Genomic DNA, 55,942 nt, shown 5'->3' with positions numbered 1-55,942 from the left:
ACTAGGGCTTGGAGGTCATCGTTATTGCCGTCTTCAGTAACAACCGAGAGGTAGGTGCGGCCGTTACGCACTTCGATGTCAATATCACCGTCAATATCAGCGATATCAAGGAGTTCTTCGAGGTAGTCAGCGGCGATATCGCCTTCGTCTACCTGCCCCTCTCCACCGTATTCCGCTTCTTCGAAGGTTTCTTCGCCGTCTACCGGGGTTTCCGTTGCTTCAGTCATGATATTTCCTTGAACCTGCCGCTAGTTTTTCTTTTTGTTCTGCTGCTTTTGGCGCTTCTTGCCCATAGGCTGCTGGCGCTGTCCGCGGGCTGCTCGTTCACGGGCGGCTTCGATTTCCTGATCGTGCTCTTCCTTGGTCTTACCTACGGGGGGAAGGCCCTTTTCAGCGCGGCGCTCGTTGAGCTCACGCTCGGCCTGTGAGCCGGGGGTGGGGTTGTTGCGGATAACCCAGAACTGCTGGCCCAGTGACCAGAAGTTGGAGACGGTCCAGTAGACCAGCACGCCGAGGGGGAAGTTGATACCCGAGATCGCGAAGACCAGTGGCAGTACGTAGAGCATGATCTGCTGCTGGCGGTACATGGGGGACTGTTTAGCGGCGTCCGACATGTTCTTAGCTGAGAGCTGTTTGGTGATATAGAACTGGGTGGCACTCATCAGCACTACCATGATGGCGGCAATCAAGATGGTGGCGAAGTGGTTGCCGTCGCCGGGACGCAACATGGTGGAGAAGAGGGGTGCACCAAAAATGGAGGCGTCGTTGAACTGTTCTACCTTGTCGTTGCCAAGAACCAGAATACCTTCATTGTTGGCTGCTGCGTTGGGGACGCCGTTCAGCACCTGAAAGAGACCAAAGAAAATGGGCATCTGCACAATGATGGGCAGGCAGGACGCCAGCGGGTTAGAGCCGGTCTTGCGGTAGAGTTCCATCTGCTCTTGAGCCATAGCCTGGCGGGAGAGCTGGTCAGTTTTACCCTTGTATTTGGCCTGCAATTTCGCCATTTCGGGCTGAAGTTCTTGCATACCGCGCATCGATTTAATCTGTTTGACGAAGAGCGGAATGGTGAGGGTACGCATCACGATGGTCAGACCGATGATAGCGAGAATCCAGGTCACACCTGATGCGGCGTCCATGCCAATTACGGTGAAAAGTTCGTGAAATGCCCAGAGAATCGCTGAAACGATCCATTTAAAGGGCCAGAGAATAATATCCATGTTCTCTCCCTGACTCGGTAATATGAGCCGGTTGTGGTGGATGCTCCAGCGTTTTAGGGGGTGTGCTGGTGCGGGTGGTTTAGAAGAATAATTTTGGGTTCTGCCCCGGGGTCAAAAGTCCGTTTGCCTGCGGGCACCGGGTCTAGACCGCCGGTAGCCCAGGGATGGCAGCGCAGAATTCTGCCTACAGTCAGTGATAGACCGCGCAGGGCGCCGTGGAGGGTAACTGCCTCAAGCCCGTAGGCTGAACAGCTGGGGTAATACCTGCACACGTTGCCGTAGAGCGGCGAGACGATAGTGCGGTACATCTTGATGAACGCAATCAGCAGATTTTGAGGAAGGCTGATGACGGCGTGAAAAGCTGAGGTGGGTACAACAAATTCGTGGGGAGCGTTCTCTAGCAGGTGGTCAGCATCCTGCGGTGTATCTATCGGTGTAGGCATACGGTGTCAGCGCTCCTCTCCCTGAATAGTTGAGGTGGTGGTAGCTTCAGAGCTTTGTGCTGCTACCGGGGCGGCGTCCAACTTTTTGAGGACGCTGGCAAGTGCGCTGTCGAGATCGTTGGAGAGCTGAGGGTAGTCCGCGTGAGCCGCTGCGGGGAGCGCCCTTATAACCAGTGAATAGCCGTTTGGTTGCTCAGACACAAAGGGTGCGATGAGTTCTCTCAGGCGGCGTTTAGTTTTATTGCGGGTAACGGCGTTACCTACTGATTTTGAAACGATGAAACCGATGCTGGTTGTTTCACCGGGTGTTTTGACCGTATATAGAACTAAGTTCCGACGCCCTGAACGGGCGCCGAAACGTGTAGTTTTTGAGAATTGAGCTTTCGCTCGCATCCGGTGCTGCTGTGCCAGCACGCATATCCCCTTTCGGTTCGGTCTTGGCTCGGCGGGCTGCGTTTTCACGCGGGCCTGCTGGTGAGGCGCACGGCCGATTGAGGATGAAAGCCTTATGCTGAGAGGCTTGCGCGGCTCTTTGAACGACGGTTCGAAAGAATTGCGCGGCCTGCACGGGTGCGCATACGAAGACGGAAGCCGTGCTTCTTGGCGCGACGGCGGTTATTCGGCTGGAAAGTCCGCTTGCTCATTTGGTTACTCCACAACGGTTGGTACGGGGGCCAACCTTTCAACAGTTCTTCGAACAGGTTGACGCTTCTTGCGAGTGCAGTAGATAAATCCCGGTTGAATTCGAGAACCTAGCACCCGAGTTTGGGCATAGTTCTATCACACTTTGACTAACCAACTCTAGAAGAGTTGGTGATATAAGGTCAAGCCCGCTCAGGCTAGGTCTTTAATCACAACCTAGTGAGAGAGTTTACCCACACCTGTGGATAGTCTCCCAACCCCACACCCTATATTAGGGTTATCCACAACCACTCCAAAAAAGTTGTAAGTTACACTTTTTCCTGCTCTAGGCTAGCGATACGCCCTTTAATCACATACTGTGAACAGGTATTCCCCTCACATAATCACAAGTTTTCCACCCTGTGGATAAACCTGTGTGAGAATAGTGAATAGTTGCCAGTAGGCAAGGGAAATTTTTAATAATATTTGGCGGAGGAGCTGTATTGAGCGACTATCTGGATCCGGAGTTGCAGAAGAAGTGGATGCATCTGGTGACTCTGTTGCGCGCCGATACGGGTGTTGCTCAGCGCTACCGTGCCCACATTGGGCTTGCGCAGCCTCACGCTTTTATGGGAAATGTCCTGCTGATTGCGGTACCTAATGAGCTAACGCGTGATACTTTTCAGCACGCTCTCAAAGAGTCGTTGAGGGAAGCCATCACCTCTACCTTCGGTCCGGCGGTCAACGAAGCTTTCATCATTGACGCCAGCTTGAATAACACTGCCGTGCAGCAACCCGTTCCGACATCAGCTAACGAAGCTTCGTCTTATCTGCAGACCCCTTCCGTAGAGAAAGCTCAGCCTCAGCAAGTTGCTGAGGCGCCTTCTTTAGCAGAAAATCATCAAGCTTCTCAGGCATCCATCGAAGCGGAGCGTGTGCCAGCAAACCCTTCCTTTAGCGAGGAAATAGCCCACGATACAAGGGAAGACGCTAAAGATCGCGAGGACTCCTTTGATGCGGTGGTTCCAGCGGACGCCGCGGAGACCACTACCTGGGACTCTACCGCCAGGCTAAACCCTAAATATACGTTCGATAGCTTTGTTATTGGGCAGTCCAACCGTTTTGCTCATGCAGCCGCTTTTGCGGTCTCGGAAACCCCGGCGTCCGCTTATAACCCGCTCTTTATCTATGGTGGCTCAGGGCTGGGAAAGACTCACTTACTGCACGCTATTGGTCATTATGCCAAGAGCCTCTATCCCGGACTACGCGTTCGCTACGTGAACTCTGAGGAGTTTACCAACGATTTCATCAACTCGATTTTGAATAAGAACGACACCTCCTTTAAGCAGATTTACCGCAATGTAGACATGCTTTTGATTGATGACATCCAGTTCCTGGCGGGCAAGGACAGCACACAGGAAGAGTTTTTCCATACGTTCAATGCGCTACACAACCACCAAAAACAGGTGGTCATCACCTCGGATTTGCCCCCTAAGCAGCTGACCGGTTTTGCAGAGCGCATGAGATCACGCTTCGAGTGGGGTCTGATTACTGATGTCCAGCCACCTGAACTCGAAACTCGAATCGCCATTTTGAGTAAGAAAGCTCAGAACGATGGGCTCAATGTTCCTGATGATGTGATGGAATATATTGCTTCCCATATCTCTACCAACATTCGTGAGCTGGAGGGTGCCCTCATTCGTGTGACGGCTTGGGCTTCTTTGCAGAGCCAGCCCGTTGATATGCAGCTGGCGGAGCAAGTGCTTAAAGACCTGTTATTAGATAACGGCACCCAAGAGATTACGGCTTCCCAGATTTTATCGGCGACTGCTGAGTATTTTGAGGTTTCGGTAGAAGAGCTACAGTCAAAGTCACGCAGCCGCACACTGGTCAATGCTCGTCAGATTGCTATGTACCTCCTGCGTGAGCTAACTGAGATGTCTCTACCTCGCATTGGTCAGGAATTAGGGGGGCGTGACCATACCACTGTTATGTACGCCTACCGAAAGATTCACGACCTCATGGCTGAACGTCGATCGACGTTTAACCAAGTCACAGAGCTAACTAACCGCATCAAGCAAGGATCAAGAGACAGTAAGTAGCTCAGAAATAGGCCTGTGGATAACTCGGTGTACGTGGCTCGGTTTGCTGTGGACGTTAAGTGAATAGATATTCATATCTTGTGCACTTCATTTAATGCATAAATATCCATCCACTATTCATTCACACTGGTACCCCGTTTATTCCACAGCACGTGCACAAGCACTTCCTTGATTTTCAGGGCCTACAGCCTGTTTTCCACAGATTCCACAGGGGTTATTAACACTATTAATCCTTAAAGAAAAAATCAAATAACAAATTTATCTCTTCCTCATCCCGCTTGGTGCACTGCTTTTTGTAATTACATGGATTCTTCGCCTAGGGGTTGGCTGCTGTAATTACATTTTTTAGAGAGCTACCCCTCTGCTCAGCCTGTAGGTAGTGCTACCTCTTTCCGGTAGACTGAAATACTGATTTACGCCCGTCTTTTGGGCCTATCTTGTTTTGATTGGAAGGTACCTTAGCGTGAAATTCACTGTTGAACGCGAAACTCTTGTTGATGCCGTCACCTGGACTGCGCGCTCGCTCTCACCCCGCCCTCCGGTACCTGTCCTTTCAGGTCTCATGATCAGAGCTACTGCAGGTGAAGTGTCCATCGCCAGCTTCGATTACGAAACTTCTGCCAAACTCAAAATTTCGGCTGATGTCGCAGAAGAAGGTGAAGCTCTTGTCTCTGGACGCCTTCTAGCCGATATCTGCCGTGCATTGCCCAAGAGTGATGTCACTTTTGAACTGCGCGAAGGGAAAGTTCATATCAGTTGCGGTTCATCGAATTTCAACCTGTCATCAATGCCCGTTGCGGACTACCCTGAACTTCCGGGACTTCCCGAGATTTCGGGCACTGTTGAAGGCTCAGAATTTGCTAAAGCTGTTAGTCAGGTTTCTATTGCAGCTTCCAAAGATGACACCTTGCCCATCTTGACCGGCGTCCGCATGGAGATTGAGGGTGACACCATCACCCTGCTGGCAACTGACCGTTACCGTCTGGCGATGCGTGAACTTACGTGGTCACCTGCTGATCCCTCAATCTCAACGGCTGCTTTGGTAAAGGCTAAAACAATGAGCGAGGTTGCCAAGACACTGGGTGGGGCAGGTGAACTGTCGATAGCACTTTCCGATGCTCACGAACTGATCGGTTTTGAATCAGATTCCCGCCGCACTACTAGCTTGCTAGTGGACGGTGAATACCCCAAAATTCGCGCACTTTTCCCCGAGCAAACACCTATTCACGCTATTGTTCGCACCTCTGATTTGGTGGAGGCTGTACGCCGTGTGTCCCTGGTTGCCGAGCGCAATACCCCGGTACGACTTGCCTTTACGCAGGGGCAGGTCACTCTGGACGCTGGAACCGGTGAAGACGCTCAGGCTAACGAGGTTCTACAGGCACAGTTGAACGGTGAAGACATCACTGTTGCCTTCAACCCCAGCTATCTTTCTGAAGGTCTTAACACCTTCTCCGGTAATAAGTTTGTGCGCTTTTCTTTTACTGCTGCACCCAAACCCGTTGTCCTTTCAGAGCAGGATGACTGGCAATCAGAAGACGATAAGAACTACCGTTATCTGCTGATGCCGATCCGCCTGCAAAACCAATAAAACCCTCTTAGCTCGTCAGAGCAGTTTTCTAAGGAGCGCTTTTCTGTACATCGACCATATTTCGTTGATGGACTTTCGCACCTACCGGCTGCTGAATCTGCCTCTTTCTCCCGGTGTATCGGTGTTTCTTGGCTCCAACGGTGTTGGAAAAACTAACATCGTTGAAGCTATCGATTACACTGCTAACCTGGCATCTCATCGGGTGAGTCAAGATTCTCCGTTGGTGAGGGTGGGGGCAGAGCGCGCCTACATCAGAACTCGCACCGTGCGGGGATCTCAGCAGACTGTTATGGAGTTTGAGCTAGCCCCGGGTAAGAGCAATCGTGTGCGCATCAACCGTGCAGCCCCTGTGCGCGCCCGTGAGGCTCTAGGGGTAACCCACACGGTTCTCTTCTCACCCGAGGACTTACAGCTCGTCAAAGGGGAGCCTGCAGGCCGTAGGAGGTTTCTTGATGACCTAGCGGTTGCTCTTCGTCCTGCGGTTGCCGCTTACCGTGCGGACTATGAAAGGGTGCTGCGCCAGCGTAATTCGTTACTTAAATCAATGCGTTCTCGTCGCCCTTCAGCCGAAGAAGATCTGCACACCCTTGAGGTGTGGAATCGTCAGCTGGCAGAGGCCGGGTCTCATCTCTTACAGGCTCGTTTGCGGGTGCTATCCCAGCTTCTCCCCCAGGTGCAGCGTGCCTATGGTGAACTTACCGATGATTCTAAAACTGCCTCAACAGTGTACGAGTCATCAGTATTTCCGCCCATCTCTAGCGCAGTTTTATCGAGAGCGGCGCTGATGGGTGTAGACGATATTCGCGAAGCCCTGTTGCGGTCTTTTGCAGAAAAGCGGTCCGAAGAATTGGAGCGGGGGGTTACTTTGGTGGGGCCTCATCGTGATGAACTTGTGCTTGAGCTAGGTGGAATTCCTGTGCGCGGCTATGCCTCTCACGGTGAAAGTTGGTCCTATGCTTTAGCTCTTAAACTAGCAGCTTGGTACGTGCATTTAGCTGACAATACAGCCCCTGGCGCCTCCCCAATTCTTATTCTTGATGATGTTTTTGCTGAGTTAGATTCTGCCCGTAGGCACAGATTGGGGTCTATTGTGGCTGATGCTGAGCAGGTTCTGGTGACCTGTGCTGTAGCTACTGACCTACCCGAGGAACTAGGAGACTATCAACTGATTAGGGTCGAGTCTGGAATAGCAGAGATCATCGATTCAGTGCCTCTGCGCAATATCTCAAGTTAGGCATATCTGATGACCCCGTCTGAAAATATGCATGATAAAGAATATAAGATAAGAGCCTATACGGCGGAAGACGTTGATGCCCCCCACGCACTCCTAAGCCGCATCCGGGCCGCAAAAGAAGCACGGGGTGAGCGTCGAATCCAGGGCGCTGCTGGCCAAAAAATTATCAAGGATTTCAGTAAGGTCATCAATGCTGAACCGGGTGAGCGAGTGCGCCGCTTTAGCGTTGGTGTAAACCGCTACCAGATGGGTGGCTACAGCGGCCCGGGTAAAAGTGCACGAGATCCCCAAGGGCTGAGTGGCATATTAGATCGAGTCATCATGGAACGCGGCTGGTCTACACCCGTAGCTGTATCGTCTGTGCTAACTCGCTGGGAGACGCTGGTGGGGGCTCAACTTGCCAGTAAAAGTAAACCAGAGTCATTTGACGATGGTGTTGTCGTGGTCAGGTGTGAATCCACTGCTTGGGCTGTTGAAATGCGCCGCATGAAATATGACATTATGCGCCGCATTAATGAAGAATTGGGTGGCGAAATAGTGAAAGACATCCAGGCTCACGGGCCCAACGCTCCCTCGTGGAAGAAGGGGCGCAGAGTCGCTCCGGGTGGAAGAGGCCCGCGGGATACGTACGGGTAGGGATGCGATAATTTTTTTAATAAAAAATCGTTTCTGCGCTTCTTAAGCGCCACCCATGTGAGAACCCCTTTGATGGGGGGTTGATTGGCTTATAGCCACAAATAAACCTTATCTGCAGGGTTTACCCCCTTCTACTACCTCACAAAAAGGCTCAAAAATCGCTCTGTGAGGTAGAATTGTTAGGAATGAGTGTGCCTTGTGCCTGCAGGTTCCTGCGATGAACGACCAGCTTTATTGATGACGTCCTTTGCTACCCTGCGTCAAGGTGCTGATAGAAAGACGCAAGGAGCCTAATACCTGTGGCAACTGAAGAAACAACCGGTGAATACGGCGCAGCCGACATTACGGTTCTTGAAGGCCTCGAAGCGGTGCGTAAGCGCCCGGGCATGTACATCGGTTCAACCGGTGAACGCGGCTTGCACCACCTGGTGTATGAAGTCGTTGATAACTCTGTAGATGAGGCTTTGGCAGGTTATGCTGACCTTATCGATGTGGTTATTCAAGCTGACGGTGCAGTGCGCGTGGTCGATAACGGCCGCGGTATTCCCGTTGACGAACACCCTACTGAAAAGAAACCCACTGTTGAAGTGGTCATGACAATCCTGCACGCCGGCGGTAAATTTGGCGGTGGCGGTTATGCCGTCTCTGGCGGTCTGCACGGCGTTGGCATTTCAGTGGTTAACGCCCTTTCAACCCGCGTTAAGACCGAAGTGCGCCGTCAGGGCTACAAGTGGCATATTGAATACAATGACGGCGGTAAGACCGCCAAGCCTCTGACCCGAGGTGAAGCCACTGAAGAAACCGGTACTACCCAAACCTTCTACCCCGACCCCACCATCTTTGAAAGCATTGATTTCGATTTCGAAACCTTGCGTGCCCGCTTCCAACAGATGGCTTTCCTGAACAAGGGCCTGACTATCCGTCTCACTGACGAGCGTGACCTGCATGAAGGTGATGAGGTTGCCGGTGAAGATGAAGCAAAGTCTTTAGAACTTAACCAGGTTGGCCCTAATGAAGATGGTTATAAAACTGTCACCTACATGTATGAGAACGGTCTGCTGGACTACGTAAACTTCCTCAACACCTCAAAGAAGCTCACCGTCGTTAACGACGAAATCATCGCGTTTGAAACTGAAGATGCCAACCGCATGATGAGCCTGGAAGTGGCTATGCAGTGGACCACCGCCTACAAGGAATCGGTGCACACTTACGCCAATACCATCAATACCCATGAGGGCGGCACCCACGAAGAAGGTTTCCGCACCGCTCTAACCACCCTCATTAACCGTTTTGCTCGCGATAACAAACTGCTCCGCGATAAGGACGATAACCTGACCGGTGAGGACGTTCGTGAGGGCCTGACCGCTGTGGTTTCAGTGAAGATTTCTGAACCCCAATTTGAAGGTCAGACCAAGACCAAGCTGGGTAATTCAGAAGCTAAGGCTTTTGTTCAGCGTGAAACCCTGGATCAACTGGGTGACTGGCTAGCACGTAATCCGTCCATTGGTAAAGAGGTAGTGCGTCGCGCCATTACCGCAGCGCAGGCTCGTCTTGCTGCCCGTAAGGCCCGTGAGACCACCCGCCGCAAGGGGCTGCTGGAAAGCGGATCGATGCCGGGCAAGCTCAAAGATTGCTCATCTAAAGACCCTTCCATCTCAGAGATTTATCTGGTGGAAGGCGACTCGGCAGGTGGCTCCGCTGTGCGCGGCCGCAACCCCGAAACTCAGGCGATTCTGCCCCTGCGAGGCAAGGTCCTGAACGTGGAGCGTGCTCGCTTGGATCGAGCCCTGTCCAATGCTGAAATCCAGTCTCTTATCACTGCTTTTGGTACCGGCATCGGCGACGATTTCAATATCGAAAAGGCGCGTTACCACAAGGTAGTTCTCATGGCAGATGCGGACGTCGATGGTCAACACATTACTACTCTGCTACTGACCCTTCTCTTCCGCTTCATGCGCCCGCTGATCGAGGCAGGCTACGTCTATTTGGCACAGCCCCCGCTCTACCGCATCAAATGGTCCAACGCCCCTCACGATTATGTCTTCTCAGATGCGGAGCGAGATGCTGCTCTTGAGGCAGGTTACGCGAAGAACCAGCGTCTGCCGAAGGATAACGGAATTCAGCGTTACAAGGGTCTGGGCGAGATGGACTACACCGAGCTGTGGGATACCACGATGGACCCCGAGAACCGCACTCTTCTGCAGGTAAAAATGGAGGACGCGGCTGCTGCTGACCAGATTTTCTCTATTCTGATGGGTGAAGATGTGGAAGCTCGCCGTGAATTCATTCAGCAGAACGCAAAGGACATTCGCTTCCTTGATATCTAAGACATATATTGCTCTCAGCTAGTCAATATGTGTTTAGAAGAATATTAAAATCAAGGAATCAAACGAAGGATTATGATGAGCGACGAACAGAACAACAGCTCAAACGAACCACTTGAAGGCGATGTCATCGAAAACCCCGCCGGTGGTAGGGTCGAGGCAGTAGACCTGCGCTCCGAGATGGAACGCTCCTATCTGGACTACGCCATGGCCGTTATTATCGGCCGCGCACTGCCTGACGTCCGCGACGGTCTCAAGCCCGTGCACCGCCGCGTCATCTACGCGATGTACGACGGTGGCTACCGCCCCGAACGCTCTTTCAACAAGTGCGCCCGCGTCGTGGGCGAGGTCATGGGTCAGTATCACCCCCACGGTGACTCGGCAATTTATGACACCCTTGTTCGCCTCATTCAGGACTGGGTCATGCGCTACCCCTTGGCTCTCGGCCAGGGAAACTTCGGATCACCCGGTAATGACGGTGCAGCAGCCCCCCGTTACACCGAAACCAAGATGGCTCCCCTGGCTCTCGAAATGGTGCGTGACATCAATGAGGACGCTGTGGACTTCCAGCCCAACTATGACGGCAAGAACCAGGAGCCTGTCGTCCTGCCCTCGCGCATTCCCAACCTGCTCGTTAATGGCTCATCAGGTATTGCTGTGGGTATGGCAACCAACATCCCCCCGCATAACCTGCGTGAGGTTGCAGAGGGTGTGCAGTGGTTCCTTGAAAACCCCGCGGCTACCAACGAGGAGCTACTCGAAGCACTCATTGCCCGCATCAAGGGCCCTGACTTCCCTACCGGTGCAACCATTTTGGGCCACAAGGGAATTGAGCAGGCATACCGCACCGGTCGTGGTTCTATCACCATGCGCGCAGTGGTAAACGTCGAAGAAATTCATGGTCGCACCTGCCTGGTCGTCACTGAGCTCCCCTACCAGGCCAACCCCGATAACTTGGCCATCAAAATTGCTGAGTTGGTCAAGGACGGCAAAATCACCGGCATCGCCGACCTTCGCGATGAAACCTCGGGCCGTACCGGTCAACGTCTGGTCATTGTGCTCAAGCGCGATGCTGTAGCCAAGGTGGTGCTTAATAACCTCTATAAGCACACTCAGCTGCAAGAAAACTTCTCAGCCAACATGCTGGCAATTGTAGACGGCGTGCCCCGCACGCTTTCCCTCGATGCCTTCATTCGCCACTGGGTTAACCACCAACTCGAAGTAATTGTGCGACGCACCCGCTACCGACTGCGTCAGGCAGAAGAGGAAGCGCATATTCTGCGCGGTCTTCTCAAGGCACTGGATGCCCTGGATGAGGTCATTGCCCTGATCCGTCGCTCCCCCACTGCTGATGAAGCCCGCACCGGGCTAATGGAATTCCTGGATATTGATGAGGCTCAGTCCCAGGCAATTCTGAATATGCAGCTACGCCGCTTGGCCGCTTTGGAGCGTCAGAAGATTCAGGATCGGCATGATGAGCTGATGCGCATGATTGATAAATATAACTCCATTATTGCTTCTGAGGATCGCCAGCGTACCATCATCTCCGAGGAACTGACCGATATCGTCAACCGTTACGGTGACGAGCGACGGAGTAAGATCCTGATGGGTTACGACGGGGATATGTCCATGGAGGACCTCATCCCCGAAGAAGAAATGGTGGTTACCATTACCCGCGGTGGTTACGTCAAGCGCACCCGCAGCGACCAATACCGCAGCCAGCACCGTGGCGGTAAGGGTATTAAGGGAGCTTCCCTGCGCGGGGACGACGTGGTCCAGCACTTCTTTGTCACCTCCACCCACAGCTGGATCCTCTTCTTCACTAACCTGGGCCGGGTCTACCGCACCAAGGCTTATGAGCTGATGGAAGCGGGGCGTGACGCCAAGGGGCAACACGTTGCTAACCTACTGGCCTTCCAGCCCGATGAAACCATCGCCAAGGTCATGGAGCTCAAATCTTACGAGGACGCCCCCTACCTGGTACTCGCTACCAAAAACGGTTTGGTTAAGAAGACTGCCCTGTCCGATTACGACACCAACCGCACCGCTGGTGTCATCGCCATTAACCTGCGCGAGGGGGATGAGCTAGTATCGGCTCAGCTGGCCTCGGCTGAAGATGACCTCATGCTCATTTCCCGCCAGGGTCAGTCGCTACGCTTCACTGCCACTGACGAGGCACTGCGCCCCATGGGCCGTGCAACTAGCGGTGTTACCGGCATGAAGTTCCGTGATGGGGACGAATTGTTATCGGCTAACGTCGTCACCGATGATTCTTATGTCTTTATCGTTACTGCAGGTGGCTACGCCAAGCGCACGCAGGTGGATCAGTACCGCGTGCAGGGCCGTGGTGGTCTCGGTATTAAGGTCGCCAAGCTGGCCGAAGACCGTGGAGACCTGGTGGGTGGGCTCATTGTTGGTGAGGATGATGAAGTTATGGTCGTCATGCAATCCGGCAAGGTAGTGCGCACCTCTGTATCCGAAGTTCCCGCTAAGGGTCGTGACACCATGGGTGTTATCTTCGCTAAGCCCGGTAAGAATGATGAGATTCTAGAGGTCGCCCGCAACTTCGAGCGGAACATTGATGATGTAGAAGACACCGAAGAAAAAGTCGATAACAGTGCCGAAAACGGTGCCGATGAAGTACCTTTAGAAAACAAGAGCACACCGGCGGAAGCCGAAACCGTAGAAGCACACGGAGGTAACTAGTGAGCACCAACAGCACAGGCGCGGCTCCGCGCCCCGCACCCAGGGCTGGCAACGCGCGAGCGGCGCAGTCTAAGGGGAGTGCTTCACGTAAGCCCCTGGTGCGCCCCGCACCCCGTTCGAAGATCCGCCGCGCTCGCCTGGTGGTCGCTAAGGTTGATACCTTCTCAGTCGCCAAGCTGGTATTCCTGCTGTCTGTGGCTGTAGGTATCGTAACGGTTGTTGCGTCGGTCATCCTGTGGTTGGTTATGCAGGCCACCGGTGCCTTCCAGAGCCTGAATGACATTCTGGCCCTGCTGGGGACCACCGGTAGCGCGGTAGATGTCTCTCAGTATCTATCGCTGGGGCAGGTAGCGCTCTATACCACCATTATCTCGGTGATTAATGTAGTGCTCTTTACCCTCCTGGGGACGCTGGCGGCCATGCTGTACAACGTCGCTGCCAAGCTGGTGGGTGGCGTTGGTGTTACCTTGACGGACGAATAAAGTTTTCACTTAGGAAAGATGGTCCCCTGCTGTCATGAGGAGGGGACCATCTTTTTTGGTCGGAAGATGTTTAAAATACCTCGGGTATTTTTGTGACCCAGAACATGCTTTTTCGATTTGGCAAGCTGTGTGAATCTGTGTAAAGTTATATTTCGTTCTGGTGAAAATCTGAACACCGAGGGCGTATAGCTCAGATGGTTAGAGCGCTACACTGATAATGTAGAGGTCCCAGGTTCAATTCCTGGTACGCCCACTCTCCTTGGTTGAAAGGTTGAAATGAATAAATTCATGGCAATCACTTTAGCGGCAGTCGTAGCAGCGGTTGTAACTAAGAAGGCGAAGGACTCTCAAGAGAATAAAAGCTCTTGGAAAGCTGCTACAGATAAAATTTAATAGGTTGCACCTATATGGGGGCGTGGCGCAATTGGTAGCGCACCTGCTTTGCAAGCAGGGGGTTAGGGGTTCGAGTCCCCTCGCCTCCACTCTTCGGTGATTATAGCAAGAGGGAAACACCCGGTCCCATCCCGAACCCGGAAGTTAAGGCTCTTTGCGCTGATGGTACTGCACTGGTGACGGTGTGGGAGAGTAAGTCATTGCCGAATTAAATGTGATGGAAGAGGCTCAGTCGAAAGACTGGGCCTCTTCTTTTTGTTGTAGGGGAAGGCTATGGGGGAACCCACACCGCTTTAAAGTGAATAATAGGTTAACGAGCGAAGCAGGGTTTGAGGGATTATATGGGGCAAGGCTCGTAAAACCACATGAACCTTCCTACTTATAGACCGTCCTGGATTTATTAAAGGAACATTTTCTCACGTCAAAAGCTATTATGGTGGAATCGAGGGTAGGATCCGGAGGGGTACCCCTGTGTGAATTGTGTGTTTTTTGATCCTTAAACAAAACGCTGTCTGGGGTTTACCTGCAATCTTTCAGATGTTTCCTAAATACTGTTAATAGGCGCATAATCATTGGGTGACTACAGAACTCATCATCCTGGTCATTGTGGTACTTACCGCGCTGGCTTTTGACTTCACCAACGGATTTCACGACACCGCGAATGCCATGGCATCCTCCATCGCAACCGGTGCTCTCAAGCCTAAGACTGCCGTAGCTCTTTCAGCTTCCCTTAATCTCGTCGGTGCTTTCTTGTCCATCGAAGTAGCTAAGACCGTCGGCACGGGGCTGGTGGACTTAGAGACTGCAGGGGGCGGGTCAAGCCTCATGCTTATCGTCTTTACTGGTCTAGTAGGCGCCATCCTGTGGAACGTTCTCACCTGGTTGCTGGGATTGCCTTCTAGCTCCTCTCACGCCCTCTTTGGAGGGCTAATTGGTGCGACATTAGCATCCTTGGGAACAAGCGGAGTGCTCTGGAATGGGGTGCTAATGAAGATTATCGTTCCGGCTCTTCTAGCGCCCCTTATTGCCGGTATCATCGCATATATCAGCACCAGGGTGGTCTACCGCGTTACAGTGGCAGTGCCTGAGAACCGTAAGAAGAAAAACTTCCGCTTTGGTCAGATTTCTGCTGCTTCTCTCATGTCGCTAGCACACGGTACCAATGACGCTCAAAAGACCATGGGTGTTATTTTTCTAGCCCTCGTTGCGGCACAGGAAATCGATCCGTCGGCGGATATACCCTTCTGGGTTCGCCTGGTCTGTGCGGTAGCTATTGCCCTGGGAACCTACCTGGGTGGGTGGCGCATCATCAAAACTCTGGGTAAGGGTATCGTCGATATCGAAGGCCCTCAGGGTTTCTCTGCTGATGGTTCTTCTGCTGCCATTATTTTGACGTCCTCTCATTTCGGAATGGCTCTTTCGACTACTCACGTAGCTACCGGTTCTATCATCGGTTCAGGTGTGGGACGCCGTGTTGCAGTGAAATGGTCGACTGCCCGGCGCATGATAGTTGCCTGGACTATTACCCTCCCCGCCGCAGGCAGTGTTGGTGCTCTGACATGGTTCGTCGGTAATTACATCAACCACTTCACGGGTAGTGATTGGATGGGGGAAGCAACCGTATTTCTGATTCTGGTCGGATTTTGCGCCTGGATGTGGGCACATTCGCGCAAGAGCGCTATTAGCCACATTGATATGCATGCCGGTGAAGTCGTGCGAACCCGTGAAGTGCATACTGAATCCCTCCCCGTCATACAGAAGGTTGGTCAGTAATGCTTCTCGCTGAAATCTTCCATAAGATTTATCCCGTGTTCTTGGCTGGACTTGTCTTTGGGGCAGGTCTACCCATTCTGTATGCGGTTGCCGTGCGGCTTGTGAGCGGCACAGCCACTGAAACTGCTGACGGTACCGTAAAGGTTGAAGTGCAGCACCCTCTAGCTAGGGTAGCTGCCTACGCTATTTTTGTGCTGCTGGCGCTGGCAATTTTCACTGGTATTCTGTGGATTGCAAAAGACTTCCTCTACGCCTACACGGGTTTTAACCTCTTTGGGGTCGCTGACTAGCATCAATCCCGTATAACCTTAAGTGCTTAAACTAAAGCGCCACCCTGATGTTGAAGGGTGGCGCTTTGGGCGACGTGTGGAGACGCTGGGTTTTTATATCAAGGTTGCGGCGTAGAAAATGCCCAGAGCCAATGTAAAACCAACGAGGCCAATGAGGGTTTCCATCACCGTCCAGGTCTTGAAGGTTGTCTTTTCGTCCATATTGAAGAAGCGGCTGACCAGCCAGAAGCCGGAGTCATTGAAGTGAGAGAGAATCACCGATCCAGCGGCGACAGCAATGACCAGAGCAGAGAGTTGGAGATCCCCGTATCCTGCGGCCTCGACGCCCGGAGCAATAAGACCAGCTGTGGTCGTCAGGGCTACGGTCGCTGAACCCTGAGCAACACGTAGGATACCCGAGATGATAAAGCCAGCAACAATGAGGGGCACACCCATGTCGCCCAGTACATCGGTCAGTGAAGCACCAATACCCGAGGTACGCAGTACGCCACCAAACATGCCACCGGCACCGGTAATCAGAATAACCGAGCAAACAGCGGGGAGTGCACCTTCCATGGTGATGTTGATGTGTTTTTTGTGGACGCCACGGCGGTTGCCCAGTACGTACATGGCCACCAGTGTGGTGATGAGAAGGGCAACAGGTGTTTCCCCCAGCATGCGCAGGGTCTGGTACCAGGTCTGGTCAGTGACGTCCTCTGCGAGAATACCCGAAGTGGCTAGTGTGTTCAGGCCGGTGTTCATAAAAATCAGCAGCATGGGTAGCAGAAGAACAAACAGGACGGTGCCAAAGCTAGGCGGATTTTTAGGATCGTCCGGCTCCTCATCGATGCCCAAGAGAGCGGGGACCGGCAGATTGATGCGAGCGCCGATATAGCGGCTGAAGAGGTAAACCGCCAGATACCAAGTGGGAATTGCAATTACCAGGGCGACCAGCAGAAGGACACCAACGTTAGCGTTGAAGAAGGCAGCAGCTGATACCGGGCCGGGGTGGGGTGGAGTGAAGACATGCATGACCGAGAAAGCACCTGCCACGGGAATGCCGTAGAACAGCATAGAACCGCCTACCCAGCGAGCTACCGAGAACATGATAGGCAGCATGACCACCAGCCCGGCATCAAAGAAGATGGGGAAGCCAAAGAGCATGGATGTCACACCCAAGGCGATAGGTGCCCGCTTTTCACCAAAGACCGAGATGAGTTTGTGGGCAAGCACTTGCGCACCGCCGGAAGTCTGGATGAGGATACCCAGCATGGCGCCTAGGCCTACGAGAAGTGCGACGGATGCCAGCGTACTGCCGAAGCCGCTGAGCATAACCGGCACCACCTGGGCGGTGGGAATACCCGCTGCAATTGCGGTGAGAACACTGACCAAAATAAGAGCGGGGAAGGCGTGCACCTTCAACTTCATGATGAGCACAAGAAGCAGGGCTACAGCTGCTGCCGCAATAGCCAGTAGGGGCCCTGCTGTTAGGGTTTGTGTCCAGTCTTCGATGGTCATGAGAAGTTTACTCCGTAGGTTTGTGTCAGTGTGTTTTCAGCATTGTAAGCGATGTCATCCAGCGGGGGAGTGATGTCAAGGGTGAAACCTAGTTCGTCCGCCTCGAGGGGTTCGAGGGTCGCTAATTGTGAGTCAAGCAGGGTAGTGGGCATAAAGTGACCGCGTCGGTGAGTCATGCGGTCTGCAATTAGTTCTTTGGAGCCTGTGAGATGCAGAAAAATCACGCGGCCAGGTGCGGTGCGCAAAGCGTTGCGGTACTGCTTTTTAAGAGCTGAGCAGGTGATGATGGTGTTCTTGCCCTGTGCTGCCTGTTCGGTAGCCCATGCGGCGATATCAGCCAGCCAGGGCGCACGGTCCTCATCGGTAAGTGGATTGCCCGCACTCATCTTCTGGACGTTGGACGCCGGGTGTAGATCATCGCCTTCGGCAAAGCTAAAACCGGTGCGATGGTGCAAACGGTGGGCTAGCTCTGTTTTTCCGGTGCCGCTGACGCCCATCACGACGATATGGACGATATTTTGTGGTGTGATAGTCATGCTTTTGATTTTAAGGACCGACACAATGAGAGCCTAAAGGGGTGTGCTAAAGCAGTATTTTAGGAAATGTAGTGATTCTACTGTGGTCTATCTAACCCATGTTTGGTAAGCTTATGTTTGCACGTGAAAAAATGTGTAGTATAGTTTTATATGCACCTACGGGGGCGTGGCGCAATTGGTAGCGCACCTGCTTTGCAAGCAGGGGGTTAGGGGTTCGAGTCCCCTCGCCTCCACTCTTCGGTGATTATAGCAAGAGGGAAACACCCGGTCCCATCCCGAACCCGGAAGTTAAGGCTCTTTGCGCTGATGGTACTGCACTGGTGACGGTGTGGGAGAGTAAGTCATTGCCGAATTAAATGTGATGGAAGAGGCTCAGTCGAAAGACTGAGCCTCTTTTTTTATGCCCAGAAAAAGACCCCTGAGATACCACGCCGCTCGCCAGTAGGAGGGTCGGAGAAGTAGATAATCATCTGTATATCATTCACGGATAGGCCCGTCGATGAAAGCTGGATAAGCTGTAGTTTTTGACGGATGCAAAAACGCCGACGCATTATCTCTCATGCGTCGGCGTTCTCAGCTAGCTATAAACCGCTACCTCAAACACAAAACTTATGCAGCGGGGGTCTTCCAGGGATCCTCAACGGGGCGGGAAGCCTTGTAAGCAGCAGCGCCAGCAACGGTGCCCGCAACCAGCAGACCCAGAACTAGCCAACCCTTGCCGCTCTTTTTAGAAGCTTTCTTCTGCTCCTTAGCGAACTGGGCAGCAGCCTTTACAGCGGCCTTCTGTGCATTCTTTACAGCCTTCTTGTCGCCAGTTACTTTAGCCGCAACGGTGTTGACCGGTGCAGGAACTTCAGCGTCTGAGAGCTTAACAGCAACGGTATCAGCAACTTCAGCAGCTTTGACACGGGCAGTTGACACAGCATCTTCAACTACCGGGGTGACATCATCAATGGTGTGCTGGATTTTATTCACCAGGGTGTTTTGCACCTTGTCCAGCTTCTTGTGAGCGTCTTTAGCCACTGAATTAGTGGTCTTCTTTGCGTTCTTTCCGTGCTTCTCAGCGGTCTTCTGGAGATCAGCAAACTTGTTGGCTGTGAACTTCTCAGCGCGAGCAGTTTTCTTGTCAGCCAGCTTGGTCAGTTTGTCTGCCTTCTTGCCGGTCTTCTTCTGAGCCTTTGCAAAGAATCTCTCTGCCTGCTTCTGAGCTTTCTTAGCCTTAGCATTTTTGGTTAGAGCCATGTCTCTACCTCCAGGTTGATTTCAGCGCCGCGAAGGACGCAGCGGTTAACTGTTATTCATAAGCTTACGAAATATGCTTGTAAAAAGCAGTTTATATACGAAAAGAAACCTGGTGTTCTCTGCCCGCTAAAGACCATGTCCCTTTATCTATCAACTGCGAAATTCCGTCATGTTGGCTCAATCTACGTTCCTACGAATAAGCTTCAGAGTTCACCCCCAGCGGGACTATTCGAATCGAAACAGACTTTTACGGACCTATTAGGGTTTCTGCCAGAGAAGTTCCCCGTGCGGGATGACAAAGAGAGCGCCAGGCTGTGAACCCCATTCTCTCCACTCTTGAGCCACCTCTTGCAATTCCTGAATACTAGTCAGACCTGTCTCAACAATTTGTTGCCCTAGGACAGTTTGTTCTATTCGCTCAGCCCATGAACAGGCCAGTTGTTGAGCCTCTTCACCCGTGTATGTCCAGGTGGAAGTTGTAAAACGTGCTCCGCTTAAACCCGCCTGCCGAGCATACGAAAGAAGTCTGCGTCCAGCACTTGGTTCCCCACCGTTATTCCGAGCAACCTGTAGATAAAGTTCTCGCCATCGTGAAATTTTGGATGATGCAGGGAACCAGAAAAAGCTCTCGTAGTCGGCGTCCCGAATAGCAACATACCCACCAGGCCTTACTACACGAGCCATTTCTGTGAGAGCCTGAATAGGATTGCTAACGTGTTGAATCACCTGGTGCGCATGAGCTATATCAAAAATATTGTCTGAAAAGCTGAGGTGATGTACGTTTTCTACGGAGAATTTTGCCGAAATTCCTTGTTCAACGGTCAGGCCCTTATCGAGAAGATGTCTTTTGCAGAGGTTTAACTCTTCCTCCCCAATTTCAGTGGCTGTTACCTTGCCAGTTAACCGTGCAAAATCTGCGGTGATACTGCCGGGGCCGGCACCAATATCCAACAGATTCATGCCCGGGGCGAGATATGGTCTGAGATAGGCCGCAGAATTATCGATGGTACGCTGCTGGTGTGCATTGAGGACTGGTGTTTGGTGCCCGTGAGTATAGGACTCTTTCATTGTTAAATTTCACTTTCAAAACGAATAATGAAATCTAACTTATCCACAATTTCATTATATGAACATTAGATTTCATAATTTAGATATCATTAAAATACTGCACTTGACTGCAGCTCATAGTAGAAACCGTGAACCTCTTTACGTTTTCTCCCCCCCTATATATCTTTCGCTTACATATCTTTCGCTGAGTGCAAAAGCGCAGTCTATGTCTAGCATCTGTGGAGGATGGCATGACAGAATGGGGAACATGACTGCAACTGCTAAAGCAACACTTCACACTAACCACGGCGACATCGTTGTTAACCTCTTCGGTAACCACGCGCCGCTGACCGTCAAGAACTTCATCGGTCTCTCCGATGGTACCCAGGAATGGCGCCACCCCCGCACCGGTGAAGTAGAGAACGGTCCACTCTACAAGGACGTCGTTTTCCACCGCATTATTCGCGACTTTATGATTCAGGGTGGTGACCCCCTGGGCCAGGGCATCGGCGGCCCCGGCTACCAGTTCAAGGACGAAATCCACCCCGAACTGAGCTTCAACAAGCCCTACCTGCTGGCCATGGCAAACGCTGGCCCCGGCACCAATGGCTCACAGTTCTTCATCACCACCGTTGAAACCCCCTGGCTCAACGGCCGCCACACCATCTTCGGTGAAGTTGTTGATGAGGATTCCAAGAAGGTCGTTGACGCTATTGAAGGCGTAGCAACCGGTGCTATGGACCGCCCCGTTGAGGACGTCGTTCTCTCCTCAATCGACATCGAAGAACTCTAAGCCTTAGAGGATTTTTATCACGTAAGTGCCCGCCCGATTTATCGGGTAGGGCACTTACTTTATACCCGCGGCAAGGCTGCAAGAAAGGACGCCAGTGAGCGAGCCCGCCAGCTACGGCTATAACAACAATCAGCAATCGGTCTGCCCACGCCACCCGGACCAGGTAACCTACGTACGGTGCGGGCGCTGCGGCAGACTTGCCTGTGGAAACTGCCAAATACCCCTAGAAGTGGGCATGATGTGTGTGGACTGTATGCAACAGGTGCGTGCCTCCCAGCCCGCCAGCCGTACAACCCGTAGCAAACCGATGGTGACCTACGCTCTCATTGCTCTTAACGTGGTGGTATGGGCTCTGCAGTGGGTTTTCCCCAGCGTCTCCACCTTTGGGCTTTACAACCCTGCCTGGGTTGAATATTCGGGGGAGTGGTACCGAGCTCTAACCTCCGGCTTCCTGCATTCGCTGGGTAACCTCTCCCACCTACCGCTCAACATGTTCTCCCTCTATCTTTTTGGGCAGGCGCTAGAACCAATTCTGGGACGGTGGAAATTCCTATCGACCTACCTGCTCTCAATCCTGGGAGGATCAGCTGCAGTGCATCTTATAGCCCGCTTCTGGGGCGATTATGGGGATATGACCACCAGTGTCCTGGGTGCATCCGGTGGGGTATTTGGTCTCTTTGGAGCCTTCTTTGCACTGGCACGCGCTCGCAGGCAGAGTACCAGCGGGATTATGGTGCTGGTGGCTATCAACTTTGTTTATGGGCTGATGTTCCCCGGAGTTTCCTGGGAGGCACATCTGGGAGGGTTAGTAACGGGTGCTATCGTAGCCACCCTACTGAGCAGATTGCCCGAACCTCGAAAACGGAAATAAGTATCCACAGGATCTATCCACAGCTGTTAATAACTACATGAGTGTAATTCCAATAGTGTTAACAGGCTGTGGATAGTGCTAGTTCGGCTTTAAATCACAGTAAATTACATCGGTGTAAGAGATTTCCCCAATTTTATCCCCACCTGTGGATAACTGTCAGGAACAGGGTGTGTAGAAAATGTAATTTCAAGTTTTCAGCCCTCCTGGTGGGAAAGTGCAGCGTAACTTCCGAATAGTACCCCATCGAATAAAGGACATTACATATGAAGAAAGTTAACTGGCTTGGCAATGGTATTGCTTTGCTGCTTTTCATTGCAGTTCCTCTAGCAATCGGTTTTACCGGCAGTTTTCTCACCGCAGATCAGGTCGATGGTTGGTATGCTTCAGCGGATCAGGCACCCTGGACGCCACCTAACGCGGTGTTCGGCCCCGTGTGGACTCTGCTTTACGTGATGATCGGTGCAACGGGATGGTTGCTCTGGCGCTCTACAGTTACACGCCAGCGACGACAAGCCTTTATTCTCTACGGCATTCAGCTGGTTCTCAACGCTGTTTGGAGCCCGCTCTTTTTTGGCGCCTACCCCACCTACGGTGTAGCGGGTCTATGGGTGGCTTTAGTGGTTATCTACCTGCTACTGCTCACGGTTATGACGAGCATTAAGGTTTTTGCCTCCGTGAGCAAAATAGCTGCTGGGCTCTTTGTGCCCTATGGTCTCTGGGTTGCATACGCCAGCACCCTTAACCTCTATATGGCACTACATAACTAAGAAGTAATATTTTTCATGAGAGGGCTCTGACTAGTTAATCTTGAGCCCTCCCTGCAAATCTATAGGGGTTTCTCTGAAATCTATTTAATCGAAGATTCAATGAGAGCAGCGACAGACTTCGGAGCAGAGATGGCTGAGGCAACGAAAGCTTCATCAGAGGTGCGCACAGTAGGGACCACTGCATTTCCGTTATTAACACTCTTTACATAAGCCTCAGCGTCGGCGTCTTCCCAAATATTGACCCACAGAGCACGGTCTCCTATTTCTCCCAGACCATCATTTAAACGCTGGCAGAAAGGGCAGCCAGGGCGCCAATAGATTGCTACCCCGCCCTTTGTTACAAATTCTTCAGCCTCAGCGTGGGTGCTTACTTCACGGTTCATTGGATGTACTCCTTGCTACGTCATGGGTGATAATACTCTACTGAACATCTGCCCCAAGAATGTTATTCCCAGCCCTCTCTGCAGTGATACTTGGGTTCTGGCACAAAAGACGGGAGGTAACTATCAACAGTTACCTCCCGCCCAAGGAACAAACTTAGTCCTTCTTGAGGGAATCAGTTACGCCTGAAACGGCACCCTTGATGTCCTCGACCTTATCTTTGATGCCGGCCTTGAGCTGATCGGTCTTGCCTTCAGCTTCAAGATGGCTATCGCCGGTAACCTTACCGCCGAATTCTTTAGCCTTACCGGCCAAATTTTCTGCACCATTGTCAATCTTGTTATCTTCAGCCATGAGGTAGCTCCCTTCTGTCCCGCTCAGATAGCGGGGATAAAAACAGAACCCAATAATCTATTGCCTAGATGATTGGCCCTGCACTGTAAAAACCTGAAATTTTTTACTTACCGAAGCGCTCGCTGAGCTTGCCGGCTGCGTCGTTAACGGTGTCTTTAGCCTGCTGCGCGTAATCGTCGTTGACGACCTCCTTGCCAGCCTTATCATTGACGGTATCCTTGGCCTTGTCAACGTTGTCATTGACGGCGTTGTTGAGATCGAAACCCATGGTTCTACCCCTTTCTACAGGAAATGTGGACGGTTCACCCGAAGGATTACCGTTGATACTAAGCCTACGCAAGAAATGTGTTTAAATAAACTATCTATCTCGAAAAGATAGAAAAATCTAGGGTAAACCCCAGCATGTTCGAAGGAAAGCTAACGAAAACACGGTGAAGAAAAAGGAACTACTCCCCAGCTAGACATTTACAGGCGTACACTATTTCTTCAGACGGCTCCACTGAACCGCCTATGAGATTTATGAGTGGTTAGGAGCCTCTCGTGCCTGCCCTTTTGCACAAAATCTCGACTCGCTCTCACAACAGTGACCCCGAGCCGACACCTCACCCTTTGATTCAGCACGCACAAACACGTGCATCCCGTTGGCTGATGCATGATTCCCCTGAGCTTACCGCTGAAATTCAGGGCCCGCACGGTAGAAATAACACCCACCATGGCCATCCCTGGTGGAAGGTTATGTGTCTATCGGGCGTAGATTACTTCTCTACTCTTGGTTATCAGCCGGCCCTCGCGGCTCTCGCCGCGGGACTGCTTGCACCACTAGCTACCCTCATACTGGTTGCTGTTACTCTGCTAGCTGCCTTACCCATCTATCGCCGCATTGCTCAAGAGAGCCCTCGGGGTGCCGGTTCCATCCATCTTCTCGAGTGCCTCCTCTCAAAGTGGAACGCCAAAATATTTGTGCTCATCCTGCTCGGGTTCACCATCACCGACTTCGTCATCACTATTACACTCTCTGCCGCTGACGCTGCTGCGCACCTGGAAGCTAACCCACTGGTAGCTCCTGCGCTGGGCGATCACCACATGGTACTGACCCTTGGCTTACTAGCCCTACTTACGGCCGTCTTTCTGCGGGGATTCAACGAAACCATTAACGTCGCTGTGGTGCTGGTAGCTATCTTTATTCTTCTCAATCTTCTGGTGATTGGTGCTAGCTTCATAGAAATACTGCATACTCCTCATATCACCGGTAATTGGTGGTACGCGCTCACTGCGCAAAATGGTAACCCCTGGCTAGCTCTGGCGCTCGTGGTTCTGATTTTCCCCAAGATTGCCTTGGGACTTTCAGGCTTTGAAACCGGTGTGGTGGTTATGCCCCAAATCGGTAGCAAAAAATGCTCAGAAACTGACCAAGGTGACCTCAGGATACGTGGCGCAAAAAAGCTTCTCACAACAGCCGCCCTGACCATGAGTGTGCTCTTGATATGTTCATCTTTCGCTACCACCCTTCTTATCCCTCAGGAGGAATTTAAAGAGGGTGGAGATGCTAATGGTCGGGCGCTTGCTTATCTGGCGCACGACCTTCTGGGTGAAGGGTGGGGCACAGCCTATGACATTTCAACCATTCTTATCCTCTGGTTTGCTGGGGCCTCCGCTATGGCTGGGCTGCTCAACCTCGTCCCTCGATATCTGCCGCGCTACGGCATGGCACCAGAGTGGACGCGTGCCTCGCGCCCCCTGGTTCTTGTCTTTAGCGCTGTCTGCGTCTTCGTCACCCTTATTTTCGATGCGGATGTTGAAGCTCAAGGCGGCGCTTACGCCACCGGTGTTTTAGTGCTTATGACCAGTGCTGCCGTAGCGGTCACTCTTTCCGCTAAAAAACGCCGTCAAAGGGCAACCTTTCTCTACTACCTCTCTGCCACGATTATCTTTGGTTACACCACCATTGCTAATATCTTTGAACGACCCGATGGCTTACGTATCTCCCTTTTCTTTATTGGCGGAGTTGTTTCTCTCTCGCTTCTCTCCCGGGCACTGCGCTCCTACGAGTTGCGAATCGACAGCGTAAACTTTGACCAGTCGGCGCTGGCTATACTAGCGTGCAGCTCCAAACCTCTGCACCTGATCGCTCATCTGCCCGATAATTTTAATGCTGCTGACTACGGGGAAAAACTATCCCGGGAGCGTTGGGCTCATAACCTAGAGGCTGATGCCCGCATCATATTCGTTGAAATTGCTGTGGAGGACCCCAGCAACTTCAGCTCAGAACTCGTGGTGCATGGTCTAGATGAAGGCGGGTATCAGGTGCTCAGTGCTTCTGGATCTTCGGTGGCCAACAGCATTGCAGCCCTTTCTCTTGCCGTGCGAGATATAACCGGGCAGGTGCCGCATATCTACCTGGACTGGGCGGCCGGTTCACCCCTCAAAAACTACATTGCCTTTGTACTCTTTGGGCAGGGACAAATCGCATCGACGGTCCACGAGGTACTTCGACGGGCAGAAAAGACCTTGCAGTACCGGCCCGTAGTCCATGTTTCTTAGATGGGTGAAACAGGGACTTCTGTTTGACTTAGAGGTCCCTGTTCGCTGCTTGGCCTGCCACCATAGGGAGGAACTCAGGGGCAGCAAAGCCCCGCTGCGCATAGGCAAGGGCAACTCTTTCAGCCGCATGCTGTAGCTTATCGCTGTCAATCAATGCCATGACCGCTCCGCCAAAACCACCCCCGACGATGCGGGCGCCTAGCGCACCCGCTGCTAGGCAGGCGTCTACAGCTATATCGATTTCTCGACGTGAGACACATAGCTCATCACGCATAGATACAAATGATTCGGTAAAAAGACGCCCCAGTTCTTCCCATGCGGTGGCGCCCAAGAGCTCGGTATTTTTGAGCAGATAAGCGGCACGTTCAACCAGCGTCATATCGTGTAAGGTGTGGCGCAACCAGCCGCGTGGAAAGACTGGTTTATCGGCTGACTCATCGAGGGCTGCGAGGGCACGGTTGACCGTCGAATCCACCAAATCCAGGCGCCACTTCTTGGCCTGCTGCTCACTGAGCCCCGCGCACGAAAGATCAGCGGGCAGGGCGTTACGGAGATAATCAAGACCCATGCCTGCCGTGGCAGCTTCATTAGCTGCCCGTCGAGCCGCAAACTCACCGCCCGCTAGTTTATGGGGGGTGTTGGTGTTGATGACGAGCCAGCTCAAGTGAGCCTGATCTACATCGGCTTCAACCGCTTCAATAGAAAAATCTCTAAAGTCAATCACCAGGGCTTTACCCGGCTGAGATCGGAGGGACGCCGTCTGGTCAAGACCGCCTGTGCGAGCTCCTGCTACTACATTCTCAGCTGTGATGCAGACCTGGGCCAGGCGGGCTCGCAGGGCATCATTGGTGGGACTGAGGTCAGAAGGTAGTGCGTCTGTTGCCGAGCACCCCGCGCGCAAGGGGCAGGAAAGATCAAGGAGAGCGAGGGCAGTTGAACATTCCAGGGCTGCTGACGATGAGAGACCGCCGCCTACCGGGACCTTGGAGTTAATGAGAAGATCGGCACCAAAATTGAGTGGAAGAGCAATATCTCGCCCGCCCTCATGATTCATGGCCCAGGCGACACCGGCTACGTAGGTAAACCACCCTTTGAAAGTACCCGGTTGAATTTCACGCACCACCACCGTGCGGTCGTCCCCCGGCATTTGCACCGAGGATGCGCGGAGCACCCCGTCCGTGCGCATCCTACCCGCCACATAGGTGCGATAGGGCAGGGGCATGGGCATGCAAGAACCACCCAAAAAGTCAATGTATTCACCCAGGAGGTTCAAGCGCCCCGGAGCTGACCATACGCCATCGGGTTCAACCCCGTATTTTTTGATGAAGGCGGCGCGCACTGTTTCTACCTCTGCGGCATGATCTGGCAGGGTAGCCCAGTGGGGTTCAACGCGAATAGTCAAGGGTGCTCTTTTCTTCCGGAGGTAAACCTCTTGTATAACGTACTGCCGTGTGAGGTTATTTCAAAAACCCCGTGAATACTGCCTGGATAGCTTGCCGATAGGGGAGAGGGGCTTCAGTAGGAGGAGGGGAATTGCCCAACAAATAGCGGGTCTGATCCTGTTCGATGAAACCCAGCGCCACATGTACCAGTGTAAGTGCCGCTAAAGGGGCTTGTTGAGAACCGGTGTGATGGGTGAGGTAGGTCGTCAGATGATCTAAAAACTGTAGCTGATGAGGGTCTAGGGCTAGCGCCAGTCTGACTACTTCTGCAGCTTCTTTGACAGGAATCAGATGACTGTATACATCAGCGAAAATTCTATCTATCTCCCCCTGTTCGGCAGGGAAAGGGACATCGTTAAGAATGCGCGAAGCAAGGGAAGCGAGCAGCTCCTGTTTATTCTTCACATGGTAGTAAAGTGCCCCCGGAGCCACACCCAACTCGGTAGCTAGGCGTCGCATAGACAGATCCGCAAGACCATACTGGTTCAGCAGGGTAAAAGCGGTATTAAGAATTCGATCACGGTTTAAGGGCACCCTCTTATTGTTGCCTATTCTTTACGTCTTCGCCCACTTCCCAGTTTTAAGTTGAGCTGTGCAGGAGTAGATTTGACCTATGGCTTTCAATTTTTCAGATTTCACCACTAAAGTGCGCGCAGGCGGTAACGCCACGGCTGAAGACATCCACGGCATTCTGACCGCAAGCCCTGCGGCTACCTTCGCTCTCGTTGAATTTGCTGCCGAGCAACGCAGATTGTTTTTTCAAAACAGCCTAGAAGCGGGCAATTTACTGGGTTCTGAAAATATGGTCAAACCTGCATCAGTGCTGGTGGAGATAAATGCACCCATCAATGCTGATGAACTAACCGAAACCATTATGGGCATCGCATCTGACTCCGAGGTGCAGCGCACTACCGTGGAGTTTGTGCAGGGGCAGGCGCCGCACCTTCCCATGGAAGCTCTCAGAGTGCTGGCTGCTTTCCGCCTAGCGGCACCGGTAAAAAGCTTACGCCTTGGGACCAGCCGAACCTCAACCTTGCGTTCTTTGCAACCGCTTGCAATGCACATGATTGATTCCATGCTACTCAGTGAATTTTCAACTGACCAACCACAAGCAATTTTTGAGGATCTTAAGCTCATCAGGGACGCTGGGGTGGTGGTAGACGGATCCGCCGGTCGAGATCTTGTCTCGGAATACGTAGCGGATCTTGAAGGACGAGGAATCGCTAATGCGGCAGAGTTAGCAGAGCTGGTCATTAATACATCTAATCAAGGCAGAGGTGGGTGCGGCGGAAACTGCGCCTGCGGAAGCGGTGGCTGCTCCTGAAATGAGCGGTGTGTCTCGAAGTGTGACAATCCAGTGAGGAGCCAGTCAGCCTTAAATCGCTGATGACAGGGTACTTTCAAGAAATTTGCAGATTTTTCACCTACCATGGGTAAGTGCTCACAAACCGTGACAGACCAGTTATATTCTTGGAAAAGAATATTTGAAGAAACCTTAAGGAAGCATGGATCCCAAAGAACTTTCGCCCGCCTACTTCACCTCACTGGCATCAGTTGTGCTTGGTGCCTTCATGATTGGCGCTAGCTCAACTCTTGTTTCGGTGCTTGGCTGGCTTCTACTCTTTGCTGGAGTGGGGCTGAATGCCTTTTCTACCTTGATTATGGTTCAGCGACTAAAAGGTGGCCCGCTTCCTGCTGCCCTCACCGGTGAGGCACATTCAACACAGCATGAGTATGTAGAGACTGAAACTGCCGAACCTGAACCTGACACCGAAGCTCATCATATTGTTGACAGCGAAGCTCAGGAGTCATCCTCTAAAGAGGGCGACCAGCGCATCTTCCGCTCCCCTTCACCCCGACCCCGTGTGCGCTAAAAGAAAGAAGAAGAATATATGGATACCCGCTTCCTTCTCTCTCCCGCCTATCTTGTCTCAGTTGCCGCACTTATCGTAGGGGCAATTCTTAGCGGAACTGCCCTCATGATTGTGGGTTGGATTATCTTCATCGTAGGTCTGGCTCTCAACTCGATGGCCCTGGTTGTGTTGGCCAATAGGGAACAGCTCTATAAAACTCAGCGCGTGGGCACTATACCCAAGGCTGGCCAGAAGCAGACCAATAACTAGTTGTCTCACGAGATTTTAGAGGGGTTTGTTCACACCTCTGGTTTGTGTGAGATTCTCTCCAAAATATTATTGAAAAAGTCAGTAAAGTGCGCCCAGGAGCTGTCTTCAATTTCAGTTAGCGCGATTTCACGCACTTCGTGAGCATAGATGCGTTGGGCCTTCTCATATACGGACAGGCCGGTATCTGTGATGATAATTCCTTTACCGCGCCGATCACTTTCTACGGGCTCTTTTCTCACCCACTTGTGGCGCATCAGAACCTCAATCTGATAGGTAAGACGTGAGGGTGAAACGTTGGTTTTCTGCGCCAACTCACCCATACGAACGGCGGTGGGGGCACCCTTTCGCGAACCTACCAATGCGGAAAGAATAAGAAAATCCGTGAGCTTTATCTCCGCATGAGCGCGGAGAGTGCGATCAAGATGAGCATTTAGTGCGGCTAAGGCATTGTTGCATGCCGTCCATAGCTCTTCTTGTTCTTTGGTGAAATTTTGGGTGCCGTGGGATGCACTCATAAGAATCCCTTTTCCTATGACCTATCTGTATCGAACCCCGGAATAGAGAATGTAGCGTAGGTCTCTTTGTAAAAAAGATTATCTCTTTTTAAGTAGTATTTTAAAATTTATCTGAAATATTAAGATAAAGATATGAGGATTGGGAAGAATTTAGCGTGCAGTATTTAACCTCAAGAGCTCTTCAAAAGGGGTTACCTCTAAAGCGCCCGGGTGTGTTTGAGCTTGGTTTTGCTGGGATGGTTTTGCTCCCCCCAGCGTCCACGCTAATAGCTGACTAAACTCTGCTGCCGCATCTTGAATTCGAGAAGTAAGCGCTGTATCAGCACCAAAATCATCGGTGGATACGAAGACTCCTGAGGGCGATACGAGCGCCTTCAGATAAGAAAAGAGGGGGCGCATGGCACTGTCAATCACCAAGGAGTGTCGAGCTGTGCCCCCGGTGGCCGCCAATAAAACAGGTTTACCTGCCAGGCTTCCATCTTCCACCAGATCCCAGAAAGATTTGAAGAGCCCTGAATAGCTCGCTTTGAAAACCGGGGTGACCGCGATAATTGCGTCAGCCTCATTTACTGCCTTAAGTGCTGCATCAAGCGGTTCCGCAGGGAAGCCGGTGAGATAGTGATGGGTGATGTCTTTGGCAAGAGAGCGTAGTGAAATGACCGTAAACCGGGCGTCTATCCCTGCTCTGTCGAGTGCTCCTGCTGTTGCTTGGCGCAACTGTTCACCGAGTAAGGCCGTGGTTGATGGTTCGCTCAAGCCGGCGGTGACGACAACAATGTGTGCTGTTCTCATGGTGTTACTCCTACCGACCCACAGTAGCTGCGCTGTTGGCCTGCTTCATCTCTTCAAGTTTGGCGGCGTAGCGAGGGTGCAGGGGTGCGGTTGATGGGACGTGCGCCGGGCGCATTTTCTCAAACTCTTGACGTAACACCGGCACCACTTCTTCACCCAAGAGATCCAGCTGGTGTAGAACCTCTATGAGGGGAAGACCTGCATGGTCCATGAGGAAGAGCTGACGCTGGTAGTCCCCGGCATAGTCGCGGAAGCTCAGGGTCTTTTCGATGACCTCCTGCGGTGAACCCACGGTCAGCGGGGTCTGTGCGGTGAAATCTTCAAGGCTGGGGCCCCCACCATAAACCGGTGCGTTATCGAAATAGGGGCGGAACTTGCGCACGGCGTCCTGAGAATTCTTGCTCATGAAAACCTGACCGCCCAGACCAACAATCGCCTGGTCAGCTTTACCGTGCCCGTAATGTTCAAAGCGCTCGCGGTAGAGACTTACCATTTGAGTGGTGTGTTCCTTGTTCCAGAAGATGTTGTTATGGAAGAAGCCGTCACCATAGTAAGCTGCCTGTTCGGCGATTTCAGGGGTGCGGATGGAGCCGTGCCACACAAAGGGGGCGGTTTTGTCCAGGGGTTGCGGGGTCGCTGTAAAGGAATTCAACGGTGTGCGGAAGTTGCCCTTCCAGTTCACTACCTCTTCCGTCCACAGGCGGCGCAGTAACGCGTAGTTTTCAATCGCCAGATTGACGCCCTGGCGAATATCTTTGCCGAACCAGGGGTAAACGGGGCCGGTGTTGCCGCGACCCATCATGAGATCCATGCGACCGTCTGTAAGGTGTTGCAGGGTGCCATAATCCTCCGCGATACGCACCGGGTCAGTGGTAGTAATCAGTGTGGTGGAGGTGGAGAGCTGGATGCGCTCGGTCTGGGCTGCGATGTAGGCCAGGGTAGTGGTGGGGGATGAGGCGACGAAAGGTGGGTTATGGTGCTGACCCATAGCAAAGACATCCAGACCCACTTCTTCCGCCTTTTTGGCAATCTGGACGATGGCCTGCTGGCGCTCGTATTCACTGGGGGTTTTGCCGGTAGTGGGGTCTGTGGTGATGTCGGTGACGGTGAAGATGCCGAACTGCATGGTGCTACCTTTCGTGAAGCCCTGGTTCTTATGACTTCAATCTACACTCAAATACTTTCTTTGTAAAGTATTTGAGTCATGGGTAGCACCTGTGAGGCTTATTCAAAAGTAGGAACACAGCCCACCGTCCCAGTTACTGTGGAATATGAAATCACTGAGCTAGGGAAAACTCTCATAGAGCCCCTAGAAGTATTACGCCGTTGGTCAGAACAACACAAAGCTGACGTTCTTATTGCTCAAGAAATATTCGATAACAACCAACGCACGGCCAATACATAAATAACTGGAAAGCACAGAGTCAGACCGCTGCTTTCCAGTTATTTTTCACAAAGAAACTAGTAGGAAATGACTACTTTGCCTACCACATGAGAGGTCTCTACCCGCTGATGTGCTTGACGGAAAGTATCTACTTTCAACCCTGAAAAATACTCAGTGGCTGTACACTTGATGGTCCCGTTATCCACCAGAATAGCCACTTCTTTCAGAATCTTCCCCTGATAGTCCATGTCCTCGGTTTCGAACATGGATCGAGTAAACATAAATTCCGGGGTGACAGTTATGGACTTAGGTTTAAAGGCACCGATGTTTAAGGATTCAGGGTCATCAATCAGCACAAGATGGCCTTGGGGATGCATTACTTCAGCAAGTTCCTGTTCCTTGCCTGTGGTGTAGGCCGAAAAAACATAGTCCGCACCATTGAATTCACTCAGCTGCGAGGCTAACTCTTGGTTATGATCCACGATGTAGTCTGCACCCATCTTTTTGCACCATTCTCGAGATTCTTCGCGAGAGGCTGACGCAATGACTGTTAGTGAAGTTTTAGCTTTTGCTAGTTGAATAATCATAGATCCCACTCCCCCAGCGCCTCCGTTGACGAATAAGTTGCCTGTCGAATCTTTGGTGAGTTTCATGTGATCGAACAAGGTCTCCCACGCTGTGATTGCGGTTAGCGGAAGAGCTGCCGCATCTTCAAAATCGAGAGAAGAAGGTTTCTTAGCGACGATCCGATAGTCTACAGCTTGGTATTCTGCGTTGCTTCCTGGGCGCGTGAGATCCCCTGAGTAATACACGGAATCGCCAATGGAAAAGCCCTCTACTTCTGGACCCATATCTTCGATGATTCCTGCGGCGTCCCAGCCGAGTATTTTAGGTTCTTCCTGAGAGCCGGCGCTAGCTCGTACTTTGATGTCTACCGGGTTGATGGACACGGCGTTTATCTTAACGAGGAGATCCTTTGTGCCAATAGTAGGTCTGGGCGCGCTAGTTTCTAGAAAGGCATTTTCCTCTTCGATGGGTAGGGAATCGGTGATGGCAATTATTTTCATGTTGTTATCCATGAAGTTCAGAATAAGTGGGTGGGCACTTTCAAGGGGGTTAGTTACTTAGAAGAAACTCTGTTTTATGACGAAAAATATAAAGTTGCTGAGGGTAGCTTTCACAGGGAATACTGAATTTTGGCTAAAAGAGAGCCTGAAACCACCCAGGTCCCTCGTGGTGGATAGCACGTTAGTGCCTACCTGGAGCTGGCGTTCACAAGGTAAAACAAATTTTTCAGGCAAGCACAAACGAGCTTGCTTCAACCACCAAGTGATCTGCACCTTAGATGGCAGGCTCCTAGCTATCACCGAGCCGCCGCCTGGGGCTAGATATGACGCTCATGCCTTCAGAGCCCACGGGCTAGATAGGCTTCTGGATTCTTCGACTTTGGCTGATAAGGACTATGAGGGTCTGGGGCGTGGGCTCTGGGATGATGGTGAGAGCGTCATAAAGAAAGTGCCTTATCAATAAAGTCGTAGGTTTTTTCGACCACGTAGTCTGTCTCTGCCTGAACCTCGGTAGGGGAGTAGCTAAAGGAGGCTGAAACATCAGCCCAGCGGTGCATCTCAAGGTCATTCCAAGAATCCCCAATAGTAAAAGTTTGCAGGGGTTCACCACCCAAATACTCATTCCCAAGCCACTCAAGACCAGAGCCCTTGGTGCTGTTTTTAGGAACGATATCTAGAAAATCTTGATTACGGTGACAATCCACTACATCGCCATAGGTCTCTACAATCCACTGATAGGCAGCCTTTCTGGTCTGCGCTAAAGGTGACCAAATAGGGATGCCCACAAAGACATTTTGATCAAGCTGGTTAAGATCAAGTGGGCTAAAAGCCGGGAGGATGTTGGACACCTGACCAATGGTGTCCAGCAACTGATAGTCATCATCGAGCGTCGTTGCAAAAACTGCTACCTGCTCCAGTCCCGCTAGATGATCAACCACCTGATTCACCAGAGTGGGGGGTAAAGAGCTTTGATGAAGAATTTTACCGGCTCCGTCGGTGATAACAGCTCCGGTATAGAGCACGTTGTAATCAAACTGCAGGTCATAGTCGGCCAACGTCATTCGCGTGGCAAAAATACTCTTACCTGTAGAACAGACTGCTAGGTTTCCTGCCTCTTGCCAGCGTCGAATGGCATCGATGTTAGCGGCTTCGATAGCTCGCTTAAAGACCAACGTTCCATCGAGGTCAAAGGCCATTAGTTTTTTCACGGGATACTTTCTTCTCTGCGGGAAAGGTGAGGGGGCGGCACGATGGTCGAGATGTCCGTGAGGAGCTCGAGGGGGACGTTGCTGCTGGTCCACTTAGAGATCAATGAGCCCATCACAAAGAGACATAACTGGTCCTCTCGCAAAATTTCTAATGAGTGTGTAGGTGTATCGACTACACATAAGCACATCTTAGGACGCGATATTTGGCACCAAAGTTGCTCTGACTAGACTTTACGGTGGGAAAAATGCCTAGATGTGTTAAACGAATAGCAGGCACTTTACCCCTCAGGGGGAGTGCAATATCAATGGTTTAGCTCACACGAGAGGAAGAACCGTACTGATCCTTAGCCAAACGGGCAATGTGAATGGTCAGATAGGTCAGCTCATCATCGGTCAGTTGCTGCTCCAGATGGATCTCAAGAATCAACAAGACCTTACGGGCACATGCAAAAGCCTGCGGGTGAGCCGTTTTTAGTGTCTCCAAAAGAAGGGGGACGCTGGGTTCAGCCTCGCTATCAACCCCCTTGGCTGCCCGCACAAACAGGTAGCGCAGGTGAGTCACAAACCGGGCTGCACTCATTGAAGACTGATCAACGGGCTGACCAAAACCGGTGGAGATAACCCCAAAAATCTGCGAGAAAATCTCGGTCATGCGGTAAGTCCCGCTCATGTCCTCCGTAGCAAACTGCGAGTTCACCAGGTGCATCGCCAAAGGGATCGCCTCATTAGCCGGAAGATTTACCCCCAAACGTTCTCGCACCAGTTCAAGTGCGCGGCGTCCAAATCGTACCTCTTGAGGGTAAAGCTGGGCTACCTCCACCGCCAGAGGGTAATCAACCACAATGCCTTCACGAGCTCTCACCACCGCATAATTCAGGTGATCCGCCAGGGGCATGATGAAGGAGTGGGAAATGGTAATCCCCTCAGACTTCACCAGCGACTCTAAGTCAGTGGCTACACCCAAAATCTGCGACGGAATCTCAGCCAAAGACCAGGATAGCTTCTCATCAGGGGTACCAGCCTCGGGCACAAAGGTCTGCTCCACCAGCGTAGGATCTACCAGATCCCCCCGTCGCTTACCAAACGCAAGACCGCGCCCAATAACCACCATCTGCTCACCGCTAAAGGTCTGAGCTAGCGCCACATTGTTGTTATAAATACGTGAAATTCGCAACGTGTACCTCCCGCCCAGCCCTAAAAACAGTAAATATTCCTCATAGTCTACTGGTTGAAAGCAAGCCTGACCCCAAACTCCACCTGTCTAAGAGAGTAAACTAAGCCCTTGGCCGCGCTACCGGTTATCACCCATCAACCAACAGAGTAGATCATGAACTCAAACCCCACCCCCAAGAAATCACCGATGACAACTATCGTGATTACAGCGCTCATGCTGTTCTCGATGTTCTTTGGAGCGGGCAACCTTATCTTTCCCGCCATGTTAGGCGCAGAAGCCGGCACCGCTTTCACCCCCGCCATCGCCGGGTTTGTCCTCACCGGTGTGCTAGTGCCCATCCTGGCCGTCGTTGCGCTCGCCGTCACCGGCCGCGACTTGCAAGATCTTGCTGACCGCGGTGGGCGTATCTTTGGGTTGATCTTCCCTGCTCTGGTCTACCTCTCAATTGGCGCCCTCTACGCCCTACCCCGCACTGCAACCGTCAGCTACGCTATGGCCGTTGAATCAAACTTCAACGTCAGCGGTATGCTGCCTACCCTCATCTTCTCTGCCGTTTTCTTTGGGGTCTCACTCATCCTGGCACTCAACCAAACCGGCATTGTCGATAGCCTGGGCAAATACCTCACCCCCGCACTCGTGATTCTGCTGGCCCTTTTGGTGATCCTCAGCCTCGTTCAGCTCACAGCCCCCGCAACAGCACCCGCCGAGGGCTATACCTCAGGCGCCTTCGCTGCCGGCTTTGTCAACGGGTACATGACCATGGACTCCCTGGCGGGCCTTGCCTTTGGCATCATCGTTATTGCAGCCCTGCGCGACAAGGGCATCACCGACCGTGGGGAGCTACTGCGCGGCGTCACCATCTCAGGTGTTATCGCTGGCGCCCTGTTGGCGTTGGTCTACATCGGGCTAGGGCTCATTGGCCAGCACATTGATAACGGCCAGGGGTACAAGGACGGCGCGGCCCTGCTGTCCGACGCTGCCCTGCAGGTCATAGGACGCCCCGGAGCCGTTGTCTTCGGCCTTATCGTCTTGCTGGCCTGCCTCACTACCTCTGTAGGTCTCATTGGCGCTACCTCAGCCTTCTTCAATAAGCTGCTCCCAGCTCTTTCCTACCGCACCTGGGCATGCTTCTTTACCTTCATTGCCTTTTTGCTAGCGTCCTTTGGTCTAGAAAGCCTCATGAGCTTCGCTATTCCCATCATCACCACCCTCTACCCCCCAGCTTTGACTCTGGTGGTACTGACCCTGATAGAAGCCGCTCTCAGGGCGCCCTGGATGGATCTCACCCACCGCTTTGCGCTGATCATTTCCGTTATCTGGGCCCTGCTGATGACCATGAACGCTCAAGGGTGGGGCAGCTCAGTCATTGAGCCTCTCATCAGTTGGGTACCCGGCCACGGTTATGACTTGGGTTGGTTCATCCCCACGATTGCGGCAGCGCTGGTGGGAGCCGTAATCGACTTTGCTCGCCACTCCCGCACGCGAACAGCGCAGGCTGCATAGACTTATCGCTGTATTCAGCTAATAGGGGCGCTCTCTGATACGTCAGAGAGCGCCCCTATGTGTTAAAAGAAAGACCCGTGTTGAAGGGAACCACAACCATCAACACGGGCCCGTTTATGAGAAGTACCCAATAAGGCGGCTTCCTCAAACATAAAATTTTTTTGCTAGCCCGCCTAGAGTTTTTCAAAAATAAACTCTAGTGGGCTCACCTTGTACTTTACTTTACGCTGTTAACGGGGTAAACCATACAGTTACTTGCCACAACTCTAAATGTTCATAGACTGATTTCTAGTTATTTCTTCTACCAGGGGATTCATGCCCCCCAGGGTGAGAACCTGCCCGTAATGGTCTATTTTCACGGCGGCTCCTATGCGGTAGGAAGTGGGGATGGCGCCCGTTATCTCCCCACACGCCTTGTACTTGATGAAAATGTGGTGGTGGTGAGCGTGACCTACCGCTTGGGGGTGTTGGGGTTCTTGGGTGGCAGCGAAGAGCGCCCCGCTAGATCTGGTCAACCATAAACAAAAAACTGTCGGTCCATCTCCTGCGCAAAACTTCACGCGTCACCCTTGAAACACCGGCAGAGCAGGTGGGAGCATTGGGGTGGAAACTTGTACTTGCCAACCCCCTACGCTTTGGCCTTTACCCGGCAATGATGCCTTTTGGTACCCAGTACGGTCATTTCCCTCTGCCGACATTTGGCAGGCAGGATGACTCCTGGGCGGGTGTTGCCCCGCAGATAGAAATACTGGTGGGTCATAACCATCGAGAATCTGCCTACTTTCTACCCAAGCCCCCTTCGACTCTAGGTAAGGTGGCGCGTCAAGTGTATGAGACGCTGGTAGCACGAGGCACGCAAGATATCTATCGAAGACCGGCAGAACATTTTGCGCACCGCCACCGGGCAACAGGTGGCAAAGCAACTACTTACCTTTTACGGACCGGGCATCCACTGAATCACTTATCAGGAGCCCACTGCACCGAGTTGGGACTTCTCTCTGCCGACCCGGCCTGGCAAGGAGACAACCTGCTAGCGGGTCTCAATGGCGATGAACTTGAGCACCAGGGAGCTGTGTTGAGGGCTATTTGGGCTGAGTTTGCCCGCAGTGGCAACCTTCTCCACGAGCTAGCGTCCCAGGCACGCATTGAGCTGGGATAACATTTGAAGCTACTCGGTCGCTATGAACGTAGGGCCGCAGTACACTAGGCAGGTGAGTTCTTTTACCCGTGACTCCCTCGCTGTTTTTGTTGGGGGCGGTGTAGGTGCCTGCCTGCGTTACACCGTTTCCTTGGTAGCTCCACGTCTCATATCGGGGCCCCTTCCGCAGCACTACCTCTCCTTGCTGCCCACCCTGCTTATCAACACCCTTGGGGCTTTCTTGCTAGGGTTCCTGCTTGCCTACCTGGCGGCCCGAGGGCCAGAGACAGCCCGGCTGCGTTCGCTACGCCTGTCTCTGGGTACAGGCCTACTGGGAGGTTTTACTACTTACTCGACCTTTGCTCTAGACGGTGTTCAGCTCTTCCTTGAGCAGCGGTGGGTTCTAGCTTGTAGCTACTTAACCCTTTCTCTGGCTGGTGGCCTACTGTTTGCTGTGGCGGGTCTACGTATGGGCCAGAAGATGGGTGCTCGGGAATGATTGCTCTTCTTATTTTCCTGGCGGGTGGCACAGGAGCAACGCTCCGCTTTAGCGTGGACCGCCTAATTTCTGCCCGCATAAAAGGGGATATACCGGTAGCAACATTTTTCATTAACGCCACCGGTTCATTTGCTCTGGGGTTGCTGACTGGGCTGATAGGAATCTACACCTCAACCCATGCCAACGGTAGTGCACCCTGGCCCGCTGATTCTCTCCCCCTGGTGCTGGGCCTAGGTTTCCTGGGAGGTTACACCACCTTCTCCACCGCCATGATTGAAGCTGCACAAACACAGGACGCCGCGCAGCGGCTCACCCTTTTAGTTGGACAAGCCCTGATCTGCGTCCTCTGTGCTGGGGCAGGGTTGCTACTTTTCTTGCCGTAGTAAGAGACTCTCACCTAGGGTGTTGGTGACCTTCTCCCTGTCTCCTCCCAAAGAGCTGTGGGAAAATCAGACCTGCGCGGTGAGATAGGCGGGGGTAGGAATGAATTCATGGCTGGGTTTTGGTTATGACAGTATGGTCTGGGGATTAGCCTTATGTGCCATTACGGTACCGCTTCTGGGTATAGCTCAGTTACTTTTTAGGGAGCGGCTGGGGGTCTATTGGATGATCATCTGCGCTACTCTCACAATCTACGCGGCTGGAATCATGGTTTTCACTCTCTTCCCCCTGAAAAACCAAGAGCCCTTTACCTGCAGTCGAGATCCATTGCGCACTACCCCCTTCCAGAGCTTTGCAGAGGTGCTAGATATGTCCTCTAGCCAGGGTTTCACCTCTATTCTCATGAGCTCTCAGCTTCTACAAATTGTCTGCAATGTTTTGCTCTTTATACCTCTAGGGTTTCTGGCCCGCGCTGTCTTTAAACGGTCTCTTCTAGTGTCAACGCTGATTGCTGCTGGTCTTTCGCTTGCTATTGAGCTAACCCAGCTAACCGGTATTTGGGGTGTATATGACTGTGCTTACCGCATCTTCGACGTCGATGACCTCATGACCAATACAGCGGGAGGTCTGCTCGGTGCCACCCTTGCCCTGGCGTGGGTAACTGCCCGCCGTCGAGAGGAAAGGCTCATGCCCATTTTAGGGGCGAAGCGGTGATCTTGATACGTTTTTCTTGCCGTAGGGTTTAGGTCAGGGGGCTTATGCGGTACTACTTTTACTATTCAATCCCGGTGCTACAGCAGATGGTGTTACTGTGGGCCATACTTTGCGTTCTTGCTCTGCCCTTTTTACTGCTGCGGTACCGCAGCCAGGGATCTTTCCTGAGCTTCCGCACAGCTGGCTTCACCGCGGTTGTTCTCTTATATGCCGCTGGAGTTATTGCTTACACCCTTTTGCCTCTACCTGCTCGAGATGAGCTAGTTTGCACGGTGGGAGCTACCTACCCACGCTTCTTCCTGGGGTGGAGCCTGCAATTTGCCCTCAGAGATCACGGTGGGTTGTTGGACGCCCTGACCTCCATATACGTGGTGCAGGTGCTGCTCAACGTCCTACTGTTTGTACCCCTTGGTGTTCTTGCGGGGTGGCGATGGAGGCTTAGCTTCACTGTTCTGCTGTATACAGCCTTCGGGTGCAGCCTGTTGATTGAGCTGACGCAACTGACCGGGCTTTGGGGTTTCTATGATTGCGCCGTGCGCACTTTTGATGCAGAAGATATCTTCAATAACACCCTGGGGGCTGTCCTTGGGTGGGCTCTGGTGGCTACGTGGCAGCGCCGAGCCCGTCTGAGGGGTGATGTGCTCGCACTGCTGGGCGTCGCCCCTAGTGGAATTATAAAAAAGTGACACCTGACTTGGTCTCGCATCCCGATCTTTTGTATAGGTGATGGGTCACATTCTTAAGGGGTGACTGCGCTAATAAGCATAAGTGTTAGAGCACTTTAAGCCCTAAGTCTTGCACATCAAAGCCAACAGTTTCACACTTAAACACAGATACTCAAAGATATAGGCAGGCGACTGCCAGCACCTAGCGGAGATACTGTGAACACTATCAGCCCCTACCTCGCTGAATTCCTGGGAACCATGATTATGGTGACCATCGGCTGCGGCGTTATCGCCACCGTAGAACTCCGCCGCTCCAAAGGTCACGGCGATAACTTCTTCACCATCGCCTTCGGCTGGGGTTTCGCTGTCGCCTTTGGTGTGTACGCCTCCCATCACTACTCGGGCGGCCATCTTAACCCTGCCGTCAGCATTGGCCTAGCAGCCTACGGTGAATTTGAATGGGCCAAGGTGCCCGGCTACATCATCTCCCAGCTACTGGGTGCTATGGCGGGCGCTATCATGGTCTTCCTCAATTACCTGCCGCACTGGAAGGCAACCGCCGACCACAAGATCAAACTCGGTGTTTTTGCCACCGTGCCCGCCATTCACAACTACTTCACCAACGCCCTCTCGGAAATTATTGGCACTTTCCTGCTGGTCTTCTCAGCCCTCTACGTGGGTGTGAACTTTACCCCCACTCTAGAAGGTTCCGCCCTCGCCCTGGACCTCAACGACGTGCTCAAACCCCTGGCTTTCGGCTTCATGGTGACCGTGCTCGTTATCGGTCTGGGCGGTCAGACAGGGTTCGCTCTTAACCCCGCCCGTGACCTCGGCCCGCGCATCATGCACGCTCTGCTGCCCATTCATGACAAGGGCCGCTCCCGCTGGTTCTACGCCTGGGTGCCCGTTTGCGCTCCCATCGCCGGTGGCATGATGGGCGGCTCCTTCTTCAAGCTCTACTACGACGGTCAGTTCTCTATCTTCCAGGTCATCTCAGTCGCGCTCGTCCTAGGTGTTCTTGCTTTCGGGCTGTGGGCTAATACCCATATGTATCGCTCTAAGTCAGCAGAAATCATCCCGACTGCCGAAGACACCGAAGCTACTGCTGCAGCTGCTGCTGCCACCTACGTCCCCACCGGGAAGATTCCTCTGGTCAAGAAACCAGCCTTCTGGGAGTAGCGCCTCAGGGGTAGTTCAGCAAAGTTCCGGCGGGCCCATCGTGTGATGGGCCCGCCGGAACTTTTATGGACCAGGGCTTTCTTTAGCCTTTTGCCCAATCTAGCAGTCGCAGCATGAAGCGCTCACACTCCTCAATCTGAGCTAGCTCAATCCACTCGTTAGGGGTATGTGCCTGGGCGATGTCACCGGGGCCGCAGACCACGGCGTCCACGCCACCAAAGAGCTGGAACTGCCCCGCCTCGGTGCCATACGTAACCTTCTGTGCCTCGTTTGAACCGGGGCGGCCTGCCCACCCATTAGCTAGGGGAATGAGGGGCGAATCATCTGCTGTGCCCAGGGCGGGGACTGCCGCCAGGAGTTCGTGGGTGATGCCCACCTGTTGCTGATAGTCGCCCTCTGTTACTCCGCTGAGTTGCTCGGCATCCCGGGCGCGTTCTGTGAGAGCAGGCAGAAGGTCCTCCTCAATAAAGCCATCCAGCTTCTGCACTACCTCTTCAGTGGTCATGGCGGGCACGGTGCGGAAGTCATATTCCAGGGTTACCTGTTCACCCACGATGTTGTACTGGATGCCACCGCGCGCAAAGTTAACTCCGCCGGTGGAGGATGACACCACAAAACCCTCATCAAAGGGTCCATGAGCGCGCCAGCCAGCTGAGAGCTCCTCAAAAAAAGTGATGAAGCGGGCTGCTGGCTCCAGGGCGTTAACCCCCTGCGGGGCAAGTGAGGCGTGCTTGGCGATGCCGGTAAAAGTAACTCGACCGCGATGGGCCCCCTTATGGGCTGAAATAACCTGCATCATGGAGGGCTCGCCAATGACGGCGAACTCCGGTTTAATGCCGCGTCCTACAAAATCCTTAATCATGGAGGGAGCGCCTACGCACCCAATTTCCTCATCAAAACTAAAGGCAAAATGAAGGGGACGGGCCAACTGTGTCTCGGCTACCTGAGGCAGCAACCAAAGGGCTGCCCCAATAAAAGATTTCATGTCAGAAGAACCGCGGCCGTATAGACGCCCATCCTGCACCAGGGGAGTGAAGGGTTCAGTCATCGTCCAAGCCTGACCTTCAACCGGCACCACATCCGTGTGTCCAGAGAGCACCACTCCGCCGTCCGTGCTGCCATCTGAGGCGGGCACCGTGACAAAGAGGTTGGCGCGGTCGCCGGTTTCATGGTGGGTCAGATGCGGGCTGTACCCGTAGCGCTCAAACTCAGCAGCAATTAGCTCAATAGCAGGAAGGTTGCTGGTCTGACTGATGGAATCAATACGGATGAGCTTTTCAATCCAGGGGAGGGATGCGGGCAGGGCTGTCATAGTTTTTATCTTTCGATGGTGCAATAGGGCTTTCTTTTAGCCTATCGGGATAAGGGTTTAATCAAAAGATGCCCACAGGCTCATCGTATGAACCTATGGGCATATCTACTGGTCAGATTACAGTGCTGAGTGGTCACCCAGGTGATGGAAGCGACGGGCATGGTAGACGGTGGGTGCCGGGTTAGTGTCGTGGCGGATGAAGTCTACCACCTCGGCCGTAAAGACTACCGCTGGGCCGGCATCCAAAGTACCCGTTGGTACCACGCGCAAGACTCGGCTGACCCCGTGCAGCAGTGGCTCCCCGGTAGGCAGACGATCCCAGGTGGAGACGTCGCCAAACTTATCTGCCTTGCTGACCGCAAATTTCTGGGCAATCTCTACACTGTCTGCACCAATAAGGTGGATCAGAAAAGAGCTGGCATCAATGATGCGGGCAGCACTACCGGTGCGATCCTTGAAGGAAAAGGAGACGATGGGGGGTTCGGCTGACACCGAAGACAGGGAGGAAATGGTGAGACCTCCCGGCTGACCGTCCGCGTCTTCGGCAGTAATCACAGCGACACCCGCTGCCTGAGCACCAAAAGCCTCATAGAAAATCTGGGTGAATGTCTTCTCGTTGGGGGTAATTTCTATGGTCATAGTTCTTCCTTTACGCGGCTGCTTAGGGTTCTATAGCGCATCTGCACTTATTGACCAGCTTAAAACTTAAGGTGCCCACAACACTATGTTTTCTCAGATTTCGTACCCAATGAGTAGAACTGTGACTCTGTTACGCCCCTGACCTTTAACGAAAGATAGTTACGGGACGAGCCGCTTACTTTTTCTTATTGAGGGCAGCTGCCTGGGCACCGAAGTTGAGCAGGAGCTCAGGCATATCCATGGGGGCAGTGACGACCTCAACGAAAATCAGCTTGTCGCGGGTTTCGCGCGCAATACGGCAGGCCTCGTTGAACTCGCGCACGGTGGTAGCACGCAGGGTAACCGTGTTCTGGTCGGTGCCGCCGAAAGCCGCAGGAATCTTAGACCAGTCGTAGGTGGTGATGTCGTTGTATTCTGCTTCAACGCCGTGGATGGAACGCTCAATGGTGTAGCCATCGTTGTTAATCAGGAAGATAACCGGGTTGATTTTCTCGCGGATGATGGTGCCAATTTCCTGGATGGTCAGCTGAGCTGAGCCGTCGCCGACCATGAGCACGCCGCGGGAATCCATGTCCGCCATCGCTGCGCCGAGCAGAGCAGGGATGGAATAGCCGATGGAACCCCATAAGGGCATACCGATAAAGCGCGAATCCTGCGGGAACTTCTGGGTTGCCATACCAAAGAAGGAGGTGCCCATATCGACGACCACAGTGTTCTTGGCATCCAAATTAGAGGACAGCACTTTCCACAGGGCATCCTGAGTGAGGGTGGCATCGTCAATAGCGGGGAGGGCCACCTCGTCGCTGGGAGCAGTAAAATCAGTGCCGGAAAGAGCCAGCTCCAGGGAAATTTCACGCAGAATTTCTAGGGAGCGGGACATAATCAGCGGGGCAAAGTGGCGCCCAGCGATGCTGGTGTCCTCAGCTGAAATGTTAATGACCCGACCGAAATCAATGGTGTGGGAGTAGATACCGGTGGTGGTGTCGGTGAATTCAACACCAGCACAGATCAGTGCCTCAGCATTCTCAACAACCTTGCGGGTAGGCTCAGCAGATAGACCACCCACGTAGATACCGGCAAAGTTGGGTTCAGTTTCATCCAGAATAGCCTTACCCCACATCAGGGAGGCGAAAGGGAAGCTGGTATCGCGCACCAGATTGCGCACCTCGTCCACGGCACTCAGGCGCTCGACCATAATGTCAGCAAGAACCGTGACTTTCTTGCCGCGCAAGAACTCGGTGGCTGCTTCCCGGAAGGCCTGCTCAATATCGGGGGCAGAGATTCTGACGTCGACGTTGAGCGGTTCGGACGGAGGGGTGGCGGGCATCGTGGAAACATCCACGGGCAGCATGAGGTAGCCGGGCTTGCGGTGAATCACGGCGCTGCGCAGTACGCGGTCGATGTCGGACGCCGCAGTAGCCGGATGGATTGCCGCGGTAGCTGCTGAAACTTCGGCTGCCATGCGCATGAAGTGCTTGAAGTCGCCATCACCCAACGTGTGGTGCATGCGCAGGTGGGAGTTCTGAGCCGAGAGGCCAGGTGCACCAACAATATGGATAACGGGAACGTTCTCGGCATAAGAACCGGCGGTTGCGTTGATAGCGGATAGTTCACCTACGCCGTAGGTGGTCACCAGTGCACCCAGACCCTTGACGCGGGCATAGCCGTCCGCAGCGTAGCCAGCGTTGAGCTCATTGGCGTTACCTACCCAGTCCAGCTTCTCGTGGGCCAGTACATCGTCGAGGAAGAAGAGGTTGAAGTCCCCGGGAACACCGAAAACCTTGTCGACGCCTAGCTCGGCTAGGCGATCAAGAATGTAGTTGCCAACGGTATAGGTCATCTTTGACTCCTGTGGTGATAGTACGTGCTCGGCTCATGATGGTGCCGAGAATATCTGCTACCCAGTTTAGGGTGGGTACTCGTGGGGGAGTTTGGTCACCGGCGCAGAACTTTTGTGTGCTGCACCATAGAGAATATTTTGTGTGGGGAAAACGTCATCCCTTTGCTTCCGTGGACCGGTGGGTGTGAGCCTTATATACCTGCGGTGTTCGATAGAATCAGAAATTTGAGGGTGGGTATTTTCTTTGCTCACTAACCTCTACGCTGAATGGAGTAACCCCGCCATGGAATGGTCCCTCGCGCTATTTCCAGCCCTGGTTGCAGTGGCTATTGTTGTTGTCCCCGGCCTCATCATTGCTGTGGCCGCCGGTCAAAAAGGTTTTGAGGCGCTTGGTGTTGCTCCCGCTATCTCCATCGCTGTTGTAGCCATCAGTGCCATCCTAGCCCCAGGGCTTGGTATTACCTGGTCCCTTTGGGTGCCTCTTGGGTTCTCTCTTCTTCTCGCTCTGCTGGCAGCTGGTATTACGTTCACCGCCCGACGTCTGAGATTTGAGGATGCCCCCCACCGACCTGAGGAACAGGCTGTACGTCGTACCTGGTTTAGCTCTGGGCAAGCCTGGGCCTACGGAGCGCTTGTAATTGCCGGAATATTGCTCACCAGGAATATTACCAATGCCATTGGTAACCCTGATTGGGTCTCTCAGACCTATGACGTTAACTTCCACCTGAATGCAATCCGCTACATCGTAGACACCGGCAATGCTTCGTCCCTTAACGTCGCGTCCATGACAGCCGGTGATAACCCCGTAGAGTTCTACCCTGCAGCTTGGCATGCTATTGCTGCGCTCATCCTGCAGTTGACCAACGCTGATGTGCCTGTCATCGCCAATACGATGAGCCTTGTGGTGGGTGCTTTTGTCTGGCCCTTATCGGTGATTTATATGGTGAGGAACCTCTTTAAGGTTACCGGGCCCACCATGCTCGTGACGGGCGCTATCACGGCAGCTTTCACCGGCTTCCCCCTGCTGCTAATTTACTTCGGGGTGCTCTACCCCAACAGCCTCGGCGTTGCTGTTATGCCGGTAGGCCTTGCGCTTCTTGCCCAACTATTCCGAGCTGCACAGACTGCCAGGGTGAGCACTGTGCCGGCTGTTTTCTTGGGAATTCTTGTTGCTCTGGGGACCGCGCTAGCCCACCCCAATGCGATTATGTCTCTTCTGGTAATGGTTGTTCCGCTCTTTGCTTTTGTTGCAGGCCGCCAGATAGTGCGTGCATTACAGCGCAGCGTCAACCCCTGGGTGGCAGCTTTGCAGGTGGCAGGTATGGCAGGTCTTCTTTGGCTCATTTGGTTCCTCTGGGGTGTTGTCCGACCCCCTCAGGAAGCAGGTGGCTGGGAGCCGGGCCAAAGTCAGTCTGGTGCTGTCGGTGAGTTCATCACCAGCAACCCGGTTGCAATGGGGCACCTGTGGCTGATTTCTCTGCTGGTGCTTGCTGGCATTTACCCCCTCTTACGTACACGTATGGTGTGGCTGGTGGCGAGCTGGGCTTATATTGGCTTCTTCTACGTTGCGATTCGATCCATGTCTTGGGAGGACGGCCGTGACTGGTTCACGGGTGTCTGGTACCACGACCCCTTCCGGGTAGCTTCCATTGTTCCCGTGATAGCTATTCCTCTTGCTGTTGCCGCTGTTGATGCCCTAGTTCGAGCTCTTATAGCTCACCCCCGACTCTCTGCGCTAGGAAAGCCCACCCTGGTAATGGGGGCTATTGCAGCGCTTCTCACCGGTGGTATTGCGTACGGAACTCAAACCGCGACCTATATGAAGAGTTTTGTAGAGACCAGTTTCTGGGTGTACCACCCTGATGAGGAAGCTGCGCTGCTCACCCAAGATGAATACGACCTCCTCGATTCTCTGAATGAGCACGTGCCCGAAGATGCCACCATCATCGTCAACCCCTGGACCGGGGCGGGGCTTGCTTATGCCATGAGTGACCGAGAGGTGACTGCCTATCACACCAACTACTCACTCACTGATGACATTGAGGTGCTGAACCAGGACTTGGAGGAAGTGCTCACTAACCCCGAAGTCTGCGAGGTCATTGAACGGCACAACGCAAAGTACGCCCTCTTCTTTGGGCACAGGGAGGTCAATGAGTGGATCAATGGCCCCCACACTCAGCAGTACAGTTCTCTTGAATACTTAGCTGACCCTGAGGTTATAGATTCTGGTCAGGTGGCCCAGGTGCTTGACCGTGTGGGCGGAGCAACCCTCTACGAAATCACTGCATGCGACTAAATGCATTCCTGATCGTGTAGAGGTCAAGGCATCAGGTCAAACTGCTAGACTAAATTGAACTGCCCAGGCGGCATTACCGCAGGCGCACATGAACCCTAGGAGACTCTAGATTTATGCATAAGTCACCTCAAACAGGTGGTGAACCCCGAACCCTCATCATCATGCCCGCATGGAATGAACAAGAAGTCATCGGTGGCACCATCACCGAGTTGTACCGCATGATGCCCGATATTGACTTGGTGGTGGTCAATGACGGATCTACGGATGACACCTCTGCTATTGCTCGGGAAGCCGGTGCGTTAGTCATTGACCTGCCCTACAATATGGGCATTGGTGGCGCTCTTCGTACCGGTTATAAGTATGCTCGCCGTATGAACTATGACCGTGCAATCCAGGTGGACGCCGACGGTCAGCATGACCCCAAGGGCATCCGCACCGTTCTGGCTGGTTTGGATGACGGCACCGATATTTCCATTGGTTCACGTTTTGCTGAAGCGACCAACTATAAGGTGAAGGGCCCTCGCAAGTGGGCTATGGTTGTTCTGGCTGCTATGTTCACTCGTATCTCGGGTGAGAAGTTTACGGATGCAACCAGTGGTTTCCGTGCGGCTAATAAACGCGCAATCGCCCAGTACTGTGAGCATCTTCCTGCCGAGTATCTCGGTGACTGTATTGATGCCTGCGTCATGGCTATTCGTGCCGGTTTGACGGTTAAACAGGTTCCCGTGGAGATGCGTGAGCGTCAGGCTGGTACCCCTTCATCTAACCCCTGGAAATCGGCGGTTTATCTGGTGCGTTCTTTCTTCTCATTCGGTATGTCGATGACCCGAACTAAAACCTCTGTGGGGGGCAAATAAATAATGAGTGTAAATATCTTTTTTCTGATTCTTACCCTCTGCCTGGTCATCATGGTGCTGGCGCAGGTGCGCAACCAGAAAATGAAGGAGAAGTACGCTGCCTTATGGCTAATTGTTTCTGCCATCATTGTAGTGCTGACTGTTTTCCCCAGACTCCTTGACTGGTTGGCTGATCTGGTAGGTATCGAAACTCCGGTTAATCTGCTCTTTCTGCTTGCGATTATTATGCTCATCGCAGTGACCCTACACCTGACTCAAGCCCTCTCACGATTGACAGAGGACACACGAATTTTGGCTGAAGCAGCAGCAATCAAGGATCTAGAGGTCCGCCAGCTACAAGACCGTGTGGCTGCCATGGAGAACCGGTTTGAGAATTAAGTAACCAATGTCTGAAGAATTTCAGAGTACACCGCCGGTGATTACAAGAAAGCAATCCTTAGGGATTGCTTTTTCGTCAATCGTTGGAGCGCTTGCTGTTTTTGCGGTGACCGTCATAACCTCTAAAGTGCTAAGCCCGCAAGATAATGCACAGTTTTTAGTTTTCTGGGCTCTCATGTTTGGTACCTTCGGGGCTCTGTTAGGTATACAACAGGAAGTGACTCGTGCCAGCGGTAGCAGTCAACTGTCTAACGCCAAGGTGGGGCGCGGGGCAAGGCTGCTACCTCTTGCTGCCCTCTGGGGAAGTGCCGTTGCTTTGCTTCTGGTGACGACTTCCCCCCTGTGGGGCCAGAGAATCCTTGGGGAAAACTATCTCATGCCGGTATTGGTGGTAGCTGGTGGAGCTATTCTCTACGCCTGCCATGTGACGGTTGTCGGTGCAGCTGCCGGCACCGGCCAATGGACAATTTTTGCCTGGTTGGGCAGCTGGGAAGCCCTCATCCGTCTTGCACTCGTAGCTCTGGTCGCCTTAACCTTCGGCTCCCTTTGGGGCTTTCAATACGCAGTTCTTGCTCCGGTGATTTTATGGCTGCTGCTGTTCACGGTGTCATCAAATGGGCGTCGACTAGGTTCAGTGAGGGGTGATACGTCTGCCTCTCGGTCAATGCGCACCCTTGGTTGGTCAATTCTTACCTCCGCTGCATATGCAGTGATGGTCACCGGGTTTCCCGTTATTCTCAAAGCATCAGTAGGGCAAACCCGGGGCGCCGAAGAGGCTCTGCTACTCGCTGCCCTCATCTTAGGTATCAGTATTACGCGTGCCCCCATCATGATTCCACTACAGATGTTCCAAGGTGTTGCGATCTCTGCTTTCCTGCGCCAACAGCACCGGCCCCTAGCTGCTTTGGCGAAGCCTCTCATCGCGTTGGCCGGAATTGGTGTTCTAGGCGCTGTGGCAGCCTACCTAGTGGGCCCCTTTCTTTTCAACCTGCTCTACGCCAACTACGCCGGTGTGCTCTCCCCCTTCACACTAAGTGCCCTCACCCTGGCATCCGCCATCATGGCGATGGTGGTGTTGACGGGGACCGCCAGTTTGGCAAGCGGCAAGCACGTACTTTATCTGGCAGGTTGGGCTCTTACTGTTCTTGTGGCGCTGGCCTGTCTTTATCTTCCCCTTGATCTTGCGCTACGTTCTATCATTGGCCTTATCGCGGGACCATCTGCGGGCGTTATTATTCACTTGGGCGGACTAGCCCTGCGTTCAAAGGACACCACATCAGATGTATGACCTGACCGTAATTCTGGCTATCTATAATATGCAAGACCACCTTGCACGCTGCCTTGACAGTGTCCTTGCACAGACCAGACTAGAAACAATGCGGCTACGCCTCTTATGCATTGACGATGGTTCAACTGACCAAACGAGCAAAATTTTAGCGGAATACTCCACGCGTCACCCTTGGATCGAAGTGCACCATAAGGAGAACGGTGGCGTTTCGTCAGCGCGTAACCTGGGGTTGGATCTAGTAGAGCGCTCTACCTATGTCACTTTCTTAGACCCGGATGACACATGGCAGCCTGACTATCTTGAGGCTGTTTCACGGGGTATGGAGGCTGGAAAAGACACGATTTTCTTCAACATTAATCTTGTGGATGCCAACGGCGACTTAGTCAAAGAGCTTGAGGTCTGCCCAGAATACAGGAACCTTGATGCTGAAAGCGCTCGCCGACGCATGATTTTGTCTAAGCCAGCTTCTTGGACCAGGGTTCATCGTACTGAATTGTATGAGGGCAACAGATTTCCGGTGGGCCGCATCTATGAAGATCTTGCGCTCATGCCTTACGTGACATCCCAATCTGCCTCCATATACTATGCACCGGAGTATGTTTATAACTATGTGATCGATGTGAATAACTCGATTATGAATTCCTCAAAATCCGCTATTTTTGATATCTACCCGGCGCTTGGTTACTTGTGGGAGAAATTTGGGGATTCAGCACCGGCTTACAGAGATGAGTTGCAGTACTTGATGCTGGAACATCTAGGTATTGGGCAACCCTATCGGCTCCTAGGGTACCGTCAAGCAACAGCAGCTGATTATCAGCGCATCATAGATACCTTGCGGCAATGCTTTGGAAAAAGGTGGCGTCACAATATCTACATCAGCCAGGGCGTACAAAAAACCAATGTGAACTCTAAACTTTCCCTCGTGATACCCCAGGTGTTCTTAGCTTTTGATTTAGGTGCTCTCAGAATCATTCCTACCCTCGCCACTGTGATACGAAAGATTCCTAGGTTCTCCTGATTTTTGAACGAGGCTAACCTCCCAGCCTGAAGCTGGGCTATTACTTTTACGCAAACAGAAGTCCCTGCCTATAACGAAGGGGAGTGCATTCGTTCCTTCCATGACTCCCTTTTGCTGCCAGCGTTTAGGCAACTGAAAGAGGTTTTAGCTGTATCAGGCAAAACCCCTTATGAGATTCTCTATGTCAAATAATGGGAGTACCGATATCATGCTTGAGAAGCTACAAGCTATAGCTGAGATCGCTTCTTACATCAAAGTAGTCAATCTGTCTCGCAATTTTGGCAAAGAAGTGGCAACAGCTGCCGGTGTTGAAGCAAAAGGACAGGGATCACCCATTGAAATCGTTCCCGTTCGTATCGCGATGGTGAGTCAAGTGGTAGATCTAAACCCTAATACTCGGTCGCAAATCGGTTGATCAGTACGTTCCATCAGCAAGTGGTATGGCCTTGATCCTGATGAAATTTCTATTGTGACTGAACCATCTGATTATTGTTTGCCAGAGAGTCCACTTTTGAAACCTGAGCTAATTTGTTCTCAGGTTCCTGTCCCTAGCAGTCTGTTTTTCAGAGAGCGAACTCAGCATGCGGGATGACGCACCTCGAATGTTGACCTCTGTGCGACCTCGGCCATAGAGTAGCGCCTATGTTCGCACCGTGTCACCCGGCAGGTGCTGACAAGCCCTAACACACACTTTGATACCGGGAGTCACCATGAGTGCACTAGCCCAGCAGAAATCACCGCGCCGAGCCGCCTTGGCCTCCTGGATCGGCTCTGCCCTGGAATACTACGATTTCGCGGTGTTTGGCACTGCGGCTGCCCTGGTGCTGGGGCCTATCTTCTTCCCCGATGATTCGGACGCTGCGGGCATTCTCAAATCCATGATGGTGCTGGGCGTTGCCTACGTGGTGCGTCCCCTAGGTGCCCTACTCATGGGGCCGCTAGGAGATCGGTTTGGGCGGAAGTTCGTGCTCATGCTGACCCTCTTCATGATGGGTGTCGCTACCTTCGCCATCGGCTGCTTGCCCACCTATGACCAGGCGGGCATTGTTGCACCCATCTTGCTGGTGCTCTGCCGCGTGTTGCAGGGGCTCTCGGCATCCGGCGAGCAGGCCAGCGCTATCTCCATGTCCCTGGAGCACTCCCATGACCATCAGCGAGCCTTTACTACCTCCTGGACGCTACACGGCACCCAGTTCGGCTCCCTGCTGGCTACCGCCGTCTTCCTACCTTTCGCAGCTCTACCCGAAGAGCAGTTACTGAGCTGGGGATGGCGCGTCCCCTTCTGGCTCTCAGCCTTTGTGGTGGTCGCTGCCTGGATTATTCGCCGCCGTCTCGAAGAGGCCCCGCGTTTCACTGAAACCCGCGAACAAGCTGTGGTGTCCGTACACCGTGTGACTCCGCTGGGCCAGGTTTTCTCCAGCCACAAGCGCGCGGTCATCACAGTAGCCCTCTGCGCCATGGTTAACACCGTCAACATGGTCTTCACCACCTTCTCCATCTCCTTTGCCACCAAGGGCCACGGCATCGAATCCTCCACTATGCTCTGGGTGCCCATCGCCTCTAACGGGCTCAGCCTCCTAGCCATACCCCTGTGGGCGCTTCTTGCAGACAAAGTGGGCCGCAAGCCCATCTTTGCCGCCGGAGCCCTGGTCGCTGGCGGGCTCATGTTCCCCTACCTGCATGCCATCACCGAAGGAAATATTCCCCTGGTCTTCATTTTCGGGGTACTGATGCACGGCGCTTTCTACTCTATGGCCAACGGTATTTGGCCATCTTTCTACGGCGAAATGTTCCCCACCGCAGTACGCGTGACCGGCCTAGCCCTGGGAACCCAAATCGGGTTTGCCCTCTCCGGAGGTATTGCACCTGCAGCTGCTACAGCCCTGGCCGGGGATAACCTCGCCAGCTGGGTTGGTCCTGCCGCCTTTACCGCCGCGATGGCACTCCTTGCCAGCCTGGTTGCCCTGAGCACCCGTGAAACTGGCAAGCTCACCCTGGTCGACATCGATAACACTAAGAGCTAAGCGACATCTCGCTGACCGGGGTAAGGACGCCAATCCGCGGCGTCCTTACCCCATCGGTGCAGCCCCTGTCAGCAAAATACCCCCGCCCGCCCCGAATAAACGGGGACAGTCAGGGGGTATTTTTAGAGAGATAGTGCCGGGGCAGGTTAGCTTAGCTTCTGATCAATCAGCGCTCGCAGAGCCTGTGCGCCCTCTACCCATGCCTCAAAATCGCCGTTACCTTCAATATCGGGGATACCGATTTCAAGGCGAGCAGCGCGGAAGGCGCGGGCTACATCGTTGACCGACGCGCCGTGCTTCTTCTGCATCTCATAGACAAAGCTAATGCCGGAGTGGTTAATCATGCGGTTTGCTGCGCGGGTAGCAATGATCTCGCTACGTAGCGGGTGCTTATCAAAGTGGTGGCCGAACTTCTCGGTCGCTGCTGCCGGGAAGTAGTCGGCAAGTACATCGCTGAGTTCCAGGTCTGGTTCGTTAGCGTAACCGCTTTCTACCAGAGCCTGGGCCAGGTCAATCTTGGCGTAGGCAACCAGCACGGACAGCTCGGGGCTGGTCAGTGGCACGTTTGCCTCCACCCGGTCCGCTAGCTCCTCATCCGAAGGTAGGAGCTCTACCTCGCGGTTCAGGTGCACGGTTTCGGTCAGGTGGTCCATGAATTCGCCGGCGATTTCGTCGGTGCCAAAGACACCGCAACGCTCTGCCTGAAGCAGTACGTTCTGTTCCAGGTTGGAACGCAGCACGCGCTGCCCCACCTCTTCTACCTGGTCAGCAATAAAGTCGGGGCGGTCTGAGGCACTAAATTCGCCTGCTTCAATCGCCAGATTCATCAGAATCTTGAGGTTAACCTCGCGGTCAGAGGTCTCCACACCGGCTGAGTTATCGATAGCGTCAGTGTTGACCAGGATGCCACCTGCTGCAGCCTCGATACGAGCACGCTGGGTCAGACCCAGGTTGCCGCCCTCCGAAATGACGCGCACGCGCAGCTCGGGTGCGGTAATACGCAGGTGGTCGTTGGAGGAGTCTCCTGCGTCCTTGTTGGTCTCGCCGGTTTCGCGCACGTAAGTGCCGGTGCCGCCGGTGTAGAGCAAGTCAACGGGTGCTTTGAGCAGGGCAATGATTAGCTCGTCAGCGGTGAGGGTTTCTGCGCTGTTGGCCTCAAGGCCCAGGGCTTCGCGTACCTCAGCGGATACCGGGATCTCGGTGTCCCAACGGGAGAAGACGCCACCGCCTGCCGAGATCAGCTCGGTGTTGTAGTCGGTCCAGTAGGCGCGGGGCAGCTCAAAGAGGCGCTTGCGCTCAGCCAAGGAGGTAGCGGCATCCGGGTTGGGGTCCAGGAAGATGTGGCGGGAGTCGAAGGCGCCGATGAGGCGGATGTGCTCGGACAGCAGAGCACCGTTACCAAAGACGTCGCCCGCCATGCCGCCAATGCCGACCATGGTGAACTCTTCAGCCTGAGCGTCGTGCTGCTGGGCAGCAAAGTGGCGCTTGACGGACTCCCATGCGCCGCGGGCGGTGATGCCCATTTCCTTGTGATCAAAGCCGATTGATCCGCCGGAGGCAAAAGCATCGCCTAGCCAGAAGCCGTTATCTACGGAGATGCCGTTGGCGATATCTGAGAAGGTTGCGGTGCCCTTATCGGCAGCAACCACCAGGTAGTGGTCATTGTCGTCCAAAGCCACCACGTGATCGGGGTGAACAATCTTGGGGTGCCCGCCCTCGGTGACCAGGTTGTCGGTGACATCCAGTAGAGACTGGATGAAGAGGCGGTAGGCGGCAACGCCCCTCTCGTTGTACTTTTCCTGCTCAGCGTCGCGGTCAGGCAGGTTCTTGGGCACAAAACCGCCCTTTGAACCGGTGGGTATAATAACCGCGTTTTTGGTGACCTGAGCCTTCACCAGGCCCAGCACCTCGGTGCGGAAGTCCTCGGGGCGATCAGACCAGCGCAGACCGCCGCGGGCCACCTTACCAAAGCGCAGGTGCACACCCTCAACAGTGTCTGCTTCTACAAAGATTTCAAACAGGGGCCTGGGGAGGGGGGCGAAGGAAACATCGCGGGTGCTAATTTTGAGAGCCAGAGACTCCTTGCCCTGATAAGCGTTGGTGCGCACAGTGGCAAGCACTGCTTCTAGTAGGCGGGAGAAGTATGTCTTGGTATCAGCGTCGGTCAGTGCATCAATATCGACCTGGACGCTGGCAGCAGCCTTGCGCTGGGCGGCGCGGCGTTCCTCCGCTTCGCCGCCGCGGGCTGGGTCAAAGCCAGTTTCGAAGACATCAACGATTGTCGCAGCGAGGGCGGGATTCTGGGCAACTGCCTGGTCAGTAACAGCCTGGGGGAAGCCCGCACCGAGTTGAATCAGGTAGCGGGAGTAAGCGTAGAGAACTTTCTCTGAAAGTTCGGCGTGGGGTGAGGCTGACAAAAGGGGCCCTTCCTCTATGGCGCGTTGATAGCGCGCGACGTCTGGAAGTCCCAGCATAAAATAGAAGTAACCCCAAGTAGAAGCGCTTCTCTAAAATATGAGATGAAGCGTCTCGCGAAAATTACCAGCTCAAGAATGAGGAACGTGTGCACAATCCAAGGAGAGTGCCTGTTTTAACTAGACAGGTTAGGGCTGGCTTGTTGTGGCGAAATATGGTGGGTGCATGGGGTGAGGGGGCCCCTTTC

The 55,942-nt window shown here is 53.2% G+C and carries 58 protein-coding genes, 3 tRNA genes and 2 rRNA genes (1 of these 63 running past the window's edge); 39 read left to right on the top strand and 24 right to left on the bottom strand.

What is annotated here, in order from left to right:
* From ABD982_RS09955 to rpmH, 5 genes are all read right to left on the bottom strand, one after another.
* Window positions 1-227 carry the start of a Jag family protein gene (locus ABD982_RS09955; protein WP_251380508.1) on the bottom strand. The gene continues 313 nt to the left of window position 1, outside the view, so 227 of the gene's 540 nt are visible here — the first part of the coding sequence; its start codon is at window positions 225-227; its stop codon lies off the left edge, out of view.
* A gap of 21 nt (window positions 228-248) precedes the next feature.
* Window positions 249-1,220, bottom strand: a complete 972-nt coding sequence (yidC, locus tag ABD982_RS09950) for a membrane protein insertase YidC (RefSeq protein WP_251380507.1) — start codon at window positions 1,218-1,220, stop codon at window positions 249-251.
* Between the two features lie 53 nt (window positions 1,221-1,273).
* Window positions 1,274-1,663 (bottom strand): membrane protein insertion efficiency factor YidD, encoded by a 390-nt coding sequence (gene yidD / locus ABD982_RS09945; protein WP_251380506.1) that lies wholly within the window; start codon window positions 1,661-1,663, stop codon window positions 1,274-1,276.
* Between the two features lie 6 nt (window positions 1,664-1,669).
* Window positions 1,670-2,077, bottom strand: coding sequence for a ribonuclease P protein component (gene rnpA / locus ABD982_RS09940; protein WP_345447071.1), 408 nt, complete (start codon window positions 2,075-2,077; stop codon window positions 1,670-1,672).
* A 92-nt stretch (window positions 2,078-2,169) separates the two neighbouring features.
* Complete coding sequence (rpmH, locus tag ABD982_RS09935) at window positions 2,170-2,307, bottom strand: 50S ribosomal protein L34 (RefSeq protein ID WP_251380504.1); 138 nt, start codon at window positions 2,305-2,307, stop codon at window positions 2,170-2,172.
* Window positions 2,308-2,826: 519 nt separating this feature from the next.
* Here rpmH and dnaA point away from each other — a divergent pair.
* The 13 genes from dnaA (at window position 2,827) to ABD982_RS09875 (ending at window position 15,815) form a co-directional block, all read left to right on the top strand.
* A complete protein-coding gene (gene dnaA / locus ABD982_RS09930) occupies window positions 2,827-4,386 on the top strand; it encodes a chromosomal replication initiator protein DnaA (protein WP_345447080.1) in 1,560 nt (519 codons plus the stop codon).
* Window positions 4,387-4,849: 463 nt separating this feature from the next.
* Window positions 4,850-5,977, top strand: a complete 1,128-nt coding sequence (dnaN, locus tag ABD982_RS09925; protein ID WP_251380503.1) for a DNA polymerase III subunit beta — start codon at window positions 4,850-4,852, stop codon at window positions 5,975-5,977.
* A gap of 43 nt (window positions 5,978-6,020) precedes the next feature.
* Window positions 6,021-7,211: a DNA replication/repair protein RecF gene (gene recF, locus ABD982_RS09920; RefSeq protein ID WP_345447078.1), complete on the top strand. Its 1,191-nt coding sequence runs from the start codon at window positions 6,021-6,023 to the stop codon at window positions 7,209-7,211.
* A gap of 9 nt (window positions 7,212-7,220) precedes the next feature.
* On the top strand, window positions 7,221-7,847 hold the full coding sequence (locus ABD982_RS09915; RefSeq protein ID WP_345447067.1) for a DciA family protein: 627 nt from the start codon (window positions 7,221-7,223) through the stop codon (window positions 7,845-7,847).
* 299 nt (window positions 7,848-8,146) lie between these two features.
* Window positions 8,147-10,174: a DNA topoisomerase (ATP-hydrolyzing) subunit B gene (gene gyrB, locus ABD982_RS09910; RefSeq protein WP_345447065.1), complete on the top strand. Its 2,028-nt coding sequence runs from the start codon at window positions 8,147-8,149 to the stop codon at window positions 10,172-10,174.
* A 75-nt stretch (window positions 10,175-10,249) separates the two neighbouring features.
* The gene (gene gyrA, locus ABD982_RS09905) at window positions 10,250-12,877 is read left to right on the top strand and encodes a DNA gyrase subunit A (RefSeq protein WP_251380555.1); all 2,628 of its coding nucleotides are present in this window, start codon (window positions 10,250-10,252) and stop codon (window positions 12,875-12,877) included.
* Complete coding sequence (locus ABD982_RS09900) at window positions 12,877-13,359, top strand: DUF3566 domain-containing protein (RefSeq protein WP_345447063.1); 483 nt, start codon at window positions 12,877-12,879, stop codon at window positions 13,357-13,359. The genes gyrA and ABD982_RS09900 overlap by 1 nt, the downstream gene beginning before the upstream one ends.
* A 179-nt stretch (window positions 13,360-13,538) precedes the next feature.
* Window positions 13,539-13,612 (top strand) — tRNA-Ile (locus ABD982_RS09895).
* Window positions 13,613-13,635: 23 nt separating this feature from the next.
* On the top strand, window positions 13,636-13,752 hold the full coding sequence (locus ABD982_RS11345) for a DLW-39 family protein (protein WP_425570047.1): 117 nt from the start codon (window positions 13,636-13,638) through the stop codon (window positions 13,750-13,752).
* Between the two features lie 16 nt (window positions 13,753-13,768).
* Window positions 13,769-13,841: transfer RNA gene (locus ABD982_RS09890), tRNA-Ala, on the top strand.
* A gap of 3 nt (window positions 13,842-13,844) precedes the next feature.
* Window positions 13,845-13,961: ribosomal RNA gene (gene rrf, locus ABD982_RS09885) — 5S ribosomal RNA — on the top strand.
* A gap of 367 nt (window positions 13,962-14,328) precedes the next feature.
* Window positions 14,329-15,525 (top strand): inorganic phosphate transporter, encoded by a 1,197-nt coding sequence (locus tag ABD982_RS09880; RefSeq protein WP_345447061.1) that lies wholly within the window; start codon window positions 14,329-14,331, stop codon window positions 15,523-15,525.
* On the top strand, window positions 15,525-15,815 hold the full coding sequence (locus ABD982_RS09875) for a hypothetical protein (protein WP_345447059.1): 291 nt from the start codon (window positions 15,525-15,527) through the stop codon (window positions 15,813-15,815). The genes ABD982_RS09880 and ABD982_RS09875 overlap by 1 nt, the downstream gene beginning before the upstream one ends.
* A gap of 93 nt (window positions 15,816-15,908) precedes the next feature.
* Here ABD982_RS09875 and ABD982_RS09870 read toward each other — a convergent pair whose 3' ends face one another.
* Together ABD982_RS09870 and ABD982_RS09865 are read right to left on the bottom strand one after the other, a co-directional pair.
* Entirely contained in the window at window positions 15,909-17,312 is a 1,404-nt protein-coding gene (locus tag ABD982_RS09870; protein ID WP_345447058.1) for a GntP family permease, read from the bottom strand.
* Window positions 17,309-17,848 (bottom strand): gluconokinase, encoded by a 540-nt coding sequence (locus tag ABD982_RS09865; protein ID WP_251380495.1) that lies wholly within the window; start codon window positions 17,846-17,848, stop codon window positions 17,309-17,311. The genes ABD982_RS09870 and ABD982_RS09865 overlap by 4 nt, the downstream gene beginning before the upstream one ends.
* A 160-nt stretch (window positions 17,849-18,008) precedes the next feature.
* Between ABD982_RS09865 and ABD982_RS09860 the strand changes: the two genes are divergently transcribed.
* Window positions 18,009-18,081, top strand: a tRNA-Ala gene (locus ABD982_RS09860).
* Window positions 18,082-18,084: 3 nt separating this feature from the next.
* Window positions 18,085-18,201, top strand: a 5S ribosomal RNA gene (gene rrf, locus ABD982_RS09855).
* A gap of 256 nt (window positions 18,202-18,457) precedes the next feature.
* On the opposite strand, the gene ABD982_RS09850 is transcribed toward rrf (ABD982_RS09855), so the two are convergent.
* Entirely contained in the window at window positions 18,458-19,090 is a 633-nt protein-coding gene (locus ABD982_RS09850) for a hypothetical protein (RefSeq protein WP_345447055.1), read from the bottom strand.
* 258 nt (window positions 19,091-19,348) lie between these two features.
* Window positions 19,349-20,158 (bottom strand): class I SAM-dependent methyltransferase, encoded by an 810-nt coding sequence (locus ABD982_RS09845; RefSeq protein WP_345447053.1) that lies wholly within the window; start codon window positions 20,156-20,158, stop codon window positions 19,349-19,351.
* Between the two features lie 238 nt (window positions 20,159-20,396).
* On the opposite strand from ABD982_RS09845, the gene ABD982_RS09840 reads away from it, so the two are divergent.
* The 3 genes from ABD982_RS09840 (at window position 20,397) to ABD982_RS09830 (ending at window position 22,568) form a co-directional block, all read left to right on the top strand.
* Window positions 20,397-20,930 (top strand): peptidylprolyl isomerase, encoded by a 534-nt coding sequence (locus tag ABD982_RS09840; RefSeq protein WP_425570046.1) that lies wholly within the window; start codon window positions 20,397-20,399, stop codon window positions 20,928-20,930.
* A gap of 94 nt (window positions 20,931-21,024) precedes the next feature.
* Window positions 21,025-21,801 carry a rhomboid family intramembrane serine protease gene (locus tag ABD982_RS09835; protein WP_345447051.1) on the top strand — a complete coding sequence of 259 codons (777 nt, stop codon included), beginning with the start codon at window positions 21,025-21,027 and terminating at the stop codon, window positions 21,799-21,801.
* A 263-nt stretch (window positions 21,802-22,064) separates the two neighbouring features.
* On the top strand, window positions 22,065-22,568 hold the full coding sequence (locus tag ABD982_RS09830; protein WP_345447050.1) for a TspO/MBR family protein: 504 nt from the start codon (window positions 22,065-22,067) through the stop codon (window positions 22,566-22,568).
* An 80-nt stretch (window positions 22,569-22,648) separates the two neighbouring features.
* Here the strand turns inward: ABD982_RS09830 and ABD982_RS09825 are convergent, their stop codons facing one another.
* The 3 genes from ABD982_RS09825 to ABD982_RS09815 form a co-directional block, all read right to left on the bottom strand.
* Window positions 22,649-22,951 (bottom strand): glutaredoxin domain-containing protein, encoded by a 303-nt coding sequence (locus ABD982_RS09825; protein WP_345447048.1) that lies wholly within the window; start codon window positions 22,949-22,951, stop codon window positions 22,649-22,651.
* A gap of 154 nt (window positions 22,952-23,105) precedes the next feature.
* A complete protein-coding gene (locus ABD982_RS09820; protein ID WP_345447046.1) occupies window positions 23,106-23,303 on the bottom strand; it encodes a CsbD family protein in 198 nt (65 codons plus the stop codon).
* A 103-nt stretch (window positions 23,304-23,406) separates the two neighbouring features.
* Window positions 23,407-23,571, bottom strand: a complete 165-nt coding sequence (locus tag ABD982_RS09815; RefSeq protein WP_345447045.1) for a ribosome recycling factor — start codon at window positions 23,569-23,571, stop codon at window positions 23,407-23,409.
* A gap of 380 nt (window positions 23,572-23,951) precedes the next feature.
* Here ABD982_RS09815 and ABD982_RS09810 point away from each other — a divergent pair, with 380 nt between their 5' ends.
* Entirely contained in the window at window positions 23,952-25,844 is a 1,893-nt protein-coding gene (locus tag ABD982_RS09810; protein ID WP_425570050.1) for an amino acid permease, read from the top strand.
* A 28-nt stretch (window positions 25,845-25,872) separates the two neighbouring features.
* On the opposite strand, the gene ABD982_RS09805 is transcribed toward ABD982_RS09810, so the two are convergent.
* Together ABD982_RS09805 and ABD982_RS09800 are read right to left on the bottom strand one after the other, a co-directional pair.
* Window positions 25,873-27,246, bottom strand: a complete 1,374-nt coding sequence (locus tag ABD982_RS09805) for a galactokinase (protein WP_345447041.1) — start codon at window positions 27,244-27,246, stop codon at window positions 25,873-25,875.
* Window positions 27,247-27,301: 55 nt separating this feature from the next.
* On the bottom strand, window positions 27,302-27,820 hold the full coding sequence (locus tag ABD982_RS09800; RefSeq protein ID WP_345447039.1) for a TetR/AcrR family transcriptional regulator: 519 nt from the start codon (window positions 27,818-27,820) through the stop codon (window positions 27,302-27,304).
* A 79-nt stretch (window positions 27,821-27,899) separates the two neighbouring features.
* Here ABD982_RS09800 and ABD982_RS09795 point away from each other — a divergent pair, with 79 nt between their 5' ends.
* The 3 genes from ABD982_RS09795 (at window position 27,900) to ABD982_RS09785 (ending at window position 29,409) form a co-directional block, all read left to right on the top strand.
* Window positions 27,900-28,610, top strand: coding sequence for a hypothetical protein (locus ABD982_RS09795; RefSeq protein ID WP_251380484.1), 711 nt, complete (start codon window positions 27,900-27,902; stop codon window positions 28,608-28,610).
* Between the two features lie 181 nt (window positions 28,611-28,791).
* Entirely contained in the window at window positions 28,792-29,160 is a 369-nt protein-coding gene (locus tag ABD982_RS09790) for a hypothetical protein (protein WP_345447034.1), read from the top strand.
* 18 nt (window positions 29,161-29,178) lie between these two features.
* Window positions 29,179-29,409: a hypothetical protein gene (locus ABD982_RS09785; RefSeq protein ID WP_345447031.1), complete on the top strand. Its 231-nt coding sequence runs from the start codon at window positions 29,179-29,181 to the stop codon at window positions 29,407-29,409.
* Window positions 29,410-29,438: 29 nt separating this feature from the next.
* Here ABD982_RS09785 and ABD982_RS09780 read toward each other — a convergent pair whose 3' ends face one another.
* The 3 genes from ABD982_RS09780 to ABD982_RS09770 all read right to left on the bottom strand — a co-directional run bounded on the left by ABD982_RS09780 (window position 29,439) and on the right by ABD982_RS09770 (window position 31,842).
* Window positions 29,439-29,924, bottom strand: coding sequence for a MarR family winged helix-turn-helix transcriptional regulator (locus tag ABD982_RS09780; protein WP_345447028.1), 486 nt, complete (start codon window positions 29,922-29,924; stop codon window positions 29,439-29,441).
* Window positions 29,925-30,074: 150 nt separating this feature from the next.
* On the bottom strand, window positions 30,075-30,716 hold the full coding sequence (locus tag ABD982_RS09775; RefSeq protein ID WP_345447025.1) for a CE1759 family FMN reductase: 642 nt from the start codon (window positions 30,714-30,716) through the stop codon (window positions 30,075-30,077).
* A gap of 10 nt (window positions 30,717-30,726) precedes the next feature.
* The gene (locus ABD982_RS09770; RefSeq protein WP_345447022.1) at window positions 30,727-31,842 is read right to left on the bottom strand and encodes an LLM class flavin-dependent oxidoreductase; all 1,116 of its coding nucleotides are present in this window, start codon (window positions 31,840-31,842) and stop codon (window positions 30,727-30,729) included.
* 78 nt (window positions 31,843-31,920) lie between these two features.
* Here ABD982_RS09770 and ABD982_RS09765 point away from each other — a divergent pair, with 78 nt between their 5' ends.
* Window positions 31,921-32,121: a winged helix-turn-helix transcriptional regulator gene (locus ABD982_RS09765; RefSeq protein WP_345447019.1), complete on the top strand. Its 201-nt coding sequence runs from the start codon at window positions 31,921-31,923 to the stop codon at window positions 32,119-32,121.
* Between the two features lie 56 nt (window positions 32,122-32,177).
* Here the strand turns inward: ABD982_RS09765 and ABD982_RS09760 are convergent, their stop codons facing one another.
* Window positions 32,178-33,167 (bottom strand): zinc-binding alcohol dehydrogenase family protein, encoded by a 990-nt coding sequence (locus ABD982_RS09760; RefSeq protein ID WP_345447016.1) that lies wholly within the window; start codon window positions 33,165-33,167, stop codon window positions 32,178-32,180.
* 76 nt (window positions 33,168-33,243) lie between these two features.
* Here ABD982_RS09760 and ABD982_RS11340 point away from each other — a divergent pair, with 76 nt between their 5' ends.
* Window positions 33,244-33,630, top strand: coding sequence for a transposase family protein (locus tag ABD982_RS11340; protein ID WP_425570045.1), 387 nt, complete (start codon window positions 33,244-33,246; stop codon window positions 33,628-33,630).
* On the opposite strand, the gene ABD982_RS09755 is transcribed toward ABD982_RS11340, so the two are convergent.
* Together ABD982_RS09755 and ABD982_RS09750 are read right to left on the bottom strand one after the other, a co-directional pair.
* Window positions 33,605-34,375 (bottom strand): HAD family hydrolase, encoded by a 771-nt coding sequence (locus tag ABD982_RS09755; protein WP_345447013.1) that lies wholly within the window; start codon window positions 34,373-34,375, stop codon window positions 33,605-33,607. The genes ABD982_RS11340 and ABD982_RS09755 overlap by 26 nt on opposite strands.
* Window positions 34,376-34,685: 310 nt before the next feature.
* Window positions 34,686-35,549: a PRD domain-containing protein gene (locus tag ABD982_RS09750; protein ID WP_251380476.1), complete on the bottom strand. Its 864-nt coding sequence runs from the start codon at window positions 35,547-35,549 to the stop codon at window positions 34,686-34,688.
* Window positions 35,550-35,702: 153 nt separating this feature from the next.
* On the opposite strand from ABD982_RS09750, the gene brnQ reads away from it, so the two are divergent.
* The 8 genes from brnQ (at window position 35,703) to ABD982_RS09715 (ending at window position 41,628) form a co-directional block, all read left to right on the top strand.
* The gene (brnQ, locus tag ABD982_RS09745) at window positions 35,703-37,052 is read left to right on the top strand and encodes a branched-chain amino acid transport system II carrier protein (protein WP_345447008.1); all 1,350 of its coding nucleotides are present in this window, start codon (window positions 35,703-35,705) and stop codon (window positions 37,050-37,052) included.
* A gap of 245 nt (window positions 37,053-37,297) precedes the next feature.
* Complete coding sequence (locus ABD982_RS11335) at window positions 37,298-37,573, top strand: carboxylesterase family protein (RefSeq protein WP_425570049.1); 276 nt, start codon at window positions 37,298-37,300, stop codon at window positions 37,571-37,573.
* 77 nt (window positions 37,574-37,650) lie between these two features.
* On the top strand, window positions 37,651-38,211 hold the full coding sequence (locus ABD982_RS09740) for an alpha/beta hydrolase family protein (RefSeq protein ID WP_345447006.1): 561 nt from the start codon (window positions 37,651-37,653) through the stop codon (window positions 38,209-38,211).
* 52 nt (window positions 38,212-38,263) lie between these two features.
* Window positions 38,264-38,689, top strand: a complete 426-nt coding sequence (locus tag ABD982_RS09735) for a fluoride efflux transporter FluC (protein WP_251380473.1) — start codon at window positions 38,264-38,266, stop codon at window positions 38,687-38,689.
* Entirely contained in the window at window positions 38,686-39,072 is a 387-nt protein-coding gene (locus tag ABD982_RS09730) for a fluoride efflux transporter FluC (protein WP_345447003.1), read from the top strand. Before ABD982_RS09735 ends, ABD982_RS09730 begins: the two co-directional genes overlap by 4 nt.
* A 100-nt stretch (window positions 39,073-39,172) precedes the next feature.
* Entirely contained in the window at window positions 39,173-39,784 is a 612-nt protein-coding gene (locus ABD982_RS09725; RefSeq protein WP_345447000.1) for a VanZ family protein, read from the top strand.
* Window positions 39,785-39,828: 44 nt separating this feature from the next.
* Window positions 39,829-40,470 carry a VanZ family protein gene (locus ABD982_RS09720; protein ID WP_345446997.1) on the top strand — a complete coding sequence of 214 codons (642 nt, stop codon included), beginning with the start codon at window positions 39,829-39,831 and terminating at the stop codon, window positions 40,468-40,470.
* 195 nt (window positions 40,471-40,665) lie between these two features.
* Entirely contained in the window at window positions 40,666-41,628 is a 963-nt protein-coding gene (locus tag ABD982_RS09715) for an MIP/aquaporin family protein (protein ID WP_251380467.1), read from the top strand.
* Window positions 41,629-41,710: 82 nt separating this feature from the next.
* On the opposite strand, the gene ABD982_RS09710 is transcribed toward ABD982_RS09715, so the two are convergent.
* The 3 genes from ABD982_RS09710 to ABD982_RS09700 all read right to left on the bottom strand — a co-directional run bounded on the left by ABD982_RS09710 (window position 41,711) and on the right by ABD982_RS09700 (window position 45,419).
* Window positions 41,711-42,940, bottom strand: a complete 1,230-nt coding sequence (locus ABD982_RS09710) for an acetylornithine deacetylase (RefSeq protein WP_345446992.1) — start codon at window positions 42,938-42,940, stop codon at window positions 41,711-41,713.
* A 117-nt stretch (window positions 42,941-43,057) separates the two neighbouring features.
* Window positions 43,058-43,579, bottom strand: coding sequence for a flavin reductase family protein (locus ABD982_RS09705; protein WP_345446989.1), 522 nt, complete (start codon window positions 43,577-43,579; stop codon window positions 43,058-43,060).
* A 175-nt stretch (window positions 43,580-43,754) separates the two neighbouring features.
* Window positions 43,755-45,419: an alpha-keto acid decarboxylase family protein gene (locus tag ABD982_RS09700; protein ID WP_345446986.1), complete on the bottom strand. Its 1,665-nt coding sequence runs from the start codon at window positions 45,417-45,419 to the stop codon at window positions 43,755-43,757.
* A 244-nt stretch (window positions 45,420-45,663) separates the two neighbouring features.
* Here ABD982_RS09700 and ABD982_RS09695 point away from each other — a divergent pair, with 244 nt between their 5' ends.
* From ABD982_RS09695 to ABD982_RS09665, 7 genes are all read left to right on the top strand, one after another.
* Window positions 45,664-47,715, top strand: a complete 2,052-nt coding sequence (locus ABD982_RS09695) for a DUF6541 family protein (RefSeq protein WP_345446983.1) — start codon at window positions 45,664-45,666, stop codon at window positions 47,713-47,715.
* Window positions 47,716-47,828: 113 nt separating this feature from the next.
* Complete coding sequence (locus tag ABD982_RS09690; RefSeq protein ID WP_345446980.1) at window positions 47,829-48,572, top strand: glycosyltransferase family 2 protein; 744 nt, start codon at window positions 47,829-47,831, stop codon at window positions 48,570-48,572.
* A 3-nt stretch (window positions 48,573-48,575) separates the two neighbouring features.
* The gene (locus tag ABD982_RS09685; protein WP_251380459.1) at window positions 48,576-48,950 is read left to right on the top strand and encodes a DUF2304 domain-containing protein; all 375 of its coding nucleotides are present in this window, start codon (window positions 48,576-48,578) and stop codon (window positions 48,948-48,950) included.
* A gap of 217 nt (window positions 48,951-49,167) precedes the next feature.
* Window positions 49,168-50,238 carry a hypothetical protein gene (locus tag ABD982_RS09680; RefSeq protein ID WP_345446974.1) on the top strand — a complete coding sequence of 357 codons (1,071 nt, stop codon included), beginning with the start codon at window positions 49,168-49,170 and terminating at the stop codon, window positions 50,236-50,238.
* On the top strand, window positions 50,231-51,256 hold the full coding sequence (locus tag ABD982_RS09675) for a glycosyltransferase family 2 protein (RefSeq protein ID WP_345446972.1): 1,026 nt from the start codon (window positions 50,231-50,233) through the stop codon (window positions 51,254-51,256). Before ABD982_RS09680 ends, ABD982_RS09675 begins: the two co-directional genes overlap by 8 nt.
* Before the next feature lie 208 nt (window positions 51,257-51,464).
* Window positions 51,465-51,671, top strand: a complete 207-nt coding sequence (locus tag ABD982_RS09670; RefSeq protein WP_345446969.1) for a glycosyltransferase family protein — start codon at window positions 51,465-51,467, stop codon at window positions 51,669-51,671.
* Between the two features lie 295 nt (window positions 51,672-51,966).
* Window positions 51,967-53,280, top strand: coding sequence for an MFS transporter (locus tag ABD982_RS09665; RefSeq protein WP_345446966.1), 1,314 nt, complete (start codon window positions 51,967-51,969; stop codon window positions 53,278-53,280).
* A gap of 146 nt (window positions 53,281-53,426) precedes the next feature.
* On the opposite strand, the gene ABD982_RS09660 is transcribed toward ABD982_RS09665, so the two are convergent.
* On the bottom strand, window positions 53,427-55,697 hold the full coding sequence (locus tag ABD982_RS09660; protein WP_345446963.1) for an NAD-glutamate dehydrogenase domain-containing protein: 2,271 nt from the start codon (window positions 55,695-55,697) through the stop codon (window positions 53,427-53,429).
* Window positions 55,698-55,942: the final 245 nt, after the last annotated feature.

This window comes from Rothia endophytica (assembly GCF_039543885.1).
GTDB classification, from domain to species: Bacteria; Actinomycetota; Actinomycetes; order Actinomycetales; family Micrococcaceae; genus Rothia; species Rothia endophytica.
This window is presented reverse-complemented; position numbering and strand designations above follow the sequence as displayed.

What these genes read in the sequence shown, in the direction of transcription:
- ABD982_RS09770 (WP_345447022.1), bottom strand. Translation starts at nt 31,842, where the DNA reads ATGCAGTTCGGCATCTTCACCGTCACCGACATCACCACAGACCCCACT.
- ABD982_RS09720 (WP_345446997.1), top strand. Translation starts at nt 39,829, where the DNA reads ATGCGGTACTACTTTTACTATTCAATCCCGGTGCTACAGCAGATGGTG.
- ABD982_RS09705 (WP_345446989.1), bottom strand. Translation starts at nt 43,579, where the DNA reads ATGACCATAGAAATTACCCCCAACGAGAAGACATTCACCCAGATTTTC.
- ABD982_RS09765 (WP_345447019.1), top strand. Translation starts at nt 31,921, where the DNA reads ATGGGTAGCACCTGTGAGGCTTATTCAAAAGTAGGAACACAGCCCACC.
- ABD982_RS09865 (WP_251380495.1), bottom strand. Translation starts at nt 17,848, where the DNA reads ATGACTATCACACCACAAAATATCGTCCATATCGTCGTGATGGGCGTC.
- ABD982_RS09785 (WP_345447031.1), top strand. Translation starts at nt 29,179, where the DNA reads ATGGATACCCGCTTCCTTCTCTCTCCCGCCTATCTTGTCTCAGTTGCC.
- ABD982_RS09690 (WP_345446980.1), top strand. Translation starts at nt 47,829, where the DNA reads ATGCATAAGTCACCTCAAACAGGTGGTGAACCCCGAACCCTCATCATC.
- ABD982_RS09700 (WP_345446986.1), bottom strand. Translation starts at nt 45,419, where the DNA reads ATGACCTATACCGTTGGCAACTACATTCTTGATCGCCTAGCCGAGCTA.
- ABD982_RS09810 (WP_425570050.1), top strand. Translation starts at nt 23,952, where the DNA reads ATGCATGATTCCCCTGAGCTTACCGCTGAAATTCAGGGCCCGCACGGT.
- ABD982_RS09775 (WP_345447025.1), bottom strand. Translation starts at nt 30,716, where the DNA reads ATGAGAACAGCACACATTGTTGTCGTCACCGCCGGCTTGAGCGAACCA.
- ABD982_RS09685 (WP_251380459.1), top strand. Translation starts at nt 48,576, where the DNA reads ATGAGTGTAAATATCTTTTTTCTGATTCTTACCCTCTGCCTGGTCATC.
- ABD982_RS11345 (WP_425570047.1), top strand. Translation starts at nt 13,636, where the DNA reads ATGAATAAATTCATGGCAATCACTTTAGCGGCAGTCGTAGCAGCGGTT.
- ABD982_RS09850 (WP_345447055.1), bottom strand. Translation starts at nt 19,090, where the DNA reads ATGGCTCTAACCAAAAATGCTAAGGCTAAGAAAGCTCAGAAGCAGGCA.
- ABD982_RS09730 (WP_345447003.1), top strand. Translation starts at nt 38,686, where the DNA reads ATGATTGCTCTTCTTATTTTCCTGGCGGGTGGCACAGGAGCAACGCTC.
- ABD982_RS11340 (WP_425570045.1), top strand. Translation starts at nt 33,244, where the DNA reads ATGACGAAAAATATAAAGTTGCTGAGGGTAGCTTTCACAGGGAATACT.
- ABD982_RS09790 (WP_345447034.1), top strand. Translation starts at nt 28,792, where the DNA reads ATGGATCCCAAAGAACTTTCGCCCGCCTACTTCACCTCACTGGCATCA.
- ABD982_RS09760 (WP_345447016.1), bottom strand. Translation starts at nt 33,167, where the DNA reads ATGAAAATAATTGCCATCACCGATTCCCTACCCATCGAAGAGGAAAAT.
- ABD982_RS09870 (WP_345447058.1), bottom strand. Translation starts at nt 17,312, where the DNA reads ATGACCATCGAAGACTGGACACAAACCCTAACAGCAGGGCCCCTACTG.
- gyrA (WP_251380555.1), top strand. Translation starts at nt 10,250, where the DNA reads ATGAGCGACGAACAGAACAACAGCTCAAACGAACCACTTGAAGGCGAT.
- rpmH (WP_251380504.1), bottom strand. Translation starts at nt 2,307, where the DNA reads ATGAGCAAGCGGACTTTCCAGCCGAATAACCGCCGTCGCGCCAAGAAG.
- ABD982_RS09840 (WP_425570046.1), top strand. Translation starts at nt 20,397, where the DNA reads ATGGGGAACATGACTGCAACTGCTAAAGCAACACTTCACACTAACCAC.
- ABD982_RS09845 (WP_345447053.1), bottom strand. Translation starts at nt 20,158, where the DNA reads ATGAAAGAGTCCTATACTCACGGGCACCAAACACCAGTCCTCAATGCA.
- ABD982_RS09780 (WP_345447028.1), bottom strand. Translation starts at nt 29,924, where the DNA reads ATGAGTGCATCCCACGGCACCCAAAATTTCACCAAAGAACAAGAAGAG.
- ABD982_RS09830 (WP_345447050.1), top strand. Translation starts at nt 22,065, where the DNA reads ATGAAGAAAGTTAACTGGCTTGGCAATGGTATTGCTTTGCTGCTTTTC.
- ABD982_RS09675 (WP_345446972.1), top strand. Translation starts at nt 50,231, where the DNA reads ATGTATGACCTGACCGTAATTCTGGCTATCTATAATATGCAAGACCAC.
- ABD982_RS09815 (WP_345447045.1), bottom strand. Translation starts at nt 23,571, where the DNA reads ATGGGTTTCGATCTCAACAACGCCGTCAATGACAACGTTGACAAGGCC.
- ABD982_RS09915 (WP_345447067.1), top strand. Translation starts at nt 7,221, where the DNA reads ATGACCCCGTCTGAAAATATGCATGATAAAGAATATAAGATAAGAGCC.
- ABD982_RS09710 (WP_345446992.1), bottom strand. Translation starts at nt 42,940, where the DNA reads ATGACAGCCCTGCCCGCATCCCTCCCCTGGATTGAAAAGCTCATCCGT.
- dnaA (WP_345447080.1), top strand. Translation starts at nt 2,827, where the DNA reads ATGCATCTGGTGACTCTGTTGCGCGCCGATACGGGTGTTGCTCAGCGC.
- ABD982_RS09725 (WP_345447000.1), top strand. Translation starts at nt 39,173, where the DNA reads ATGAATTCATGGCTGGGTTTTGGTTATGACAGTATGGTCTGGGGATTA.
- ABD982_RS09665 (WP_345446966.1), top strand. Translation starts at nt 51,967, where the DNA reads ATGAGTGCACTAGCCCAGCAGAAATCACCGCGCCGAGCCGCCTTGGCC.
- ABD982_RS09670 (WP_345446969.1), top strand. Translation starts at nt 51,465, where the DNA reads ATGCTTGAGAAGCTACAAGCTATAGCTGAGATCGCTTCTTACATCAAA.
- ABD982_RS09820 (WP_345447046.1), bottom strand. Translation starts at nt 23,303, where the DNA reads ATGGCTGAAGATAACAAGATTGACAATGGTGCAGAAAATTTGGCCGGT.
- brnQ (WP_345447008.1), top strand. Translation starts at nt 35,703, where the DNA reads ATGAACTCAAACCCCACCCCCAAGAAATCACCGATGACAACTATCGTG.
- yidD (WP_251380506.1), bottom strand. Translation starts at nt 1,663, where the DNA reads ATGCCTACACCGATAGATACACCGCAGGATGCTGACCACCTGCTAGAG.
- ABD982_RS09795 (WP_251380484.1), top strand. Translation starts at nt 27,900, where the DNA reads ATGGCTTTCAATTTTTCAGATTTCACCACTAAAGTGCGCGCAGGCGGT.
- yidC (WP_251380507.1), bottom strand. Translation starts at nt 1,220, where the DNA reads ATGGATATTATTCTCTGGCCCTTTAAATGGATCGTTTCAGCGATTCTC.
- ABD982_RS09875 (WP_345447059.1), top strand. Translation starts at nt 15,525, where the DNA reads ATGCTTCTCGCTGAAATCTTCCATAAGATTTATCCCGTGTTCTTGGCT.
- ABD982_RS09825 (WP_345447048.1), bottom strand. Translation starts at nt 22,951, where the DNA reads ATGAACCGTGAAGTAAGCACCCACGCTGAGGCTGAAGAATTTGTAACA.